The sequence below is a fragment of the Chitinasiproducens palmae genome (genome assembly GCF_900095735.1).
GTDB classification, from domain to species: Bacteria; Pseudomonadota; Gammaproteobacteria; order Burkholderiales; family Burkholderiaceae; genus Chitinasiproducens; species Chitinasiproducens palmae.
Map to the genome: position 1 here is coordinate 114,350 of NZ_FNLO01000014.1, position 52,131 is coordinate 166,480.

The 52,131-nt window shown below is 66.6% G+C and carries 47 protein-coding genes and 6 tRNA genes (1 of these 53 running past the window's edge); 29 read left to right on the forward strand and 24 right to left on the reverse strand.

The window, feature by feature from the left end:
• Positions 1 to 296, reverse strand: the 5' end (the start) of a protein-coding gene (gene otsB / locus BLU54_RS20145; RefSeq protein ID WP_091912387.1) for a trehalose-phosphatase. The gene continues 448 nt to the left of window position 1, outside the view; only the first 296 of its 744 coding nucleotides appear in the window; its start codon is at positions 294 to 296; its stop codon lies beyond the left edge, outside the window.
• Positions 297 to 832: 536 nt separating this feature from the next.
• Here otsB and BLU54_RS20150 point away from each other — a divergent pair.
• The gene (locus tag BLU54_RS20150; protein ID WP_091912389.1) at positions 833 to 1,501 is read left to right on the forward strand and encodes an SCO family protein; all 669 of its coding nucleotides are present in this window, start codon (positions 833 to 835) and stop codon (positions 1,499 to 1,501) included.
• 99 nt (positions 1,502 to 1,600) lie between these two features.
• Here BLU54_RS20150 and BLU54_RS20155 read toward each other — a convergent pair whose 3' ends face one another.
• The gene (locus BLU54_RS20155) at positions 1,601 to 2,068 is read right to left on the reverse strand and encodes a GNAT family N-acetyltransferase (RefSeq protein ID WP_235838048.1); all 468 of its coding nucleotides are present in this window, start codon (positions 2,066 to 2,068) and stop codon (positions 1,601 to 1,603) included.
• A 242-nt stretch (positions 2,069 to 2,310) separates the two neighbouring features.
• Between BLU54_RS20155 and BLU54_RS20160 the strand changes: the two genes are divergently transcribed.
• Entirely contained in the window at positions 2,311 to 2,742 is a 432-nt protein-coding gene (locus BLU54_RS20160) for an acyl-CoA thioesterase (protein ID WP_091912479.1), read from the forward strand.
• A gap of 234 nt (positions 2,743 to 2,976) precedes the next feature.
• Here the strand turns inward: BLU54_RS20160 and BLU54_RS24405 are convergent, their stop codons facing one another.
• Positions 2,977 to 3,570: a DUF3175 domain-containing protein gene (locus BLU54_RS24405; protein ID WP_091912392.1), complete on the reverse strand. Its 594-nt coding sequence runs from the start codon at positions 3,568 to 3,570 to the stop codon at positions 2,977 to 2,979.
• Between BLU54_RS24405 and BLU54_RS24410 the strand changes: the two genes are divergently transcribed.
• Positions 3,554 to 3,688, forward strand: a complete 135-nt coding sequence (locus tag BLU54_RS24410) for a hypothetical protein (protein ID WP_268874551.1) — start codon at positions 3,554 to 3,556, stop codon at positions 3,686 to 3,688. The genes BLU54_RS24405 and BLU54_RS24410 overlap by 17 nt on opposite strands.
• Positions 3,689 to 3,892: 204 nt before the next feature.
• Here BLU54_RS24410 and BLU54_RS20170 read toward each other — a convergent pair.
• The 7 genes from BLU54_RS20170 to BLU54_RS20200 form a co-directional block, all read right to left on the reverse strand.
• Positions 3,893 to 3,966: transfer RNA gene (locus BLU54_RS20170), tRNA-Cys, on the reverse strand.
• A 63-nt stretch (positions 3,967 to 4,029) separates the two neighbouring features.
• A tRNA-Gly gene (locus BLU54_RS20175) sits at positions 4,030 to 4,105 on the reverse strand.
• Positions 4,106 to 4,159: 54 nt separating this feature from the next.
• Positions 4,160 to 4,235 (reverse strand) — tRNA-Gly (locus BLU54_RS20180).
• A gap of 182 nt (positions 4,236 to 4,417) precedes the next feature.
• Positions 4,418 to 5,020 (reverse strand): CDP-diacylglycerol--glycerol-3-phosphate 3-phosphatidyltransferase, encoded by a 603-nt coding sequence (gene pgsA, locus BLU54_RS20185; protein WP_091912394.1) that lies wholly within the window; start codon positions 5,018 to 5,020, stop codon positions 4,418 to 4,420.
• Between the two features lie 106 nt (positions 5,021 to 5,126).
• A complete protein-coding gene (gene dnaQ / locus BLU54_RS20190) occupies positions 5,127 to 5,867 on the reverse strand; it encodes a DNA polymerase III subunit epsilon (RefSeq protein WP_091912396.1) in 741 nt (246 codons plus the stop codon).
• A gap of 161 nt (positions 5,868 to 6,028) precedes the next feature.
• Positions 6,029 to 6,493, reverse strand: coding sequence for a ribonuclease HI (rnhA, locus tag BLU54_RS20195; RefSeq protein ID WP_091912398.1), 465 nt, complete (start codon positions 6,491 to 6,493; stop codon positions 6,029 to 6,031).
• The gene (locus tag BLU54_RS20200; protein WP_091912401.1) at positions 6,490 to 7,368 is read right to left on the reverse strand and encodes a class I SAM-dependent methyltransferase; all 879 of its coding nucleotides are present in this window, start codon (positions 7,366 to 7,368) and stop codon (positions 6,490 to 6,492) included. The genes rnhA and BLU54_RS20200 overlap by 4 nt, the downstream gene beginning before the upstream one ends.
• A 227-nt stretch (positions 7,369 to 7,595) precedes the next feature.
• Here BLU54_RS20200 and gloB point away from each other — a divergent pair, with 227 nt between their 5' ends.
• The 5 genes from gloB to greA all read left to right on the forward strand — a co-directional run bounded on the left by gloB (position 7,596) and on the right by greA (position 15,806).
• Entirely contained in the window at positions 7,596 to 8,369 is a 774-nt protein-coding gene (gene gloB, locus BLU54_RS20205; RefSeq protein ID WP_235838055.1) for a hydroxyacylglutathione hydrolase, read from the forward strand.
• Positions 8,370 to 8,495: 126 nt separating this feature from the next.
• Positions 8,496 to 10,193: a transglycosylase SLT domain-containing protein gene (locus BLU54_RS20210; protein ID WP_091912403.1), complete on the forward strand. Its 1,698-nt coding sequence runs from the start codon at positions 8,496 to 8,498 to the stop codon at positions 10,191 to 10,193.
• A gap of 297 nt (positions 10,194 to 10,490) precedes the next feature.
• A complete protein-coding gene (gene carA, locus BLU54_RS20215; RefSeq protein ID WP_091912483.1) occupies positions 10,491 to 11,630 on the forward strand; it encodes a glutamine-hydrolyzing carbamoyl-phosphate synthase small subunit in 1,140 nt (379 codons plus the stop codon).
• A 123-nt stretch (positions 11,631 to 11,753) separates the two neighbouring features.
• Entirely contained in the window at positions 11,754 to 14,993 is a 3,240-nt protein-coding gene (carB, locus tag BLU54_RS20220; protein WP_091912405.1) for a carbamoyl-phosphate synthase large subunit, read from the forward strand.
• Positions 14,994 to 15,329: 336 nt separating this feature from the next.
• The gene (greA, locus tag BLU54_RS20225) at positions 15,330 to 15,806 is read left to right on the forward strand and encodes a transcription elongation factor GreA (protein WP_091912407.1); all 477 of its coding nucleotides are present in this window, start codon (positions 15,330 to 15,332) and stop codon (positions 15,804 to 15,806) included.
• Positions 15,807 to 16,306: 500 nt separating this feature from the next.
• Here greA and BLU54_RS20230 read toward each other — a convergent pair whose 3' ends face one another.
• Complete coding sequence (locus tag BLU54_RS20230; protein WP_091912485.1) at positions 16,307 to 16,945, reverse strand: YhbY family RNA-binding protein; 639 nt, start codon at positions 16,943 to 16,945, stop codon at positions 16,307 to 16,309.
• Between the two features lie 148 nt (positions 16,946 to 17,093).
• Here BLU54_RS20230 and BLU54_RS20235 point away from each other — a divergent pair, with 148 nt between their 5' ends.
• The 11 genes from BLU54_RS20235 to phoR all read left to right on the forward strand — a co-directional run bounded on the left by BLU54_RS20235 (position 17,094) and on the right by phoR (position 29,394).
• Complete coding sequence (locus BLU54_RS20235) at positions 17,094 to 17,738, forward strand: RlmE family RNA methyltransferase (RefSeq protein ID WP_091912409.1); 645 nt, start codon at positions 17,094 to 17,096, stop codon at positions 17,736 to 17,738.
• Between the two features lie 101 nt (positions 17,739 to 17,839).
• Positions 17,840 to 19,726, forward strand: a complete 1,887-nt coding sequence (ftsH, locus tag BLU54_RS20240) for an ATP-dependent zinc metalloprotease FtsH (protein WP_091912411.1) — start codon at positions 17,840 to 17,842, stop codon at positions 19,724 to 19,726.
• A 73-nt stretch (positions 19,727 to 19,799) separates the two neighbouring features.
• Positions 19,800 to 20,663, forward strand: a complete 864-nt coding sequence (gene folP / locus BLU54_RS20245) for a dihydropteroate synthase (RefSeq protein ID WP_091912413.1) — start codon at positions 19,800 to 19,802, stop codon at positions 20,661 to 20,663.
• A 160-nt stretch (positions 20,664 to 20,823) separates the two neighbouring features.
• Positions 20,824 to 22,182: a phosphoglucosamine mutase gene (glmM, locus tag BLU54_RS20250; RefSeq protein WP_091912415.1), complete on the forward strand. Its 1,359-nt coding sequence runs from the start codon at positions 20,824 to 20,826 to the stop codon at positions 22,180 to 22,182.
• A 554-nt stretch (positions 22,183 to 22,736) separates the two neighbouring features.
• On the forward strand, positions 22,737 to 23,765 hold the full coding sequence (pstS, locus tag BLU54_RS20255) for a phosphate ABC transporter substrate-binding protein PstS (RefSeq protein WP_091912416.1): 1,029 nt from the start codon (positions 22,737 to 22,739) through the stop codon (positions 23,763 to 23,765).
• A 73-nt stretch (positions 23,766 to 23,838) separates the two neighbouring features.
• Complete coding sequence (gene pstC / locus BLU54_RS20260; RefSeq protein ID WP_091912417.1) at positions 23,839 to 24,816, forward strand: phosphate ABC transporter permease PstC; 978 nt, start codon at positions 23,839 to 23,841, stop codon at positions 24,814 to 24,816.
• A complete protein-coding gene (gene pstA / locus BLU54_RS20265) occupies positions 24,813 to 25,706 on the forward strand; it encodes a phosphate ABC transporter permease PstA (RefSeq protein WP_091912418.1) in 894 nt (297 codons plus the stop codon). The genes pstC and pstA overlap by 4 nt, the downstream gene beginning before the upstream one ends.
• Before the next feature lie 46 nt (positions 25,707 to 25,752).
• Positions 25,753 to 26,517, forward strand: a complete 765-nt coding sequence (pstB, locus tag BLU54_RS20270; protein ID WP_235838057.1) for a phosphate ABC transporter ATP-binding protein PstB — start codon at positions 25,753 to 25,755, stop codon at positions 26,515 to 26,517.
• Between the two features lie 14 nt (positions 26,518 to 26,531).
• On the forward strand, positions 26,532 to 27,236 hold the full coding sequence (gene phoU, locus BLU54_RS20275) for a phosphate signaling complex protein PhoU (protein WP_091912420.1): 705 nt from the start codon (positions 26,532 to 26,534) through the stop codon (positions 27,234 to 27,236).
• Between the two features lie 96 nt (positions 27,237 to 27,332).
• Positions 27,333 to 28,040 carry a phosphate regulon transcriptional regulator PhoB gene (gene phoB, locus BLU54_RS20280; RefSeq protein ID WP_091912421.1) on the forward strand — a complete coding sequence of 236 codons (708 nt, stop codon included), beginning with the start codon at positions 27,333 to 27,335 and terminating at the stop codon, positions 28,038 to 28,040.
• Positions 28,041 to 28,047: 7 nt separating this feature from the next.
• Entirely contained in the window at positions 28,048 to 29,394 is a 1,347-nt protein-coding gene (gene phoR, locus BLU54_RS20285; protein WP_091912422.1) for a phosphate regulon sensor histidine kinase PhoR, read from the forward strand.
• Between the two features lie 211 nt (positions 29,395 to 29,605).
• On the opposite strand, the gene BLU54_RS20290 is transcribed toward phoR, so the two are convergent.
• A tRNA-Pro gene (locus BLU54_RS20290) sits at positions 29,606 to 29,682 on the reverse strand.
• Here BLU54_RS20290 and BLU54_RS20295 point away from each other — a divergent pair.
• From BLU54_RS20295 to BLU54_RS20305, 3 genes are all read left to right on the forward strand, one after another.
• Positions 29,655 to 29,858, forward strand: a complete 204-nt coding sequence (locus BLU54_RS20295; protein ID WP_091912423.1) for a hypothetical protein — start codon at positions 29,655 to 29,657, stop codon at positions 29,856 to 29,858. The two genes, BLU54_RS20290 and BLU54_RS20295, sit on opposite strands and share 28 nt — an antisense overlap.
• A gap of 74 nt (positions 29,859 to 29,932) precedes the next feature.
• Positions 29,933 to 30,009 (forward strand) — tRNA-Met (locus BLU54_RS20300).
• Between the two features lie 333 nt (positions 30,010 to 30,342).
• Positions 30,343 to 30,714, forward strand: a complete 372-nt coding sequence (locus tag BLU54_RS20305; RefSeq protein WP_091912424.1) for a hypothetical protein — start codon at positions 30,343 to 30,345, stop codon at positions 30,712 to 30,714.
• A 27-nt stretch (positions 30,715 to 30,741) separates the two neighbouring features.
• Here BLU54_RS20305 and BLU54_RS20310 read toward each other — a convergent pair whose 3' ends face one another.
• The 3 genes from BLU54_RS20310 to BLU54_RS20320 form a co-directional block, all read right to left on the reverse strand.
• Complete coding sequence (locus BLU54_RS20310; protein ID WP_139169775.1) at positions 30,742 to 31,020, reverse strand: hypothetical protein; 279 nt, start codon at positions 31,018 to 31,020, stop codon at positions 30,742 to 30,744.
• 171 nt (positions 31,021 to 31,191) lie between these two features.
• The gene (locus BLU54_RS20315) at positions 31,192 to 31,416 is read right to left on the reverse strand and encodes a hypothetical protein (protein WP_139169776.1); all 225 of its coding nucleotides are present in this window, start codon (positions 31,414 to 31,416) and stop codon (positions 31,192 to 31,194) included.
• A gap of 59 nt (positions 31,417 to 31,475) precedes the next feature.
• Positions 31,476 to 32,645, reverse strand: coding sequence for a GGDEF domain-containing protein (locus BLU54_RS20320; protein WP_170845241.1), 1,170 nt, complete (start codon positions 32,643 to 32,645; stop codon positions 31,476 to 31,478).
• A 324-nt stretch (positions 32,646 to 32,969) separates the two neighbouring features.
• Between BLU54_RS20320 and BLU54_RS20325 the strand changes: the two genes are divergently transcribed.
• Positions 32,970 to 33,893, forward strand: coding sequence for a bestrophin family protein (locus BLU54_RS20325; protein ID WP_091912430.1), 924 nt, complete (start codon positions 32,970 to 32,972; stop codon positions 33,891 to 33,893).
• Between the two features lie 339 nt (positions 33,894 to 34,232).
• On the opposite strand, the gene rpsU is transcribed toward BLU54_RS20325, so the two are convergent.
• The 6 genes from rpsU to BLU54_RS20355 all read right to left on the reverse strand — a co-directional run bounded on the left by rpsU (position 34,233) and on the right by BLU54_RS20355 (position 41,131).
• The gene (rpsU, locus tag BLU54_RS20330; RefSeq protein WP_091912432.1) at positions 34,233 to 34,445 is read right to left on the reverse strand and encodes a 30S ribosomal protein S21; all 213 of its coding nucleotides are present in this window, start codon (positions 34,443 to 34,445) and stop codon (positions 34,233 to 34,235) included.
• Positions 34,446 to 34,713: 268 nt separating this feature from the next.
• Positions 34,714 to 37,308, reverse strand: coding sequence for a sensor domain-containing protein (locus tag BLU54_RS20335; protein ID WP_091912434.1), 2,595 nt, complete (start codon positions 37,306 to 37,308; stop codon positions 34,714 to 34,716).
• A gap of 586 nt (positions 37,309 to 37,894) precedes the next feature.
• Complete coding sequence (locus BLU54_RS20340) at positions 37,895 to 38,200, reverse strand: hypothetical protein (protein ID WP_091912436.1); 306 nt, start codon at positions 38,198 to 38,200, stop codon at positions 37,895 to 37,897.
• Between the two features lie 7 nt (positions 38,201 to 38,207).
• Positions 38,208 to 38,957, reverse strand: a complete 750-nt coding sequence (locus BLU54_RS20345) for a peptidoglycan DD-metalloendopeptidase family protein (RefSeq protein WP_235838050.1) — start codon at positions 38,955 to 38,957, stop codon at positions 38,208 to 38,210.
• Between the two features lie 107 nt (positions 38,958 to 39,064).
• On the reverse strand, positions 39,065 to 40,120 hold the full coding sequence (locus tag BLU54_RS20350) for an aldose epimerase family protein (RefSeq protein WP_235838051.1): 1,056 nt from the start codon (positions 40,118 to 40,120) through the stop codon (positions 39,065 to 39,067).
• 321 nt (positions 40,121 to 40,441) lie between these two features.
• Positions 40,442 to 41,131 (reverse strand): hypothetical protein, encoded by a 690-nt coding sequence (locus BLU54_RS20355; protein ID WP_139169777.1) that lies wholly within the window; start codon positions 41,129 to 41,131, stop codon positions 40,442 to 40,444.
• 664 nt (positions 41,132 to 41,795) lie between these two features.
• Here BLU54_RS20355 and BLU54_RS20360 point away from each other — a divergent pair.
• Positions 41,796 to 41,870 (forward strand) — tRNA-Arg (locus BLU54_RS20360).
• A 457-nt stretch (positions 41,871 to 42,327) separates the two neighbouring features.
• On the forward strand, positions 42,328 to 43,926 hold the full coding sequence (locus tag BLU54_RS20365) for an FAD-dependent oxidoreductase (RefSeq protein WP_170845243.1): 1,599 nt from the start codon (positions 42,328 to 42,330) through the stop codon (positions 43,924 to 43,926).
• A 55-nt stretch (positions 43,927 to 43,981) separates the two neighbouring features.
• Here BLU54_RS20365 and BLU54_RS20370 read toward each other — a convergent pair whose 3' ends face one another.
• The gene (locus tag BLU54_RS20370) at positions 43,982 to 45,460 is read right to left on the reverse strand and encodes an FAD-binding oxidoreductase (protein WP_091912488.1); all 1,479 of its coding nucleotides are present in this window, start codon (positions 45,458 to 45,460) and stop codon (positions 43,982 to 43,984) included.
• 71 nt (positions 45,461 to 45,531) lie between these two features.
• Positions 45,532 to 46,131: an NAD(P)H:quinone oxidoreductase gene (gene wrbA, locus BLU54_RS20375; protein WP_091912490.1), complete on the reverse strand. Its 600-nt coding sequence runs from the start codon at positions 46,129 to 46,131 to the stop codon at positions 45,532 to 45,534.
• A gap of 74 nt (positions 46,132 to 46,205) precedes the next feature.
• Here wrbA and BLU54_RS20380 point away from each other — a divergent pair, with 74 nt between their 5' ends.
• The 4 genes from BLU54_RS20380 to aroC all read left to right on the forward strand — a co-directional run bounded on the left by BLU54_RS20380 (position 46,206) and on the right by aroC (position 51,420).
• Entirely contained in the window at positions 46,206 to 47,522 is a 1,317-nt protein-coding gene (locus BLU54_RS20380) for a YihY family inner membrane protein (protein WP_407919445.1), read from the forward strand.
• Positions 47,523 to 47,672: 150 nt separating this feature from the next.
• A complete protein-coding gene (locus BLU54_RS20385) occupies positions 47,673 to 48,140 on the forward strand; it encodes a CBS domain-containing protein (protein ID WP_091912446.1) in 468 nt (155 codons plus the stop codon).
• Positions 48,141 to 48,273: 133 nt separating this feature from the next.
• A complete protein-coding gene (locus BLU54_RS20390; RefSeq protein WP_139169779.1) occupies positions 48,274 to 49,935 on the forward strand; it encodes an MFS transporter in 1,662 nt (553 codons plus the stop codon).
• A gap of 387 nt (positions 49,936 to 50,322) precedes the next feature.
• A complete protein-coding gene (aroC, locus tag BLU54_RS20395) occupies positions 50,323 to 51,420 on the forward strand; it encodes a chorismate synthase (RefSeq protein ID WP_091912450.1) in 1,098 nt (365 codons plus the stop codon).
• A 328-nt stretch (positions 51,421 to 51,748) separates the two neighbouring features.
• Here the strand turns inward: aroC and BLU54_RS20400 are convergent.
• On the reverse strand, positions 51,749 to 52,131 hold a 383-nt coding region (locus BLU54_RS20400; protein ID WP_170845244.1), incomplete at its 5' end, for a 4Fe-4S dicluster domain-containing protein.

The following is a 52,131-nucleotide window of genomic DNA, read 5'->3' on the forward strand; positions in this document are numbered from 1 at the left end:
GCGTCGCCGTGGCCGATGCGGCTGACCGCGCCATTCGGTTCGCGCCGCTCGGCACCGTGCGAGCCCGCCGCCGCGAACACCAGCGGGTGCAGGAAGGCATCGAGGGCGGCGAGCGGGCGCCCGGACACGACCGCCAGCGCACCGCCGCTCAGCGCCTGAAGCCGGGTGAGCAGCGGCACGACGCTCGGCGACACCGTGACGCCTTCGGGCGTCGCGGCCAGGTCGACGAGCGTGCCGTCGAAGTCGAAGAAGAAGGCGGAGCGGTCGATCGGCGGAAGCGGGGGCGTTGAAGACATGCAGAATCCGGAAAGCGTGACGAAGACGAAGTGCGATAGCGATGTTACACAAGCTCTCCGGCGTTGACGAACATTGCCGGGCATTTCGGGGCTTGACGGGTCGAGGTTTGCACCGCGGCGAATGCGTCATTTTGCCGTGTAGCCGCGCGCGCATCGCGCCGAGGCGGTAAAGTGCAGGGCGCGCTGCCTCATGGACTGCTGCATGTGCTACTTCATGTGCTACTTCATGTGCTACATCACGCGCTGGCGCGCGGCGGCGCGGCTCGCCGTTCCTGCGCAAGCCGACGGCACAAGCACCGCGTAGCAGCCGGCCCTGCAATGGGGGCCTGCGTGCGGCCTGTCTGTGATTCATCGGTGGCCGCTGCGCGGTTTTGCGCGTGGCCCTGTTTGGCCTCCCGTAGTCACGCGTGGCCTTGCACAGCCCCGCATGGCCCGCTGCTTGAGGCGCACGCGGGCCACACCTCGGCCGCACCGGGCTGCACCGGGCTGCCACTGGGATGCATCGCGGCTCATCTTCACTCCTAGCTTTCGTCGCCATGGTTCACCCTTCCGCCGTTGTTCGTTCCAAGCGCCGCGCCTGTCTGCGTGCGGCGCTCGCCGCCGCGGCGCTAGGCGGGCTCGGGCTGGGCATCGCCAGCTTGAGCGCATGCTCGCGTGGCCACGGCGACGGCGACGGCGACGGCGACGGCGGCTGGCATCTGACGGACGTGTCCGGTCACCTTCCCGATCTGGCCTTCACGTTGAGCGGCCGGCAGGGTGGTGAGGTAGACCAGCGTCTGGTGGCCGGCAAGGTGGTCCTGCTGTACTTCGGCTATACGCACTGTCCCGATGTGTGTCCGACCACGCTCGGCAAGCTGGTGTCGGTGCTCGGCCGGCTCGGTGACGCGGCCGATGACGTTCGCATCGTGTTCGTCACGGTCGACCCGGCGCGCGACACGCCGGCGGCAATGACCCGCTACGTCGCCGCCTTCGATCCAGCGCACGCGATCGGACTGAGCGGCACGCCGGCGCAGATCCGCTGGCTAGCCAAGCGTTATCGCGTCGCGTACGAGGCCGCGCATGCGAGCGACGATGGTGCGTACGAGGTCATGCACAGCGCCGGCGTGTATGTGTTCGATCGTGCCGGCCGTGCCCGCCTGGTCGCGATGGAGGGCGACAAGGACGCAGCGATCCTGGCGGACGTACAGCGCCTGCTCAAGCGCTGAGCCGGGGAGCCCGCGGCACGCGGCAGTGTGCCACGGCTGGGACTGGGTGCTATCGATGGAGTGACGCCGGCCTGCGGCGCCATCCCAGCAACGCGAAGATCAGCGCGGTGCCCGGCGCATCTCGATGTGCGGGATGCCATCTTCGAGATAGGGGCCGCCGGTGCGCTTGAAGCCGAACGATTCGTAGAACGCCCGCAGGTACTGCTGCGCATTCAGCCGGATCGGCGTGTGCGGCCAGCGGCGCGCGACTTCGTCGAGCGCGCGCTGCATCAACATGCGGCCGATGCCGTGCTCGCGATACTGTGCCGCGGTCAGCACGCGGCCGATCTGCGCGAGCGGCTCTTCCTCGGTGGGCGCGAACAACCGCGCACACGCGACCAACGGCTGGTCCGGCGCACCGTTGTCGATGGCAAACAGGTGCACCGCTTCCACGTCGAGGCCGTCGATGTCGGCGTAAACACAACGTTGCTCAACTACGAAAACGGCGCAGCGCGCTTCGAGGACGCGGTACAACTCAAGCGTGTCGAGTTCGGCAAACGCTTTGCAACGCCATTCCAAGGTTTCCATTGCATCTTTCATACGGTAAAGCGAAATCATAACCGATGCCGACAGGCGATCGTATGCACGACGGTCGCGGCGGCAGCGGCAGGAGACGCGCACGTATTTATTTGATCACCTTGAAAATACTAGGGTAAACCCTATAATCATAGGGTCGCGTTCCGAATCGCCAGGCGATCGCAGCGGAACGTCCAATCGAATCGGCAGGGCGGCGCCGCAAACGCAGGCACGCCGCGAGCAGGAGCACCATGATGAATTTTCATACCCGCAAATGGGTCAAGCCCGAGGACCTCAATGCGAACGGCACGCTGTTCGGCGGCAGCCTGTTGGCCTGGATCGACGAGGAAGCCGCGATCTACGCCATGTGCCAACTCGACAATCCGCGCGTGGTCACCCGCTTCATGTCCGAGATCAATTTCGTCAGTTCCGCCCGGCAGGGCGACGTGATCGAACTGGGCATGACGGCGACCCGCTTCGGTCATACGTCGGTTACCTTGCGATGCGAGGTACGTAACAAGATGACCCGCAAGAGCATCCTGACGATCGACCGGATCGTGTTCGTCAGTCTCGACGAGAACGGCGAGCCCGCGCCGCATGGCAAGACCCGGATCTTCTATTCGCGTGGCGACGAGCCGCTCGCCCAGGCCGAGGCACGACAGGAAGCCGAGGCACTGCCAGCCTGAGCGCGATGCGCTGCGGTCGTGCCCGTCCCTCCCGAGATGGCGCCGCGCTTCATCCGACCGCGGCAAGGCGGCATCGCTGCGCGCGAGCGGCGATGCGGCACGCCACACATCGCCGCTCACGCGTCCGATACAGTGCGCCACGCATCGCTGCAAAACAATCGGATGCGAGACGCCGCGTAACGCGGCATCAGAATGGATGCAAGGTGTCTCCCATCGCGGCAACCTTGAGACCGCCTATGTGCGCGGTTTCGGTTCCCGGCCATACAGGGCGCGCAAGGCGTCCTTTGCTTTCTGCAGCACGGCCTTCTGGTCGCGTGAAAGGTTGCGTCTAGCGCGATTGCCATAAAAGTTGAGCATCGACATTGCCGACTGGAACGGCGTGCCACGCCGGCGCCGGCTGCGTTCGGCCGATGCCTTCACGGAGCGCGCCAGCCTTTCCGGGTCGTGCTGTTTGAACACACCGTTTTCCAGATCCATCGCATCGCTGTGCTCGGTGACGCGCTGTGACCAGCGGTCCGGCGTCGACGCGGCAGTGCGGCGATGCGTGCCGCTGCCTGCGGCCTTGGCATGACGGACGGAGCGGCCGCGCCGGTGCGAACCTGCTTTCGCTCGGCCGGCCTGATCAGCCGAGCGCGCCGTGCGCGTGCGACGCGTCGTGGCACGCTTGCGGTTCGAGCCGCCACTGCCACGCGTGCGGTCGCGCGTCCTCTTCCCGGCCGCACGCTTGCCGCCTGTGGGAGTGCGCGCGGTGCGTCGCCGTACACGCGATGGACTGCGCTTGCCGGTCCGGCTGCGCTTGCTGCGTTGGGTCGTGGCGCGGCTGCTCATCGTTGCCTCTTTTGAAGCGTCGGTGCATCGTATGCCGATGCTGATCGGCGCGACGCACGATGCCCGGCAGGCGATATTGGATATCGAGTTCGCGCGTCGACGCGGAAAGCTGAGCTGACGCGATGCACGGTCCATTCCTGCAAAGATCGGGAGGCAGGGCATTGCAGGCGAGGCAGGGAATGCCAGCCGGTGAGCCGGCAACGCGTGACTATGTGGCAGTACCGCGCGCTCTGGGACGTATTGATGGCGACGTGCGCATTCGTCGTTTCGACGGTCGCGATGAGCGATCGTCGACAGCGCAAGAAGGAGGGGAGACGAACGATGGAGGCGGGGGTCGGAATCGAACCGGCGTCCACGGCTTTGCAGGCCGCTGCATGACCACTCTGCCACCCCGCCGGGTGGAAGACCGTCATTGGCGACGGTCTTTCAAAGAAAAAGGGAAGCGTGGCTTCCCTGTCCTGGAGCGGGAAACGAGGCTCGAACTCGCGACCTCAACCTTGGCAAGGTTGCGCTCTACCAACTGAGCTATTCCCGCGCTAAGCGCTTTGGCAATCTGTCGACAGGGTGCCGACAAACCGACCGAAATTGTTGGAGCGGGAAACGAGGCTCGAACTCGCGACCTCAACCTTGGCAAGGTTGCGCTCTACCAACTGAGCTATTCCCGCACCGATACTGCTGGTGTGCTACCGCTTTACTGCGCCGCTTTACTACGCTGATCAAGGCACCGACTAGCTGCGCCACTGCGCTTGATCTTTGCTCGTTTCTGTCCGCGTTTGCAGTCAGAAGCGAGACAGAAATTATGGATGCCAGCCCGGTCTATGTCAACAAGAATTTTTCGTGACCGGCCTCACTGGCCGGCGCTGCGCTCGCGAATCTGCGGCCAGGCCAGCTTCATGTAGTAGAACATCGACCAGATGGTCAGCAGGGCGGCCAGATAGATCAGCCACTCGCCCCACAGCGGCGTATCGATGAACGGCAGGATGCGTACGCCGCCGATCACCGGTGTACCCCACAGCAGGAGCATCGGGATCGCAACCATCTGGCAGACCGTCTTGATCTTGCCGAGCGAATTCACTGCGACGCTCTTCGAGGCGCCGATCTTGGCCATCCATTCACGCAGCGCGGAGATGGTGATTTCTCGGCCGACAATGATCAACGCGATCGCCGCGTTCAGCCGACCGAGCTGCACCAGGACCAGCAGCGCGGCGGTCACCATCAGCTTGTCCGCGACCGGGTCCAGGAAGGCGCCGAACGCCGACGTCTGGTCGAGCTTTCGCGCCAGAAAGCCATCGAACCAATCGGTGAGCGCCGCAAGAATGAAGATCAGCGCCGCGCACAGATTCCGGTCGGCTGGCGAAAGGATGCCCGACGGCAGATAGAAGACGCCGACCGTCAGCGGTATCAGCACGATACGCAGCCAGGTCAGCAGAATCGGGACATTGAACGGCATGTCAACAATGAGCGGCAAGATTGGAACAATTGTGCACGCTCGGCCACGCGCTCACAAGGAAAAGGCGGGCGTAACTGCGACGCCCGGCACACCGCGCACCAGGCAGTCAGCCGGCCTCGCCGACACCGGCCTCGCTGGGGAGCGCGCGCCACACGGCGGTCTTGCGCGCCGCGCGCTCGATGTCGTCGAGCGTGGCGACATGTGCCGCCTGCTCCGCCTCGCTGGCCCGCAAGACCGGTAGGTTCAGCTTCGCGAACGACAGCGCCAGACCGGTCACGTCCGTGCGGATTGCCTCGCCGGGCTCGCCGATGCTCTCGATCACCAGGCTTTCCTGTCCGCGCGTCATTGCCAGGTAGACGTCGGCAAGCAGTTCCGCGTCGAGCAACGCGCCATGCAGCTTGCGGTGCGCGTTGCTAATGCCAAACCGGTCGCACAGCGCATCGAGCGAATTGCGCTTGCCCGGGAACATTTGCTTCGCCACCACGAGCGTATCGGTGATCGCGCCGCAGTATTCGTGCAGCGGCGGCATGCTCAGACGCTCAAATTCCGCATGCAGGAAGCCAACGTCGAACGGCGCGTTATGGATGATCAGTTCCGCGCCGCTCAAGTATTCGCGCAGCGTGGCGGCGATCTCGGCGAACTTCGGCTTGTCCGACAGGAATTCCGTGGTCAGGCCGTGCACGGCGAGCGCGCCCGGATCGCTGTCGCGTTCGGGGTTGATGTAGAAGTGCAGGTTGTTGCCGGTCAGGCGCCGGTTCACCAGTTCCACCGCGCCGATTTCGATCACACGATCGCCGGTGCGGGCGTTCAGGCCGGTGGTTTCGGTATCCAGGACGAGTTGACGCATGATGATCAGGAGGCGGTTCGGGACAATGGCGTAAGCAGGCGACTCGCAAGTCGGCGCGAAGGTTGCGTGAAGTCTGCGTGAAGTTTATTAAGCGCGGCGGGCAGGGACGGCGGGGCGTGAGCGCACGGCGTGCCAGCGCGCGAGATCGCGGCAGGCCGTCTTCACGCGAGCGTCGCGGCTGGTCCGGCCGGGCTCAGCACGCCCTTGTTCGCGAGTGCATCGGCGCGTTCGTTCTCGGGATGGCCGGCGTGGCCCTTGACCCAGCGCCACTGGATGTCGTGTGCCTGCGTCAGCGCATCCAGCTCCCGCCACAGGTCGGCGTTCTTCACCGGCGCCTTCGCCGCGGTCATCCAGTTCTTTTTCTTCCAGCCGTGGATCCACTCGCTGATGCCTTTCTGCACGTATTGCGAGTCAGTGTAGATCACCACCTCGCATGGCCGTTTCAGGAGGGTGAGCGCGGCGATCACGGCCGTCAGCTCCATCCGGTTGTTCGTCGTATTCGGCATGCCGCCGAAAATTTCCTTCTCGACCTGGCCGAAGCGCAGGACCGCTCCCCAGCCGCCGGGGCCGGGGTTGCCTTTGCACGCGCCGTCGGCGTAGATCTCGACATGGTTTTGCTGGGTCATTGCTGTGCTGTCTGGCTGTCTGTTCGTTTCATTGCTTCGTGTCTGCTCGCGCGCGTGCCCGATTCGCTCGCGCGGCGCGGCGCGGCGGCCGGCGCCACGGGCGCGAGTGCCGGCACCACCGCCTTGCGTTTCTTCCATGCCGGACCGATCAGGCGCATGCCGCGTTCACGCTTGATTGCCGTGATCAGGAAGGTCGCGCCAAAGATCGGCCACCAGCGATCGCCCGCCTTTTCCATGAACGCATAGCGGTTCAGCCATTTGTCGCTTGCCACCGGCGGACGATAGCAGCCGAAGCGACCGCGACTCAGTTCGAAGCCCAGCAGCTTGATCCAGTCCTTGATTCGCGTAAAGGCGATCAGGTTCTGCGTGGCGGGTACGAACGAGCGTCTGGCCATGCGGGCGACCGACTGGCGCACGCCCCACAGGCTCAGCGAGTTGAAGCCCACGATGACCAGCCGCCCCTCCGGCACCAGCACGCGTTCGGCTTCACGCAGCAGCGCGTGCGGGTCGTCGCTCAGTTCCAGCACGTGCGGCAGCACCAGCAGGTCGACGCTCTGCGTTGCGAACGGCAGGTCCAGGACCTCGCCGGCGACGATCGAGTCGATGCCCGGCGGGCGCTGCGCGTCGCTGGGCCAGCGCGGCCCGCCGTCGGCGCCCCGCGGCGCCTCGCCCAAGGCCGCGTCGAGCAACAGGGTCCGGTGGCTCATGCGGCTTTCGCGCAGCGCGGCGAGATGGGGCAAGCCGATCTGGACCGCATGGTAGCCGAACATGTCGCCAACCAGCCGGTCGAGTTGCGCCTGTTCCCATGCGAGGATGTAGGCGCCGGGTGGCGTCTCGGTCCATGCGGGCCAGTCGGTCGGAAAACGGTCAGCCATGTCGGTCCGGTGACGCAGCGGGAGTTCTGCTAAGGTGTATTGGAAACGGGCATGCCGTACGGCATCCCGAGACCCCATGGTGCCCGAAACGGCGCGACCGGCACTGCCGCCGCGCATTCGGCGCATTCGGCGCGTGCGGCGCTCGACGGCGCGGCGCGTTGTACCAGACTAGTCCGGAGTCGACTATCGCTACCGAACATCGGGCCGACGCGCTCGTCTGCACCGCCTTGCCGGCCCTGCAGGATAACTACATCTGGGTGCTGGACGATGGCGCGCAAGCGGTCGTCGTCGATCCGGGCCAGGCGGCGCCCGTGCAGGCGATGCTGCGAGCGCGTCAGCTGCAACTGGCCGCTATTCTACTCACGCATCATCACGCCGACCATGTCGCCGGTGTGCCTGCCCTGTTGGCCGATGCGCCCGGCGCACCGGTGTTCGGTCCGGCGGTCGAGGCGATCGCGACGGTCGACCGCCCGGTTCGAGGCGGCGAGCGCGTCGCGGTGCCCGGTCTGGCGCTCGATTTCCAGGTGCTGGATACGCCCGGGCACACGCGCGGCCACATCGCGTTTTACTCGGCCGACGCGCGCCTCGGGGCGCCACGCCTGTTCTGCGGCGACACGCTCTTCGCCTGCGGTTGCGGCCGGCTTTTCGAAGGGACGCCGGAGCAGATGCATGCGTCGCTGGGCGGGTTCGCGGCGCTGCCCGATACCACCCGCGTGCATTGCGCACACGAGTACACGCTGGCCAATATCCGCTTCGCACTGGCCTGCGAGCCGGGCAATCGGGTGTTACAGGCGTTCGATCGCGAGGCGAGCGCACTGCGCGAAAAGGGCCAGCCGACCGTACCCACCACGCTCGGCGACGAGCGGGCGCGCAACCCGTTTCTGCGGGTCGATGTGCCCGAGATCGCCGCCACGCTTGAGGCGCGGGCCGGGCGCGCGGTGCCCCCGGGCGCCCCGCGTTTCGCTGCGCTGCGCGCCTGGAAGGACGTTTTCCAGCCTTAGATTTTTTCTTGAAAAGTTATCTAGGTGCTGGATTATTCGCATGAATTTGTAACGCTGGTTGACGAAGCCGAGACGCTTCCCTACCATCGCTCCATCCCGTTCTACCCGCTTCCCTCAGAGACGCTGATGCGATTGCTCTTCTGTGTGCTGTCGGCGCTGATGCTGACCGCCTGCGCCGGTACGGCCACCAGAACATCCGATGACGGCCTCGCCACCGATGCGCTGGCCTCCAATCAGGATCGATCCAAGACCACGCCACTGCACGATGCGCTGCGCCGTAACGGCGCATCCCGCACGATCGACCTCGATCACGCGAGTGTCGATTCGCTTGCCGTCGACAATCGCGACATCTGGACCCGCGTTCGCGACGGCTTCCAGTTGCCGGACCTCGATACCGATCTCGCGCAGTCGAAAACCGACTGGTACGCGTCGCGGCCCGAGTATGTCGAACGCATGATCGGCCGCTCGCGGCTGTATCTCTATCACATCGTCGAACAGCTCGAGCAACGCCACATGCCGACCGAGCTGGCGTTGTTGCCGTTCGTCGAAAGTGCATACAACCCGCAGGCATTGTCGGTGGCAAAGGCGGCGGGCATGTGGCAGTTCATCCCGGGCACCGGCCGCGATTACAACCTGAAGCAGAACATGTTCCAGGACGAGCGCCGCGATGTGCTGGCCTCGACCGACGCTGCGCTGGCCTATCTCAGCCGCCTGCACGACATGTTCGGCGACTGGCAACTCGCGCTGGCCGCGTACAACTGGGGCGAGGGCAATGTGCAGCGTGCGATCAACCGCAATGCCGCGCAGGGCCTGCCGACCGACTATCTGAGCCTGCGCATGCCGGCCGAGACGCGCAACTACGTGCCGAAGCTGCAGGCGGTCAAGAACCTGATCGTCGATCCGAGGCGCTACGGCCTGAACCTGCCGTCGATTCCGAACCACCCGTACTTCGTCACGGTGACGACGTCGCGTGACATCGACGTGAAGGTCGCGGCGAAGCTGGCCGACCTGTCGCTCGACGACTTCAAGGCGTTGAATCCGTCGTTCACCAAGCCGGTGATCCTGGGCGCCACCTCGCCGCAGATCCTGCTGCCGTTCGACAACGCCGCGCGCTTCGAGCGCAACCTCAAGCATTTCAACGGACCGCTGTCGAGCTGGACGACCTACACGGTCGACAGCCGCGAGCGTCCGGCCGCACTGGCGGCGAAGATCGGCGTCGACGCCGACACCCTGGTCGCGGTCAACAAGATTCCCGCCGGCATGCGCCTGAAACCGGGTTCGACCGTGCTGGTGCCGAAGTCGGGCGACGACGACGTCGAAGACATCAGCGCCGACATCGCCGAGCGCGCGGTGCTGGCCGTCGAGCCGGACCGTCCCGACACCCGGCGCATGCTGGTACGCGTGGCGCGGCGCGAGTCGCTGGACAGTTTCGCGCAGCGCTATGGCGTGAGCGAGTCGCAGGTGCGCAGCTGGAACCGTCTGCGCGGCGGCGTGCTGCCCGCCGGTGCACGGGTCGTGGTCCATGTGCCGGCCGGCCAGACCATCGCCGCGGCACCGCGGGCGATGCCGATCGAAAACGTTGCGGTAAGCAGTCCGAGCCGCGGCATCGTGCGAGCCTCGGCCACGGTCGAGCGCCGCGCCGCCGCCGCGCCGCTGCCGGTCAAGCGGGTCTCGGCGCCGGCGCCGGTCAAGAAGGGCCGCAAGGCGCCGGTGCAGGCATCGCGCAAGACCACGACCGGCAACCGTTCGGCATCGCGCAAGGCGGTCCGCAAGGTGGCGGCGAAGGGCAGGACGGGCGGCACGGGCGTTAAGATCCGCCGCTGAGCAGGTCATCGGTTGCGTCCGTCGATGCAGCCGATAGCTGGATTTCCAACGGCGCTCAGGCTATAATCGACAGGTTTAGCCAAATCAGTCTCGCCCTAGCGCCTACCCCTCTTTCACGTTCGTCCCCGTCCCAGTCCAAGCAGACGGCTCGCCGGCGCAGTGCGTGGTCCATCCGACCGCGCCGCGACGCGGAGCCGGGCGCGCCGGACGCAGCGGTGCGGTTGTCGTCGCTGCACGTCTAGGCGATCGATGGTGACGGACGGGTCGGCAACAGGGTTGTCCTTTCAGGAGCTTCCCGTGCTGCCGTCTTTGCCTCCCGCCTTGCTCGCCCTCGCCGATGGAACCGTCTTCCGCGGCTGGTCGTTCGGTGCCGAGGGCCACGCGATCGGTGAAGTGGTGTTCAACACCGCGCTCACCGGCTATCAAGAAATTCTCACCGATCCCAGCTACGCGCGCCAGATCGTCACGCTGACCTATCCGCACATCGGCAACGTCGGCGTCAACGACGAGGATGTCGAGGCGTCGCGCATCTGCGCCGCCGGCCTGGTCATCCGCGATCTGCCGGTACGGGCCTCGAACTTCCGCCAGACCCGCACGCTCGACGACTATCTGAAGTCGCAGGGCGTGGTCGGCATCGCCGGCATCGACACGCGCCGCCTGACGCGCCTGCTGCGCGACAAGGGCGCCCAGAACGCCTGCCTGCTGGCCGGCGAGGACAATCCGGAGCGGGCCGTCGAACTGGCGCGCAGCTTCGCCGGCCTGTCGGGCATGGACCTCGCGAAGGACGTTTCGTCGACGAAGTCCTATGACTGGCGCCAGACCGAATGGCATCTGGGCCGTGGCTACGGCGAGTTGGCTTCGCCCCGTTACAAGGTCATCGCGTTCGATTACGGCGTCAAGTACAACATCCTGCGGATGCTGGCCGAGCGGGGCTGCGACGTTGTCGTGCTGCCCGCGCAGTCGACGATCGAGGAAGCGCTGGCGCACAAGCCGGACGGCATCTTCCTGTCGAACGGCCCGGGGGATCCCGAGCCGTGCGACTACGCGATCACCGCCACGCGCGAGGCCATCGCCCGCGGCATCCCGACCTTCGGCATCTGTCTCGGCCATCAGTTGATGGCGCTCGCCGTCGGCGCCAAGACGGTCAAGATGAAGACCGGCCACCACGGCGCGAACCACCCGGTCAAGGATCTCGACGACGGGCGCGTGGTCATCACCTCGCAGAACCACGGCTTCGCGGTCGATGCGCAGACGTTGCCGGCCAACGCGCGCGTCACCCACGTGTCGTTGTTCGACCAGACGCTGCAAGGCTTCGCGCTGACCGACAAGCCGGCGTTCTGCTTCCAGGGCCACCCCGAGGCATCGCCTGGTCCGGCCGACGTGGCCTACCTGTTCGACCGCTTCGTCGCGTCGATGGCCGAACGGCGCGCCGCGTGAGCGCGGGCCGACGCTGAGCGGCACACCGGCGGCGCGGCCGCCACCCGAATACCGAAAGGGCACGCGGTCACGCACCGCGGCTCGCCCGTGCATCGAAAAACCGAATCATCCTTCGAGAGCTTTATGCCGAAGCGTAACGACATCAAGAGCATCCTGATCATCGGCGCTGGTCCGATCGTCATCGGTCAGGCCTGCGAGTTCGACTATTCCGGCGCCCAGGCCTGCAAGGCGCTGCGCGAGGAAGGCTTTCGCGTCATCCTGGTCAACAGCAATCCCGCGACCATCATGACCGACCCGGACACGGCCGACGTCACCTACATCGAGCCGATCACCTGGGAAGTGGTCGAGCGCATCATCGCCAAGGAGCGTCCCGACGCGATCCTGCCGACCATGGGCGGCCAGACGGCGCTGAACTGCGCGCTCGCGCTGCACCAGCACGGCGTGCTCGCGCAATATGGCGTCGAGCTGATCGGCGCTTCGCCGGAGGCGATCGACAAGGCCGAGGACCGGCAGAAGTTCAAGGAGGCGATGACCTCGATCGGACTGGGTTCGGCCAAGTCCGGGATTGCCCATTCGATGGAAGAGGCGCTCAAGGTCCAGGCGCAGATCGCGGCCGAGACCGGCTCCGGCGGCTATCCGATGGTGATCCGGCCGTCCTTCACGCTTGGCGGTTCGGGCGGCGGCATTGCCTACAACCGCGAGGAATTCGAGGAAATCTGCAAGCGCGGCCTCGACCTGTCGCCGACCCGCGAACTGCTCATCGAGGAGTCGCTGCTCGGCTGGAAAGAATTCGAGATGGAGGTCGTGCGCGACCGCGCCGACAACTGCATCATCGTCTGCTCGATCGAAAACCTCGACCCGATGGGCATTCACACCGGTGACTCGATCACGGTGGCGCCCGCCCAGACGCTCACGGACAAGGAATACCAGTTGATGCGCAATGCGTCGCTGGCCGTGCTGCGGGAAATCGGCGTCGACACGGGCGGCTCCAACGTGCAGTTCGCGATCAATCCGGCCGACGGGCGGATGATCGTGATCGAGATGAACCCGCGGGTCTCGCGCTCGTCGGCACTGGCCTCGAAGGCCACCGGCTTCCCGATCGCGAAGATCGCCGCCAAGCTGGCGGTCGGCTACACCCTCGACGAACTGCGCAACGAGATCACCGGTGGCCAGACGCCGGCTTCGTTCGAACCGTCGATCGACTACGTGGTGACGAAGATCCCGCGTTTCGCGTTCGAGAAATTCCGCGAAGCGGACTCGCATCTGACCACGCAGATGAAGTCGGTGGGCGAGGTGATGGCAATCGGCCGCACCTTCCAGGAATCGTTCCAGAAGGCGCTGCGCGGCCTGGAAGTCGGGGTCGACGGCCTCGACGAGAAGTCGAGCGATCGCGACGAGATCGTCGAGGAAATCGGCGAAGCCGGACCGGACCGCATCTGGTATGTCGCGGACGCGTTCCGCCTGGGCATGACGATCGAGGAGATCCACGAGGAAACCGCGATCGACCCGTGGTTCCTCGCGCAGATCGAGCAGATCGTGCTGAAGGAGAAGGCGCTGGCCGAGCGTGCGCTCGACAGTCTGAGCGAAGCGGAATTGCGCTACCTGAAGCGCAGCGGCTTTGCGGACCGCCGCATCGCACGCCTGGTTGGCGCGACCCCGACAGCCGTGCGGGAACGTCGTCTGGCGCTCGGCGTGCGGCCGGTGTACAAGCGGGTCGACACCTGCGCCGCGGAATTCGCGACGAACACCGCCTATATGTACTCGACCTACGAGGAAGAGTGCGAGGCCGAGCCGACCCAGGCGAAGAAGATCATGGTGCTGGGCGGCGGTCCGAACCGGATCGGCCAGGGCATCGAGTTCGACTATTGCTGCGTGCACGCGGCGCTGGCGATGCGCGAGGATGGCTACGAGACCATCATGGTTAACTGCAATCCCGAGACCGTCTCGACCGACTACGACACCTCCGACCGCCTGTACTTCGAGCCGTTGACGCTGGAGGACGTGCTGGAGATCGTCGACAAGGAAAAGCCGCTGGGCGTGATCGTCCAGTACGGCGGTCAGACGCCGCTCAAGCTGGCACTGGACCTGGAAGCCAACGGCGTGCCGATCGTCGGCACCTCGCCGGACATGATCGATGCCGCCGAGGACCGCGAGCGCTTCCAGAAGCTGCTGCAGGAACTCAGCCTGCGCCAGCCGCCGAATCGTACTGCCCGGGCCGAGACCGAGGCGCTGGCGCTGGCCGAAGAGATCGGCTACCCGCTGGTCGTGCGCCCGTCGTACGTGCTCGGTGGCCGCGCGATGGAGATCGTCCACGAGCCGCGCGACCTCGAACGCTATATGCGCGAGGCGGTGAAGGTTTCAAACGATTCGCCGGTGCTGCTGGATCGCTTCCTGAACGATGCGATCGAATGCGACGTCGACTGCATTTGCGACGGCGAACAGGTGTTCATCGGCGGCGTGATGCAGCATATCGAGCAGGCTGGCGTGCACTCGGGCGACTCCGCCTGTTCGCTGCCGCCGTACTCCTTGGCGCCGGCGACCGTCGACGAACTGCGTCGGCAGACCGCCGCGATGGCGCGTGCGCTGCACGTGGTCGGCCTGATGAACGTGCAGTTCGCGATCCAGCAGGTCGACGGCCAGGACGTGGTCTATGTGCTCGAGGTGAACCCGCGTGCTTCGCGGACCGTGCCGTACGTGTCGAAAGCCACCGGCATCCAGCTCGCGAAGGTTGCCGCACGCTGCATGGTCGGGCAGACGCTGGCGTCGCAGGGGGTCGAGAAGGAAGTCGTGCCGCCGTATTTCAGCGTCAAGGAAGCGGTGTTCCCGTTCGCGAAGTTCCCGACCGTCGATCCGGTGCTCGGCCCCGAAATGCGCTCGACCGGCGAAGTGATGGGCGTGGGCGAGACGTTCGGCGAGGCGCTGTTCAAGTCGCAGTTGGCGGCCGGTTCGCGTCTGCCGGAGTCGGGCACGGTGCTGCTGACCGTGACCGACGGCGACAAGCCGGCGGCCGTCGAGGTCGCCCGACGCCTGCACGCGCTGGGCTATCCGATCGTCGCAACGAAGGGGACGGCCGCCGCGATCCAGGCTGCCGGCGTGCCGGTGCGCGTCGTGAACAAGGTGAAGGACGGCCGGCCGCACATCGTCGACATGATCAAGAACGGCGAGATCGCGCTGGTCTTCACCACGGTCGACGAAACGCGCACCGCGGTGGCGGATTCGCGCTCGATCCGGATGAGCGCGCAGGCCAACCACGTGACGTACTACACGACGATGTCCGGGGCCAGCGCCGCGGTCGAAGGCCTGCGTTATCTGCGCGAGCTCAAGGTCTACGATTTACAAGGACTGCATGCTCGCCTAAACTAAGCTTTCTGCGATGCCCCGTTTCGGGGCGTCGAAGCGTCGGGCCGGCAGCGGAACGAGACGCCGCCGGGAAGTTCATCCTAGGCTGGAACAGGATGCACTTCCCGGCGGCGCCGCTTTCGCGATCGGCCCGATGCGCTTTTTGTCGATGAATTCTCGTGCGTGGCCGCGGGGCAGGGCGGGCGGCCACGGTGTCGCGGTTGCTGCAGCGGGCCGCGCGCGGGAAATTACAGGGACCGGAACCGGCGTCACGTACGCGAAGGCCGGAACGTCACAGTCCGTGGTCGGCGGCGCTCACGGAAGGGCGCGCTGGCGACGGCGATATTTTTGTTGGTGTCCATGAGTACGATCCCTTTGACAAAGCGCGGTGCCGAACTGCTGAAAGAAGAGCTGCACCGCTTGAAGTCGGTCGAGCGGCCGTCCGTGATCAATTCGATCGCCGAGGCGCGTGCCCAGGGTGATTTGTCTGAAAACGCGGAATACGACGCGGCCAAGGAGAAGCAAGCCTTCATCGAAGGCCGCATCATGGAACTTGAGTCCAAGCTGTCGGCCGCGCAGGTGATCGACCCCACGTCGGTGGACGCGGAAGGCCGTGTCGTGTTTGCGGCGACGGTGGACCTCGAGGAACTGGAAAGCGGCGACAAGGTGACCTACCAGATCGTCGGCGACGACGAGGCGGACCTCGACAACGGCCGGATTTCGGTCAGTTCGCCGCTGGCGCGTGCGTTGATCGGCAAGAGCGAAGGGGACGTCGCATCGGTGCAGGCGCCGAGCGGCATCCGCGAATACGAAGTGATCGCCGTTCGCTACGTCTGAGGCAAGCGAGCCACGCGCCGCAAGCGCGTGGCGGTCGGGCCGTCGACCCGTCGAACGATGACAGGCGGTCGTGGCCCGGCCGGAAGTTGGTCCGCCAGTCCTGTCATTACCTGCCATCGCCTGCCGTTGCTTGCCGTTGCTTGCCGTTGCCTGCCGTTGGCGTGGCCAGCGGCGCCGAGCGGGGCGTCCCGCACGATGTTTCCTCTCTTCAAATGGATATCGCTGCGTCGCGGGCTGCGGCAAACCGATGCAGCAGCGCAGTCGTCGTCGCTTCGCGGCTGGCACCGTGCACCGGCGCCGCGCCCTTCGTGCGACGTTCGACCTGTGACGTTTGACGTTCGAAAGTCCCAGCCCTGTGGTTCGGACGGTTGGCTCGGTGGAGACGCCGAGTCGGGATGCCGGGGAAGAACTGAGAGTCAGGACGCCGAGTCAGGACATCGGGTGATACCCCGGTGGCGGGCCGGCGCGGCGCACGCGGTGCGTCGGCAGGCCGATCGCGCTTACTTGTCGGTCTGGCGCTGACGCTTGACGCTGCCGGTCCGCGGCTTGGCCCGTTTGACCAGGCCGCCCGCGGTGACGCGTTCGTTGCCCAGCACCACGGTCGGCGTCGCCTTCGGGCGGCGCATCGGATTGCTGGTCGGCTTGACCACGTGTACCACGCGCGGTCCACCCTTCACGGTCTTCGGTCCGATGCCCGCGCCCGCGCGCGGTGCCGACTTCGACGTGCCGGGACGGGTCGCGCCGGCCAGCTGGCTGCGCGCGCCACGGGGCGCCGCCTCGCTGCGTTCCGGCATGCGGGTCGACGCGCCGCGCGTCTTGGCGGCACGCGGCGCCGCCGCCGGGGCAGTGGCGGCGGGCTTGGCCGGCTTGGCGCGCCAGATCACCAGCAGCTTGCCGATGTGCTGGACCGGCGCGGCGCCGAGCCGATCGCACAGCGTGCGGTACACGTCCAGGCGGTGGTCGCGATCGTCGCCGAACACGCGGATCTTGATCAGGCCATGCGAGTTGAGCGCGCGGTCGGTCTCCGCGATGACGGGTTCGGTCAGGCCGTCGGCGCCGACGATGATGACGGGCTTGAGCAGGTGCGCTTCAGCGCGCAGGTCGGCGCGTTGGGCCGGGGACAGTTGAGGGGCGGACATGGAGTCGGGGGCGCGCAGGGCGCGCATGGAATCTGGGCGCGGCGTTGCCGGCGCATGACTCCGCAGGCTGAGGCCGGCTGGTTGGCGCCGGTGCCGCGGAGGAAAGGCCGTATTATCGCCGAAACACGCAGTCGTAGACACGCTTTTCATGGCTAAAAACCGCTTCAATACCGCGTGGTTGCACGACCACATCAACGATCCCTACGTGAAACTCGCGCAGCGCGAGGGCTACCGCGCGCGCGCCGCGTACAAGCTCAAGGAAATCGACGAGCAGGACCACCTGATCCGACGCGGCCAGATCATCGTCGATCTGGGCGCGGCGCCCGGCAGCTGGAGCCAGTACGCGCGCAACAAGCTGTCCTCGCCGGGCAAGGCCGGACTCGACGGACGGATCGTGGCGCTCGACATGCTGCCGATGGAGCCGATCGCCGACGTCACGTTCATCCAGGGCGATTTTCGCGAGGATGCAGTGCTGCGCCAGCTCGAAGAACTGCTCGGCGGCGAAAAAGTCGACCTTGTAATTTCGGATATGGCCCCAAACCTATCCGGCGTGTCGGTAGCCGACGCCGCCCGCATCGAGCATGTGTGCGATCTGGCGTTGGAGTTCGCACAGGCGCACATGAAGCCCGAGGGCGCATTACTGGTGAAGTGTTTTCACGGCAGCGGCTACAGTCAGATCGTCGAGAAGTTCAAGTCGCAATTCAAGCAGGTCGCGCCCCGCAAGCCCAAGGCTTCCCGTGACAAGTCGTCCGAGACCTTCATTCTCGGGCGTCATCTCAAGCGTAGCGCCTAGACGCCGCCGCTCGCATGGCGGCGCGTCCAAAGGTGGATTAGAATGACCTTACAAGCGTCCAGTCGAGCGGGGCCGGGCGATATCAGTGAAGGAGTGGTGCTTTGAACAACAATATGTTCTCTAAGGCAGCAGTGTGGCTGGTGATCGCACTGGTGCTGTTCACGGTGTTCAAGCAGTTCGACAAGCCCCGCGTTCAGGAAGGCGTGTCCTATTCGCAGTTCATGGACGACGCCAAGAACGGCAAGGTGAAGGCGGTGACGGTGCAGGGCCGCAACCTTACCGTGACGCCGGCGGACGGCAACAAATACCAGATCGTCCAGCCCGGCGACCTGTGGATGATCAGCGACCTGATGAAGTACGGCGTCCAGGTAAGCGGCAAGCCGGAGGACGAGCAGAATCCATTGATCTCCGCGCTGTACTATCTCGGCCCCACCATCCTGATTCTCGTCTTCTGGGTCTACATGATGAGACAGATGCAGGGCGGTGGCAAAGGCGGCGCGTTCTCCTTTGGTAAATCGCGCGCCCGCCTGCTCGACGAGAACAACAACGCGATCAACTTCACGGACGTAGCCGGCTGCGACGAGGCGAAAGAGGAAGTGTCCGAACTGGTCGATTTCCTGCGCGATCCGCAGAAATTCCAGAAGCTTGGCGGCCGCATCCCGCGAGGCGTACTGCTGGTGGGTCCGCCGGGAACCGGTAAGACGCTGCTGGCACGGGCGATCGCGGGTGAAGCCAAGGTGCCGTTCTTCAGCATCTCGGGTTCGGACTTCGTCGAAATGTTCGTTGGCGTGGGCGCGGCGCGGGTCCGCGACATGTTCGAACAGGCCAAGAAGCACGCCCCCTGTATCGTCTTCATCGACGAAATCGACGCGGTCGGCCGTCATCGCGGCGCCGGCATGGGCGGCGGCAACGACGAACGCGAACAGACGCTGAACCAGATGCTGGTCGAGATGGATGGCTTCGAGGCCAACTCGGGCGTCATCGTGATCGCGGCCACGAACCGCTCCGACGTGCTCGACAAGGCGCTGCTGCGTCCGGGCCGTTTCGACCGTCAAGTCTATGTGGGCTTGCCGGACATCCGCGGCCGCGAGCAGATCATGAAGGTGCACCTGCGCAAGGTGCCGATCTCGAACGACGTCGACGCGGCGGTGATCGCGCGCGGCTCGCCTGGCTTCTCGGGCGCCGACCTCGCCAACCTCGTCAACGAGGCGGCCTTGTTCGCCGCGCGGCGCGGCAAGCGCATCGTCGAAATGCAGGATTTCGAGGACGCGAAGGACAAGATCTTCATGGGTCCGGAGCGCAAGTCGGCCGTGATGCGCGAAGAAGAACGCCGCAACACCGCGTACCACGAGTCGGGTCACGCGGTCGTGGCCAAGCTCTTGCCGCACGCCGATCCGGTTCACAAGGTGACGATCATGCCGCGCGGTTGGGCGCTTGGCGTGACCTGGCAGCTGCCGGAACACGACCGGGTCAACCTGTACCGCAACAAGATGCTGGAGGAAATCGCGATCCTGTTCGGTGGGCGCGCGGCCGAGGAAGTGTTCCTGGATTCGATGTCGACCGGCGCGTCGAACGACTTCGAGCGCGCGACCAAGATGGCGCGCGACATGGTGACGCGCTACGGCATGTCCGACGTGCTTGGCACGATGGTCTATGTCGACACCGAACAGGACTCGATGTTCGGCCGGATGGCGTCGAAGACGGTGTCGGAAGCGACGCAGCAGAAGGTCGACGCCGAAATCCGTCGCATCCTCGACGAGCAGTACTCGCATGCGCGCAAGCTGTTGGAAGACAACCGCGAGAAGGTCGAAGTGATGGTGAAGGCGCTACTCGAATGGGAGACCATCGACGCCAACCAGGTCAACGACATCATGGCGGGCGGCCAGCCGCGTCCGCCGAAGAACCTGCCGCCGCCCTCGGGTGGCGCGCCGGGCGGCGACGGGAGCGGTCCCGAAGTGAAACCGGGCAACGCGACGGCGCCTGCCTGAGTGAAGCTGCTGCTTTAGTGAGACGGGCCGGTGCGAACGCACCGGCCCGTCTTTGTCTGTGCCCTACGAACCCATGCCCTTGACTTCCGGCGAACTAGACTGCGGCGCATACCGCCTCCCCCTGACCCGTCCGCTGGTGATGGGCATTCTCAATGTCACGCCCGACTCGTTCTCCGACGGCGGCCGCTTCATCGGTCACGACGAGGCGCTGCGGCGCGCCGAGTCGATGATCAAGGAAGGCGCCGACCTGATCGACGTCGGCGGTGAGTCGACCCGGCCGGGCGCGCCGCCCGTCTCGCTGGACGAGGAACTCGGCCGCGTGATCCCGATCGTCGAGCGCCTGGCCGGCCTCGGCGTACCGATCTCGGTGGATACCTACAAGCCGGAGGTGATGCGTGAAGCGCTCACCGCCGGCGCATCGATGATCAACGACATTCGCGCGTTCACCGAGGACGGTGCGCTCGAAGCGATCGCGGGCAGTCGCTGCGCGGTGTGCGTGATGCACATGCAAGGCGATCCGCAGACGATGCAGAAGGCGCCCGTGTACCAGAACGTCGTCAGCGAGGTGCGCACGTTCCTGAGCCGCCGGGTGACGGCGTTGGAAGCCTCCGGCGTCGCGCGCGAACGCATCGTCGTTGATCCGGGCTTCGGCTTCGGCAAGACGGTCGAGCACAACTTCGAGTTGCTGCGCGAGTTGACGCTCACTTCGCCGGGCGGCCTGCCGGTGCTGGTCGGCCTGTCGCGCAAGTCGATGCTGACCGCGATCGTCGGCGAGCGACCGCTCGATGCGCGCATGCCCGCCAGCGTCGCGGCGGCCGTGATGGCAGCCGCACGTGGCGCGGCCCTGGTGCGGGTGCACGACGTCGGCGCGACGGTCGACGCACTGAAGATCTGGCAGGCTGTCGACGATCATCTCGGACAGTCGCCGAACCAGTGAGCGAGGCGCGCGCCGCCACGACGACGTGGCGGCGCAGCGCGCGGGAACGTGCCGCCTCTGTGCCGTCTCTGTGCTGCCTCCGTGCCGGGCCGCCGTCGAACGATTTCATCTCAGTCAAGGCCGGCAGGCATAGCCGGCCATCGGAAGGAAAGGGAAAAGCATGCAGCAGCGTCGTTATTTCGGTACGGATGGCATCCGCGGTCGCGTTGGCGTGTCTCCGATCACGCCCGACTTCGTTCTCAAGCTGGGTTTCGCGGCCGGTCAGGTGCTGGCCCGTGCGCAGGCCACCAGCCGGAAGAAGCGGCCGACCGTCCTGATCGGCAAGGACACCCGGGTCAGTGGCTACATGCTTGAGGCCGCCCTGGAATCGGGTTTCGCCGCCGCCGGTGTCGACGTGATGCTGGCCGGACCGATGCCGACCCCGGCGATTGCCTATCTGACCCGTGCGCTGCGCCTGTCGGCCGGCGTCGTGATCAGCGCGTCGCACAATCCCTATCCGGACAACGGCATCAAGTTCTTCTCGGCCGACGGCAACAAGCTGCCGGACGAAGTCGAGCAGCGCATCGAGGAAGCGCTCGAAGCGCCGCTTGAGTGCGCCGAACCCCGCGAACTCGGCAAGGCCAAGCGCCTGGACGACGCGGCCGGTCGCTACATCGAATTCTGCAAGAGCACCTTCCCGGCCAGCCACGACCTGCGCGGCATGCGTCTGGTCGTCGACTGCGCGCACGGCGCCGCGTACCAGGTGGCGCCGCACGTGTTCCATGAACTGGGCGCCGAAGTGATTGCGATCGGCGACAAACCGAACGGCTTCAACATCAACGATGGCGTCGGCGCCACCGCGCCGGCGGCCCTGGTGGCGGCGGTCGCGGAGCACCGTGCCGACCTCGGCATCGCGCTCGACGGCGACGCCGACCGTCTGCAGGTGGTTGATGCCGACGGACGGTTGTACGACGGCGACGAACTGCTGTACGTGCTGGTCCTCGACCGGATCGCGACCGACGGCGCGGTGCCGGGCGCGGTCGGTACGCTGATGACCAACCTGGGCGTCGAACTGGCGCTGCGCGACAAGGGTGTCGAACTGGTGCGCGCGTCGGTCGGTGATCGCTACGTGCTCGAAAAGCTCAGGGAACACGGTTGGCAGCTCGGCGCGGAAGGTTCGGGCCACATTCTGTCGCTCGATCGCCATTCGACCGGCGACGGCATCATTTCAGCACTGTTGGTCCTGGCGGCACTGCAACGCAGCGGCAAGTCGCTCGCCGAACTGCTCGAGCCGGTGCGGCTGTATCCGCAGAAGCTGATCAACGTCGCGATCGCACGCGGCGCCGAGTGGTCCGCGCATCCCGGCATCAGCGAAGCCGTGGCGGCATCGCGCCAGGCGCTTGGAGAGCAGGGCCGGGTCTTGATTCGCCCGTCCGGCACCGAGCCGGTGCTGCGCGTGATGGTCGAAGCCCGCGAGGCCGACGCCGCCGACAGCCACGCCGAGTCGATCGCCGCCGCGGTTCGGGAAGCGTTCGCCTGAGTTAGCCTGAACCTGGGCTGACCTGGGCTCAGCCCGCCGAGGGCGGTAGGGCTCCGGCCGGCGGTGCCGCCGGCCCGGCGGCAGCCGGATCGCGTCTCGGACGCGGCCGGCCGGTGGCTCGGCGCACGCCGATCGGTTGCCCGAGGCGACCGCAAGCCGGCAGCCCGCGCGCTGGCATGGGTACCCTGGCCTCGCAGGTCCGGTCTGCAACGGGTCCACCGAGGCGGCCGAACCGGTCGTGGCGGCGCAACCCACTGCAGGTGGCGCTTGGCAGCCGCAAGCTCGCTCGACCCTTGCGACCCTCATTGCGCGAGGCGCTGGGCACTACGATCGTGCCTTGCCCCAGCCGCGCCGCGCGCCGCTGGCAAATCCGCCGTCCGCATCCGCACCCGCACCCGCACCCGCACCCGCACCCGCACCCGCACCCGCACCCGCACCCGCACCCGCACCCGCCTGCACCTGCATCCCTACCGCTGCTAGATTGTCATATGACTGACACATAGCGCCGGTACGCTTCGCCCTGTTTGGTCCAACATCATTTGAACGGGGAATCCATGAAGCCGCTTTCGACGCTCGCCGCTGCACTCGTGACCGCTACTTTTGCGCTGACCGCGCAGGCCGCCGACATCACCGGCGCGGGCAGCACCTTCGCAGCGCCGATCTACAACAAGTGGGCCGACGCCTACCACAAGTCCGGTGGCGGTCAGGTCAACTACCAAGGTATCGGTTCGTCCGGCGGCATCAAGCAGATCGTTGCCAAGACCGTCGACTTCGCCGGTTCGGACGCGCCGCTGAAGGATGACGAACTGGCTAAGCAAGGCCTGGTGCAGTTCCCGACGGTAGTCGGCGGCGTCGTGCTGGTGGTCAACCTGCCGGGCATCGAGCCCGGCGGCCTGACGCTGTCGGGCGAAACGCTGGGCGACATCTACCTCGGCAAGATCAAGCGCTGGAACGATCCGGCCATCGCGAAGCTGAACCCGGGCGTCAAGCTGCCGGATACCGAAATCGCGCCGGTGCGCCGTGCCGACGGTTCGGGCACGACGTTCATCTTCACGAACTACCTGGCGAAGGTGAACAACGACTGGAAGTCGAAGGTCGGCGAAGGTTCGACGGTCAACTGGCCGGTCGGCACGGGCGGCAAGGGTAACGACGGCGTCGCGGCGTTCGTGCAACGCCTGCCGGGCTCGATCGGCTACGTCGAATATGCGTACGCGAAGCAGAACAAGATGACCTTCACGAAGATGGTCAATGCCGAGCACGCGACGGTTGCACCGACCATCGACACGTTCAAGGCGGCGGCCGCCGGCGCCGACTGGTCGAAAAGCTTCTACCAGATCCTGACCAACGAACCGGGCCGCAACGCCTGGCCGATCGTCGGCGCCACGTTCGCGCTGGTGCACGCTCGCCAGGACAAGGCGGAACAGGGCGCCGAGACGCTGCGCTTCTTCGACTGGGCGTTCAAGAACGGCCAGGCTGCCGCGACCGAGCTCGACTACGTGTCGCTGCCGGCCTCGGTGGTTCAGCAAATCCGCGCCGCCTGGAAGAACGTGAAGGACGGCTCGGGCAAGTCGGTCTCGTACTGATAGGAGCGTGCCTCCCGCCGCCGGGCTGATAGCCGGCGGCGGGAGCGGTCAACGAAGTCCAGGCCAGTTCGCCATGCCAGAAGCCGAAATCACCGCCCCCAGCCGCTCTAGCCGCACGCCGCCTTCGCCGTTCGGCGACATCGTCTTTGCGGGGGTGGTACGCACCGCCGCGATCGGCGTCCTGCTGGTCCTTGCCGGCATCCTGCTGTCGCTGCTGATCAACTGCTGGCCGTCGATCAAGGCGTTCGGCTTCAGCTTCCTGATCCAGCACGAGTGGGACCCACCGTCCGACGTCTATGGCGCATTGGTGCCGATCTACGGCACGCTGGTCACCTCGCTGATCGCCCTGGTCGTGGCGGTGCCGGTCAGCTTCGGCATCGCGTTGTTTCTCACCGAGCTTGCCCCGGTCTGGCTGCGCCGGCCGCTCGGTACCGCCATCGAACTGCTGGCCGCGATCCCGTCGATCGTCTACGGCATGTGGGGCCTGCTGGTTTTCGCGCCGGTTTTCGCCAACTGGTTCGAGCGGCCCCTGAAGGCGTTGCTCGAACCGGTCCCCGTGCTTGGCGCGCTGGTCGCCGGCCCGCCGATCGGCATCGGCCTGCTGTGCGCCGGCCTGATCCTCGCGATCATGATCATTCCGTACATCGCCTCGGTGATGCGCGATGTGTTCGAGGTCACCCCCGTCCTGTTGAAGGAATCGGCGTACGGCATCGGCTGTACCACCTGGGAAGTGATCTGGAAGGTCGTGCTTCCTTACACCCGCAACGGCGTGATCGGCGGCGTAATGCTCGGCCTGGGCCGGGCGCTTGGCGAGACGATGGCCGTGACGTTCGTGATCGGCAACTCCAATCTCTTCACCGGTGCGTCGCTGTTCGCGCCGGGCAACAGCATCGCCTCCGCGCTGGCGAATGAATTCGCCGAGGCGCAGGACGGCCTGCATACCTCGGCCCTGATGGAACTCGGCTTGATCCTGTTTGCGATCACGCTAGTCGTGCTGGTCTTCTCGAAGATCATGCTGGGTCGTGTCGAGCGTCGCGGAGGCAAGCAATGAGCGAAAGAGCGATCTCCATGCAGCGTCGTAGCGCGTCGCACGCCGTTGCCGGCCGCGCCGCGATGCAGCGCCGCCGCCAGCGCCGCAACGCGTTCGCGATCGGACTGTCGATGGCGGCGATGGCGTTCGGACTCGTCTGGCTGATCTGGATCCTCTTCACCGTCGTGCGTCTGGGCCTTGGCGGCATGTCGCTGGACCTCTTCACGGCCATGACGCCGCCGCCGAACACGGCCGGCGGCGGGCTCGCCAACGCCATCGCCGGCAGCCTGATGATGGTCGGCCTGGCAACGCTGATCGGCGCGCCGGTCGGCATCCTGGCCGGCATCTATCTGGTCGAGTACGGCCACGGTGGCCGGCTGGCCGCGACGATCCGCTTCATCAACGATCTCCTGCTGTCGGCACCGTCGATCGTGATCGGTCTGTTCGTGTATGCGATCGTGGTGCGGCAAATGAATTCGTTCAGCGGCTTTGCCGGCGCGCTGGCGTTGGCACTGATCGAAGTGCCGATCGTGATCCGCGCAACCGAAAACATGCTGATGCTGGTGCCGAACGCGATGCGCGAAGCGGCGGCTGCCTTGGGCGTGCCGAAGTGGCGAATGATTCTCGCGATCACGCTGCGCGCGTCCTATGCCGGCATCGCCACCGGCCTGCTGCTGGCGGTGGCGCGCATTGCCGGCGAGACCGCGCCGTTGCTGTTCACCTCGCTGTCGAACCAGTTCTTCAGCGCCGACATGAGCAAGCCGATGGCGAACCTGCCGGTGACGATCTTCAAGTTCGCGATGAGTCCCTTCGTCGAATGGCAGCAACTCGCCTGGGCCGGCGTCTTCCTGATTACCGTCGGCGTCCTCCTGCTCAACATCCTCGCCCGCGCGTTCATCGCAAAGAAGTGACATGACGACTACCGCTGCCACTGTCCAGCCCACTGCCGCATCGTCGATGCCGGCGAGCCCGGCCAAGATCAAGGTCGACGGCCTCAATTTCTACTACGGCGATTTCCACGCGCTGAAGAACATCTCGCTGTCGATACCGGAGCATCGTGTCACGGCCTTCATCGGTCCGTCCGGCTGCGGCAAGTCGACCCTGCTGCGCACCTTCAATCAGATGTACTCGCTTTATCCGGAACAGCGCGCCGAAGGCCGGATTGTCGTCGATGGCGAAAACCTGCTCGAAAGCCGTCAGGACGTGGCGTTGCTGCGCGCCCGCATCGGCATGGTGTTCCAGAAGCCGACGCCGTTCCCGATGTCGATCTACGAGAACATCGCGTTCGCCGTGCGGCTGTTCGAGAAGCTGCCGCGCTCGCAGATGGACGACCGCGTCGAGTGGGCGCTGCGCAAGGCCGCGCTGTGGAACGAGGTGAAGGACAAGCTCGGCCAAAGCGGCAATGGTCTGTCCGGCGGGCAGCAGCAGCGGCTGTGCATTGCGCGCGGCATCGCCGTGCGTCCCGAAGTGTTGCTGCTGGACGAACCGTGCTCGGCGCTCGATCCGATCTCGACGGCTCGCATCGAGGAATTGATCGCCGAGCTGAAGACGGAATACACGCTGGTGATCGTCACGCACAATATGCAGCAGGCGGCACGCTGCTCCGACTACACCGCCTATATGTACCTGGGCGAGGTGATCGAGTTCGGCGAGACGCAGCGCATGTTCATCAAACCCAATCGGCGCGAGACCGAGGACTACATCACCGGCCGTTTCGGCTGAGCGAGGAGGGCACCATGCCGGACAAGCACCTTTCCAGTCAGTTCGACAGCGACCTCACGCAGATCTGCGCGCAGGTGATGGCCATGGGTGGCCTGGTCGAGACGCAAATCATGCACGCGATGCAGGCGGTCAACGAGTTCGACCTGGCCGCCGCTGCCGCCGTGATCGACAACGAGGCCCGCGTCAATCTTTACGAGATCGAAATCGACGAGGCATGCAGCAACATCATCGCGCTGCGTCAGCCGGCCGCGCGCGACCTGCGTCTGCTGATGGCGATTTCGAAGATGATCGCCAACCTCGAGCGCGCGGGCGACGAAGTGATGAAGATCGGCCGCCGCATCAAGGCCATCATCGAAGCTGGCAACGGTCGCCTGCTCAACACCGCGGAGATTCGTCACTCGGGCCAGCTCGCAGCCTCCATCCTGCGCAACGCGCTCGATGCGTTCGCCCGACTGGACATCGCCGCCGCGGTGCAGATTCTGCACGACGACCGCGCGATCGACGACGAATTCGATGCTTTCGTGCGCAAGCTCGTGACGTATATGATGGAGAATCCGCGCACGATCGGCGTGGGGCTCGACTATCTGTTCATTGCCAAGGCGATCGAGCGCATCGGCGACCACGCGAAGAACATCGCCGAGTTCGTCATCTACATCGTCAAGGGCACCGACGTCCGTCACCTGCCGAGCGAGTCGCTGGAACGCGCCGCGCTGGGTTGAGACGCCGCCGCCGACGTGGCGGTGACCGCCCGACGGCAGTCTGTCGGGCGGCGGCATGCCGCGTTAACATACCGTTCTGATAATCCGAAAACTGCCATGCCGAGCAGCATTCTTGTCGTCGAGGACGAACCCTCGATTTCCGAACTGATCGCGGTGAATCTCCGGCACGCCGGCCACCATCCCGTCGTCGCGCACGACGCCGAACACGCGCAGCGTCTGATCGCAGCGGTATTGCCGGATCTCGTCCTGCTCGACTGGATGCTGCCGGGCCGCTCCGGGCTCGACCTCGCACGCGCACTGCGTACCGCCGAGCGCACCCGCAACATCCCGTTGATCATGCTGACCGCGCGGGGCGACGAGAACGACAAGGTCGAAGCGCTGGAAATCGGCGCGGACGATTACGTCACGAAGCCGTTCTCGCCGAAGGAACTGGTCGCGCGCATCAAGGCGGTGCTGCGGCGGCGCGCGCCGCAGCTGACCGACGACATCGTCGCGGTCAACGGCATCCGCCTCGACCCCGCGAATCAGCGGGTCACCGCGCAGGAAGGGGGCGAAGCGGTCAGCGTCGCGGTCGGTCCGACCGAATTCCGACTGCTGCATTTCCTGATGACTCATCCGGAACGCATCCATTCGCGCACGCAGTTGCTCGACCGCGTCTGGGGCGACCATGTGTTTGTCGAGGAACGTACGGTCGACGTCCACATCAAGCGGCTGCGCGGCGCACTGCGGCCGGTCGGATGCGATGCGATGATCGAGACGGTGCGGGGCAGCGGCTATCGTTTCGCAAAGACGCCGACGGCCTGACCGCACGATGAACGCAATATGGGCCCGCTCGCTGATCATCCTTGCGGTGATCCTGTTTGGCGGTGCCACGCTGGCGATGATCGCCGGCGCGACGATCGGCCTGGGCTTCATCGCACTGGCCCTGCTCGCGCTGGCGCTGCTCAACGCCGCGCGACTGTCGACGCTGTGGCGCCTGCTCGACGCGCCCAGCTACGGCGAAGTGCCGAGCGCCACCGGCGCCTGGGGCGAGGCCTTCTACCGCCTGCACCGGCTCGCCAAGCGCTGGCATTTGCAAGTCACCGAGAGCGTTGCCCAGCACGAGCGCTTCCTGGCCGCGATCCAGGCCTCGCCGAACGGCGTGATGATGCTCGACGCGAACAATCGCATCGAATGGTGCAATGCAAACGCCGAAGCGCATTTCGGCATCCATGCGAACCGCGATGCCGGCCAGCCGATCAACTATCTGGTGCGCTCGCCAGCTTTCCTCACCTATCTGTCGAGCCAGAACTACGACACCCCGCTGACCTTTGCGGGCAAGGGCAGCGGCGCGGCCGGGGCGCACCGCACATTGTCGGTGCAGGCTTTCCCGTATGGCGACGACCACAAGCTGGTGCTGAGCCATGACATCACCGATCTCGAAAAGACCGATGCGATGCGTCGCGACTTCGTTGCGAACGTGTCGCACGAGTTGAAGACGCCGCTGACGGTATTGTCCGGTTTCCTGGAAACCGTGCGGGAGCTGAAACTGGCGCCGGCCGAACGCGAGCGCTACCTGGACATCATGGCGCAACAGTCGCAGCGGATGCAGCACATCGTCGACGACCTGCTGGTGCTGGCCAAGATCGAGGGCCAATCGAAGCCGCCGGCCGATGTCGCGGTGGACGTGCCGGCGCTGATCGCGACATTGCGGGACGACGCGTTCGCGCTGTCGGCCGGCAAACATCGCATCGAGGTCGACATCGATCCTTCGCTGACCCTGCTGGGCAATGCCCAGGAGCTGTCCAGCGCATTCGGCAACCTGATCAGCAACGCGATCCGTTATACGCCGCAGGGCGGTCTGATCCGTATCGGTTGGCACACCGTCGAGCAGAAAGCGGCATTCGTCGTCACCGACAGCGGCATCGGGATTCCCGCCGAGCATGTGCCGCGCCTGACCGAACGGTTCTATCGGGTAGACAGCAGCCGTTCGCGCGACACCGGTGGCACGGGGCTTGGGCTGGCGATCGTCAAGCATGTGCTGCAGCGGCATAATGCCCGGCTGCAGATCGAGAGCACCGAAGGGCGTGGCAGCACGTTCAGCGCCGTGTTCCCAAGCGCTCGCGTGCGCCAGGCCACGCCGCGCCCGGCGCTCGCCGACGCGACCACGACGCACTGAGGGGCGGCGCATCGGGACGCATGGACGCGCTTCGCTGATGCCGCCCGGGCGGCTCCGGCCAGGGCGGCGCCCGCTTCGGTCCGGGAGTGGCCCCGCAACGCGCTGCCTGAATTGGGCATTGCCCGTCGTGCATCGCTGCAACATGCCGTATAACCCCGGCGCAGAATGCAAAAAGGGTTTCCGCCATAAAGCCGGAAACCCTTGCAAATCATGGTCGGGGCGACATGATTCGAACATGCGACCCTCTGATCCCAAATCAGATGCGCTACCAGGCTGCGCTACGCCCCGAGACCGCGATTCTGCATCAGATTGGGCGGGCAGGCAAGGACGAAGATCGTCTTCAGCCAATTCCCTTCCACGCGTGGTTGCAGCGCTGCATTGCTGAGCGCTGCAAATCAGGCATCGACAGCGGCCAGGGCAGTCGTGACGACAGCGAAGATCTTTCCATCTTGCCGGCTGGATGAACAGGCGGCGAGGGCGTGGCGGCGAATGTGGCGAAAAGGCTTGCGCTATCGGGTGAAATCCGTATAATTCAATTCGCGGGGTGGAGCAGTCTGGCAGCTCGTCGGGCTCATAACCCGAAGGTCATAGGTTCAAATCCTATCCCCGCAACCAAATTCAGGACGCCCTCGACATGCAGATGTCGAGGGCGTTTTTGCATGTGCGCGCGAAATTCAAGCTGAGGGATTGCTGCCGAGTGCGTCAGCGGAAACAGCGCGGGACGCCCGACGCCTGAAGCACGTGTTCGCGATGGCTGCAATGGCATTGGCCCGACCCGTCCATCCTTGGCACACGGGGGTGTAGCGGTTGCGGCCCAACGGACCACACTGCATTGACCAGGCGCCGTCTCGGTCCTGGCCGCCGTGCGGCATCCCAGCACCGCGACTCGGTCCGGCTGATGTCGGCGCACCGGCCGAGGCGTACTGACCGAGGCGCGGGAGACTTGGCATGTATCGTCGTACGCTTTTCGTCCTGGCTGGCATGTTCGTGTTGCCGCCTGCCTTGCTGTACGGGCTGCATTTGCGCGATCCCGCCTGGGTGAACCATTTCACGCTGGGCGTTGCCCTGGCCTGCGGCCTGTGCGCCGTCGCGCGCTCCCGCTGGTCACGACGTGTGCAGATATTGATCGGCGTCACCTACCTCATGCTCGGCGTGCCGGCGGTGTTGTATCTGACCTTCATCGCCGTCTGCATGACAACCGATTGCCTGCCCCAGCCAGTCACCGCATTGGGACAGCGAGCGTCGCGATCCTGCTTACATCGGCCGCGCTGCGTTGCAATGCTGTCGGTCGATCGGCAGCACGATAAGCGCGGACGGTAAGGCGTAACACGGCCCATGAAGGGCGCATCAGGCGGCGTGTCGGGCGGCGAGCGGCGTATCAGGCGGCGTATCGGGCGCCATATGAAGCCGCGCATAGCACGTGCGTGTCGATGCGCCGTTTGGTGTCGCGGCGAATTGGCTGCGCATGGGTTTGCGGTGCGACTGGCGCGCCATCGCGTCGCGGCGTTGCAATTCAGATTTGCACGGGCGCAAACCGCAAACGGCGGGGTCCGCCGGCACGCAGATGATGGCCGGCACTGAGTGACTAGCGAAGCGGTGCGCGAACTGGCCGATCGGCTTGAACAAGGGCAGCGCTTCGAGTCGGTATCGCGGTGGCAGGCGTTCGCGATTCAGCCCGCGCCAGCCCGGAAACGGGCGCCGGGACTGCACGGAATTCGAGTGGTGCGAGGGCGTGGCGCTGGGCGTGGCAGCGGGTGCGGCGCTAAGGCAGCGCCGCACCGAGTGTTGCATCCAGGATCAAGGACGCTGCGCGGCGTTGGTGTTCGCGGCAGACGACGGGATCCGGCGGTGATGATGCTTCTTGGCCTTCTTGCGATGATGCACCACCGGCTTGGCCTGCGGGGCGTCGTTCGGGGTGGCCGAGCCTTCGTTGAAATGCATCGTCTGCGCGTAGGCCGGCAGGGCGGCGGCGCTCAGGGTCGCGATGCTCGCGGCGATCAACATCCTGGACAGTTTCGACATCTTGATTTCCTCGTTGCTGGGACATGCCCGAGCAACCTTGCAAACTTCGGTCCAGGCGCCTAGGCTTCGACCGCGTGGCCCGGCAAAGTGGTCGCCACCCGGCTGCGGCCGCTGGTCTTCGCGAGGTAAAGCGCGGCATCTGCCCGCTTCATCGCTTCGCCAATCGTCTCCCTGCCGCCCACTTCCGCCACGCCCGCGCTGAAACTCAGCAACAGTTGCGTGGCGCCGAACAGGCAGGGCAGTGCGGCCAGGCGCAGCCGCATCCGGTCCACTGCCGCGACTGCCGCCTGCCCGTCGAGGTTGGGCATGATCAGCCCGAATTCCTCGCCACCGAGGCGCCCGAACACCGTGCCTTGTGGCAGGCTGCCGCCCACTGTCCGTGCGAAGTGGACAAGCGCCTGATCACCGGCCGCATGGCCGTGTGTATCGTTGATCCGCTTGAAGTAATCGATGTCGAGGATGGCCATCGACAGGAGGCCGGCGCGGCGCCGCTGCATGCCCAACGCGCGTTCCGCATGCGCCATGAAGGCGCGTCGGTTCAACGTATCGGTCAGGAAGTCGAAGTCGGCGCTGTGCTCCAGCACGGACGACAGACGGTCGTGCACCATGATCACCATGCCGATGGAGATGGCCGGCATCGCGAGCGTGCCGATCGACAGGAACGCGACGTTGGCCGGCATTGCGGTGACCAGTCGTTCATGATGGATCAAGCCGCTGGCATAGGCGAACGCGCGCACCAGCAGTGCGCCGACGATCAGTATCGCGATCGAACCGGTGAAGACGGTGCCGTAGCGCGAGCGACCACTGGGATGGCTGGTCAGGACGAGGTAGCCCAACGCCGCCATCGGGACCGCGACGTAGAGCGAGGCGAGCGTGATCCGTGCGTCGATGTTGGGATCGACGTAGGTCCAATGGGCGAGGGCCAGCAGATAGATCGGCAGGGTCGCGAGCATTCGGCGCAACGGCACCTGTCGTCCGCAGAACTCCAGGCATCCGGCCAGTTCGAGCAGCGCCGACAACGCCACCAGCGCGTTCGAACAGATGATCGAGACCAGTGCGGGCGCGCGTCCCTGCAGCGTGATCAGCGCGGCGCCCATCGCCAGCGATGCACTCGCCAGACACCACGCGTGCACGCCCGCCACGCCGGAGCGCCGGAGCGAACCCAGCACGCACAGCGTCAGCAGCGAAGAAAGGCACGTGATGCCGAGGATGACGGCCGGGTCTATCATCTTGTCTTGGCCCGCGCGATTGGCCGGCCGGCACGGTGTCGCCTGACGGAAAGCTGCAGCATTCGCAGTGACGCGAGTGACATGGGTGCCTGTTGGGAGGGATGCAGCCGCGCTGCCGCTCGATCGCTCGACTCGCCCGGTGGACCGCGCGGCCGCGCACGACCGCATAGCGCCGGTATCCGATCGCCTGACCTGGTGAAAGGATCGGAAAGCCGGGTGCCGCGTCGCGATGGACGGATCATATCCGAACCTCAGGCGCGGCGGAATCGGCCATTTGATTCCGATCCCCGCGGATTCCCTTTTGTCCTACGGAAGCAAGCTTCGATGATCGTTCGTCCCAGACTCAACTGGTTTCGCATGCTGTTCGTCTGGCACGGCTCAGTAGTCGGCAATATCCTGCCGCCGCTCGGCTTCATCCTGCTGATCTCGCTGGCAGCCACCTTGGGACGGCAGCGGTACGAGGCGCTGCATTTGCATCTAAATCCGGTGCCGTTTTCGTTGATCGGCGTTGCGCTGGCGATCTTCGTCAGTTTCCGCAACACGGCAAGCTACGAACGCTTCTGGGAAGCCCGCAAGCAATGGGGTCAATTGCTGAATCATTCGCGCGATTTGGTCCGCCTGGCCAGCGTGCTGCCTGGCCTCGCCTACGGCGATCCTGCGTTGCAACGCTTTGTCGCCAATCTGATCGCCTTCACCCACGCCCTCAAGCATCAGCTGCGCCGCACCGATCCGGCCGACGAAATGCGGCGCCTGCTCGGCCAGCCGGCAAGCGACGCGCTGTTGGCGCGCCACTACCGCCCGGCCCACTTGCTGCGCGTGCTCAATGCGGACCTGATGGCCTGGCACAGAGAGGGCCGTTTGAGCGACATGTTCGCAGTCAGCGTGCAACGTCATCTCGATGGTCTTTCGGAGATTCTGGGCAGCTGCGAGCGCATCTCCAGCACGCCGATCCCCTATGCGTATCACGTGCTGCTGCACCGGACCGTGTATTTCTATTGCGCGCTTTTGCCGTTCGGGCTGGTGGACAGCATCGGCTGGGCGACGCCAGTGATCAGCGTCTTCATCGCCTACACGTTCATGGCGCTCGACGCGATCGCCAGTCAGTTGGAAGACCCGTTCGGCAACGAACCGAACGATCTCGCGCTTGCGGCACTCGCGACGAACATCGAGCGAACCGTCCTGGAGACGGTCGACGCGCCCGACCTGCCGCCGCTTCCGGAGGTTGGCCACGGCTACCACCTGAACTGATACCGGTCAGTGGCGCAGCGAAGCGCTACCGCGGACAGCGGGGCGCCGGCTCGAATCGCGTCGCGCGCCCGCGTCAGCCGGGTGAGCCGGGTGAGCCGGCCAAGCCGACAGCCCATCGGGTGAAGCGGCGCCGCGGCTCGGCCGGCTCGGCAGCGGGCAATGCGCGAACCGACGCGGTGGACCAGATCGAGCGCTGGATCCGGTACTGGGCACGGCGCGACGGGCATGCCCGACGGAAACCGGAGAAACGGTCGCCCAAAATGAAAATGGCCAGCATCAGCTGGCCATTTCCTTGCGCGGAACCACCGACCTCGGGTCGATGTCGCGGCGCTCCCGGGCTCAGTAGAGCTTCGGCGGCAGCGTTTCGCGCATCAGGCGCTTACGCGTACGGCTACGGGCAGCGGCTTTCTTACGCTTGCGTTCTGCCGTCGGCTTTTCGTACGCTTGGCGCGCGCGCAGGTCGGCGATGAGGCCAGCGCTTTGAATGCTACGGCGGAAACGGCGCAAGCAGACTTCGATCGGCTCGCCTTCTTTTACGACAACTTTGGTCACAGGCCTTCCTTAATGCGTTGAGGTGGAGACTGCAGCGATGACTACGACAGCGGAATTGCCGGTACTTCCCATGCCGGTTCAGCACACCGGATACCGGTTTCACGCCGGTCGGTCCTGTCCGTCTGTCTTCCCGATTCGTGCCGATCGCCTCATACGGGGCGATGCTGGTTTCACGAATCCTCCTTTATATCATCGTGATAGCCAAAGGTCAAGATCGACGGCCAACCGCGCACGCAACCCGTGGCGCCCGCACATCGGCGGCGCGCTGTCAGGACGTCGTATGTCCGTTCGGCGCCAGCAAGGGCACGAGTGCCGGTAGCGCGAGCAACTCGGCGTACCGATCGGGATCGACCGGGCGGCTGAACTGGTAGCCCTGGCCCTGTTCGCAACCGATGCCACGCAGGAAGTGCGCTTGCGCCATCGTCTCGACGCCCTCCGCGATCACCGTCACGCCCATGCTGCGTCCGAGTGCCACGATCGCCTGGGCGATTGCCGCGTCATCCGCATCGTCCGGCAGGTCGCGAACGAAGCTGCGGTCGATCTTGAACGCGTCGACCGGGAAACGCTTCATATAGCTCAGGTTCGAATAGCCGGTGCCGAAGTCGTCGATCGACAGCGCCACGCCCAGCTCGCGCAGCTGCGTCATGATCTTGGCCACGTGCGCGTGGTCGACCAGGATCGTGGCCTCGGTCAATTCCAGCTCGAGAGTTTGCGGCGCCAGGCCGTTTGATTCGAGAACGGTGCGTACCGTCTCGAAGAAATGCGGGTGGTGGAACTGCAGCGGCGATACGTTGACGGCGACCGGCACCACCGGCAGTCCGGCCTGCTGCCACGCCACCTGCTGTCGGCAGGCTTCGCGCAGCACCCATTCACCGATCGCGACGATCAGGCCGCTTTCCTCCGCGACCGGGATGAAGCTGTCAGGCGGATGCCAGGTGCCGGCCTCGTCCTGCCAGCGGATCAGCGCTTCGGTGCCGACGATGCGGCCGGAACGAAGATCCACCTTCGGCTGGTAGTGCAGGCGGAACTGCTCGTGCGCGAGTGCGCGGCGCAGCGCCCGCTCCAGCGCGAAGCGGTCGCCGGCCCGTTCCGCCAGGGTTTGCGAGAAGCGGCAGTAGGCATTGCCTTTCTGCCGCTTCGCGTGGTCCGCGGCGGCCACCGCGTTGCGCAGCAAGCCGTCCGCGCTGGTGCCGTCGGCCGGAAACAGGGCGAGTCCGATCGACAGGCTGATCGGCACCTCCTGTTCGCCCACCACGCAGCTGCGCGTGCTGTCGGCCAGCAGCCGCTCGGCGAAGCGGACCGCGCCTTCCTCGTCGCCGAGCGTCGGCAACAGCACGACGAAGTCGTCTCCGCCGATCCGCCCGACCATGCCCAGCTCGGCGGTTTCCTGCTGGATGCGCCGGGCCAGCTGACGCAGGATGTCGTCGCCGGCTTCGTGCCCCAGCGATTCGTTGATCTGACGGAAGCGGTCGATGTCGATCACCATCAGCGCGAAGCGGTCCGCGTCGCTCTGGCTGGCCGCCAGCGCGCACTCCAGTGCGGCGATGATACGGCCGCGGTTCGGCAGGTCGGTCACCGGGTCGTGCTGGGAATAGTGTGTCATCTTCTGCGCGAACGCACGGCTCTCGCTGACGTCGTGGATCACCAGCACGCCGCCGGTCACCTCGCCGCCGCGCCCGTGAATCGGCGCCACCGACGTCTTGATCAGCGCCTGCCTGCCGTCCTCGCAGAACAGCAGCCATTCCTGGCCCGCCTTGCTCGCGCGGTTCTCCCGAATCGCGTCGAACAAGGGATGACCGATGCGCTCGCCGCTGCGCTCGTCGATCAGCCGCATCAGCGCATCGACCGAGCGGCCGCGTGCACTGGCGCGCGCCGCGCCGAGCAGCTTCTCGGCGGCGGCGTTCAGATAGCGCACGTTGCCGTCCGCGTCCGTCGTCAGCACCGCGTCGGCGATCGACTCCAACGTCACCTGTGCCAGCTCGTGCTCGCGGAACAGCGCTTCCTCAGCCGCCTTGCGCTCCGTCATGTCCTCGAACTGAACGATCAGGTGCAGCGGCGCGCCGAGCGGGTCGGTCACGACCGAGATGCTCTGCCGCACGTCGAGCAGGCGGCCGTCGGCCCGCACGTAGCGTTGTTCTGTCGTTCGCGAATGAGAGGGCGCGTGCAGCGCGGCGTCGATCTCCGCGATTGCGGCGCCGCGGTCGGCGCCGCTCAGCGAATCGACCAGCAGCTTGCCGAGCAGCGCTTCCTCCGCGCATTGCAGCATCCGGCACAGCGCTTCGTTCATCCGTTCCCACCGACCGTCCGGCCCGACCAGCGCCATGCCGATCGGCGCCTGCTGGAACGCGCTGTGGAACTGCGCTTCGCTGCGCGCAAGGCGCGATTCGATCTCGTAGCGGTCGGTGATGTCGACGACCATGATCGACACGCTGAGCACGCGGCCGCCGGTGTCGATATGCGGAATGTAGGTGGCGCGTGCCTGCCGGCGCTTGCCGTTCACGATCAACTGGCGTTCCGAGTCGATCCGTTCGCCGGATCGCGCCCGCGTCAGCAGGGGCGCAACCGCGTGGTACAGGTCCGGGGGCAGGGTATCCGCGACGCGCCGGCCGCGCAGCCGGGCCGCATCCAGGCCGTACCAGATGCGGTAGGCATCGTTCGCATACAGGTAGCGTTCCTGAGGATCGATCAAGCCGACCAGCGTTGGAAGATTGTCAACGTCGCCCGGACTCGTGCCAAGCGGAACGTCGAACGAGCCCGTGCCAGGCTGCTCCGGCAGCGCCTCGATCAGGCGGCCGAGCGGCGCTGGCCGATCGGGCTGCGGCTCATCGGTGGACTCGAGGGGCATTGCTGTCGAGCGCTTCATGCGGCGTGATCCTGCGGAGTGTCAGCCGAAGCTGCCCCCGTTCGTTTTTGAACCCGGGCGGACGAGCGCGACAGTCAGCGTCAGAGTCTCTCCCCGCTTGCAGCCGCCGCCTCGACAAGCGCTCCGCAATTTTCCGGCCCGACGCACGGCTGACTGGCGCACGCGCGTCGCCCGTAGCTGATACAGCCCTTAGTGTAAAAGATTAATAAGGCTGGGAAAGGGCCTGCATCAAACGAACGTGGAAAAAGATGCATTAGGCGGGCAAAGTTCGGCGGGCAAAGTTTGGCGGCGCCTGCGCCTCGGTGACGAGGCGCGGCCGTGTCGCGCGAGCGCGCCGCGGCGTGAGCGGAGGGCGGTGCCACGAGCGGCGGCATCGTCGACTGCATGGCGGCACTAGCGGTCGGCCAGCCGTTTGGGCGCTGCCGCCAGTCGTCGGCAGCTTTCGCAAACCCGCGGCGCGGCGCCAGCAGGCCGGGCGGCGGTTGAGCGGCCAAAGAGTAGCGAACGAGCGGCGCATGAGCGGCGTATGAGCGGCGGCACGGCGCCGCGCCGATCGCGGACGGCGCCTGGCGTTCCGTTCAGCGTCTCAATGGCGACATTTGACGACCAGCGAACGGCTGCGCACGTTGGCGCCGAAGATGCCGAGCACGCTGCCGCCGGCGGTCGCGCCCTTGTCGTCGTCCTTCGAGATCACGTCGTAGCCGTAATTGCCGCACGCTTCGCCGGCCTGCTTGTAGCAATCGCCCCAGCCCGAACTCGCGTCGCTGCCGCTGCAGTTGATCGCGAAGCCGGCGTCGCCGCTCGGCAGATAGACCAGTTTGGAATTGTCCGCACATGCGCCGAGGCAGAGCAGCGCGATCAGGCAGGCATGGCGGCGGTTGACGAATTTCATGGTGAGGTCAGCGGGACGGAAGGTAGCGCGTCGGGTCGACCGGGCGGCCGCCATAGCGCAGTTCGAAATGCAGTTGTGGGCTCGGCGCCTCGCTGCTGCCGACGGTCGCGATCGTCTGGCCGGCCGAGACGCGCTGCTTTTCCTTGACCGCGACGCTTTGCAGATGGGCGTAGGAGGTCAGGAAGTTGGCGTCGTGCTTGATGATCAGCAGCGTGCCATAGCCGCGCAACTGGCCGGCATAGACCACCTCGCCGTCGGCCGCGGCGGCGACCGGCTGCCCCGCGTCGCCGGCGATGTCGATGCCCTTGCTGGCGCCGCCGTCAAAGCCGCGGATCACCGCGCCGGCGATCGGCCAGCGCAGGTCGATCGTCTGCCCGGCCGGCACGCTGGCGGTGGTGCGCGGCACCCGCGGTGTTGCTGGCGTGGCCGCGCGCCGGCGCGTCGGCGCCGAGCTAGCCGCCCCGGTCGTGCCGATCGCAGTGGCGCTGGACGCGGCGCTGCCGTCGGGCGGCACGACGCGCAGGAGATCGCCCACTTCGATGCGATCGGGATTGGCCAGGCGATTCCACCTGACCAGCTCGGCGACGCTGCGACGATTCGCCTGCGCGATCTTGTTCAAGGTGTCGCCGCGTTCGACGCGGTAGAAACCCTCGGGCGCGGCACCGCCGGCGCATGCACACAGCGCGATGACGCTCGCGAGGACCAGCGCATGCAGGCGGGGCGCGCACGCGCGGCGGATGCGTCGGATGTCAGACAAAGGCATTCTCAGGCAAGCGGCAGCATCGGCGGCGTTGAGCACAAGACAACGATTCTAGCAACGCGGCGTGCTTCGGTGTCTGTGCATCGCGTGCCGCGCTTGTCCGACTAGCGCGCGAATCGCGCTTCGATCACGCAAATCGCGGCTTCTCTGCTGTGCGGCTGAAGCCAGCGCAAGCCTTGGCCGTGATGAATCGCATCGGGCAGACCGAGCCACGGCTCGATGCAGTAGAAGTCGGCGTCGGGCGCTTCGCTCCAAGTGGTGACCGCATACCACGCTGCGTTCGAAGGCGGCTGCACGATGCGGATCGTGCGACCGAGCGAGGGCGTGTCCAGCGAGGCGAGCAGGCGATCGCCAGCGCGGTCCGGCGTGGGGCTGGCCAGCACGTGAAAGGTGTCCTGCAGCAGCGGGTCGTCGAGCGCGAACGCAGTGCGGTGGCTCAGCGCGGCGCCCGGACCGCCGTCGGCCTGCTGTCGATGCTGGCTCGCGTCGGCCAGCGCCAGGCGGCTCTCGGAACGCAGCGCATGCGGCAAATCGAAGTAGAAGTGCGTCCCGGCGTAGTACGGCATCGGCGTGTCGCCACGGTTTTCGACCGTCAGCGTCGTGCGCAGGCGTCCCGCGCCGAGCAGTTCATATTCGACCTCGAACACGAAGTCGAACGGGTAGGCGGCGGCCTGGTCCACGCGGCGGCTATCAAGCGTGAGCACCACCCCCGAGGCGTCGTCCGACTGACCGCCGAGCTGCCGCGCCTCGAACGGCAGGTCGCGGGCAAAGCCATGCTGCGGCATCGGTCGCACGGTACCCGTGGCGTCGCGCCAACGGTTTGCTTCGCCATCGACGAAGTGCCGGCCGATGAACGGGAACAGCAACGGGTTCCCGCCGCGGATCTTGGCGGGCATGCGCCAGTCGACCTCCGTGGGCCAACGCAGCACCGCATGGCCGTCGCTGCGCCAGTCCAGCAGGCGGCCGCCGATCGCCGGAGCGACGCGAATCACATCGTGTGCGTTGCGCAGCGTGAGGATGGCCGGTGCGTCCGGATCGATGCCCGCCGGCTTCGTATCGGGGTGCGGAGGTGGCGTCGAACCGGCTGTCGACGCTGCGGTGGAGTCGTGGGGGGCGGGCGAAGTGGCCGAGCTGGCCGAGGTGGTGGATGGCATCGTCATGTTTCCAGTCGGTCCTAGGGTTCACGCGGATGGTGATGGGGCGGGGCATCAGGCCCAATGGCGACGCGTCGGCTGTGCGCAAGCGCACACCGGCGGAATGCCGCCGACGCGGCCATGCCAACTGGGAGCCAAGCAATGGATCTGGCAATGATGATGGCGATCGCAATCATGGGTTCGTTTTGCGGCGGCACCCTGTGGTTCTTGCGCTCGTTGCGGTAACCCTGCGCGCAAATAGCGAAAACAGCCGGAGCGGCGGCGCGTCGATGCGCGAGCCGTTGCCATCGCATCGCTACGACTGCGCGTGTTCACGAGCGCGGATCCTCACAACTTCGTGACGTCCTCCTTGCGAATCTGGTAACGGGCGAAGAGTCCGATCGCCGCCAGCAGCGCGATGCCGGCCACCATGGCCAGCGCAATGGTGCCCATGTTCCAACGGCTGATCGATGCCTGCTGCGACGCCTCCGCATTCTGCGCGGTGGCCAGCAGCGGTCCCCATGACTGGCCCGGTTGACTCGTCGCCAGCGGCAGGTCGACGAGACGCAATGCGCTGTCCTCGACTACCTCCGACCATTTTTCCACATAGGCACTGCCGCCGCCGTCGGTGCTCGCCAGCGTGAAGGGCGGCGCGCCCTCGGGACGAAACACCAGCCAGAGCGGGTGGGTTGCCTTGCCCTCATCTTCCGGCGCGATCACGAACGTGAACGGCACCGCGTGGCCGCTCGCGTCGGTCAGCGTGACGGTGCGTCCGGCGACACGCGGTGTCAGTGTCGTATCCGGCCAGCGCAGGCGTACGTAGGGCGCCGCTGGGGCGATCAGTTGCAGGCTGGCGCTTTGCGCCAGTGCCGGGCTGGCGCCGAGCAACATGCCGTTCAGCAGAAGAAGTGCCAACGCGGCGCGCAGCGCGGCCACGGCTTGACGGGCGCCATCGCGCGCGAACGCGCGCGGCCGCAACCAAAGACCGGACCGGGCGCCTGGCGGCGATGGACAATCCGGCGAGCGAGCGATCGACATGGGCTTTCCCGAGAAGCATGGCGGCGCGACGCCGCGCGACAAGTCTGAACCATAGCGCAGCCGCGGCGTCTGGGGAATGCCGGGGGACGCGAAAGGCGTCCGGTGGCGGAAGGGCGCGTCGGTCGACGCGTTCGCCGGACGAAAAAAAGCCCGCTTTGCAAGCGGGCTTCAAACCCCGTAGCTTTTCCTCGTTGCCGCGTTCGTCTTCTGTCCGACGATTCGGCGGTTGGCGCGCGCGGCTCGCACGCGTGGACGCGTGTCGGGCGCGACGATCACCTGCAACGCTGCAAGCGATCCAACACAGCGATTGTCGTTCCGAACGCGCCGGCACGACAGAAAAAACTGCATCTGGACCGCCACAGTGTCGCGCGGTCGCCACGCGCCGCGTCCCGTGTGGGGACTTGCCGTGGCGGCCGGGCCCGCCCGGCACCGCTCACGATCGCTCACGATCGCGGCGGCGTGGCAGCGACGCGCGCTCCCCGTTGCCGTGGCTCCGCCCCTCGGGCATCGACGGCATACGCTGCGCACCGATGGCGTCCGCCCCCGGTTGCGGACGGTGCCGTCGACGACCGCCACCGGGAAGCCTGCCGACCGGCGGTCAGTGTTTGCTAGAATGAGGCCCGCGCCAACGGCTGCCGGCATTTCCGACATCGTTGCGCATTGCCTCCCCATAGTTCAACGGATAGAACACGGGTCTTCTAAACCTGAAATCGAGGTTCGATTCCTCGTGGGGGGGCCATCCATCTCTGTGTGCGTGATGCACTCGGTTGCGCCATTCATGCCGCGCGCCGATGTCGACGCGCATTTGCCGCCAGTGCAGAATCGTCGGAGTCGTCCGGCGCTTTTTTCTTCCGAGCGAATCGCGCTGCGCCAGACCGCAAGGCGGCCGTCGGCGAGCCGAACAGCATGCGCCCTGGAACGCGCGGCCGACGGACCAGGCCAATGCATGAGGCCGATGCAAAGGCGCCACCACTGCGGCGTCGATGCGGCGTCCGTGATCGCCGATCCCGCTGACCTGCCCGGTGTGAACGCCTGTGCCGGATCACGCAGGAGTCAGCACAAGGTAGCCAGGTCACTGGCGGCCCGCCCGGCACATCGCGTTGCCTGTCCGCTGGCGTCAGGCATCCGATTTGCAGACCGACTCTCCCAAAGGCGCCGCGGACCTCGCGATGCGCGAAGGTCGTTCGGGAGAAGCCATGTTGCCAATGACGAAAGTCGCGGCTGTCGTCGACGTGCCGATCGGGGGCGCTCGAAGGGTCGAGGTCGCCGGGCGTGCGGTGATGCTGATCCGGGACGATACGACGGATCGGCCTGCGGCGACAGACGGCGCGGACGCGACGATCCGCGCCTATTCGGCCGAGTGTCCACATGCCGGCGCGCCGCTCGACGAAGGGGCGTTCTGTGCTGGGCGCGTGATCTGCCCCTGGCACAAGAGCGTCTTTCGGCTGGACACCGGCGCGTTGATCGAGCCACCGGCGCTCGATCCGCTGCCGCGCTTCGCGGTCGCCGTGCGAGATGGCGATGTCTACCTGTCGCCGGAGCCGCTGCCTGCCAGTGCTGGCGATGCTGGCGACGCCGAGTCCGGCGCGGACACGCGCCGCTTCGTCATCGTCGGCGGCGGCGCCGCCGGCATCTGTGCCGCCACCTCCCTGCGCGAGTTCGGCTTTGCCGGCGACATCACGCTGATCACGGGCGAGCCACAGCCTGCATACGACAGGACGGCGCTGAGCAAATTCGTGGTGGCGGGCGAGATGGCGGCGGACGAGGTACCGCCGCTGCGGGACGCCCAATTTCTTGCCGAACATCGCATCGACGTCGAGCCGGCGCACGCACTGCGCCTGGATGCACGGCGCAAGCAGGTCGGTCTTGCCGACGGGCGCAGCCTTTCCTTCGACCGGGCACTGATTGCCACGGGGGCGACGCCGGTGCGTCCCGCTCTGCCGGGCGCTTATTTACGTGGCGCCCATGTGCTGCGCACGCGCGAGGACGCAGATGCGATCAGTCATGCCGTGTCGCCGGGCACCCGCGTCGTGCTGCTTGGCAACAGCTTCATTGCCATGGAGGCCGCGTCGGCCATGCGCGGCAACGGTGCCGACGTGATGGTGGTGGCGCCTTCCCGCCTGCCGTTCGTCAAGCAGTTCGGCGCGGACGTGGGCAAGATGTTCGCGGCGCTGCACGCGCGCCACGGCGTCCGCCTGTGTGCCGCGGAGGCACGCGCGTTGGAGGGCGACTCGGCGGTGAGCGCCGTACGCCTCGACTCAGGCGAACGGCTGCCGGCCGACTGTGTCGTGCTGGGTGTCGGCGTGCGCCCGGCGAGCGAAGTCGTCGAAGGCGTCGCGCTGGAGGGGGACGCAATCGCCGTCGATGCCGGCATGCGCACCTCGGCCGACGATGTGTTCGCCGCGGGCGACGTCGCGGCCTTCCCACTGCCCGGCACCGCGCAGCGCCAGCGCGTCGAGCACTGGCGCGTCGCGCAGGAGCAGGCCCGGCTGGCCGCCCGCAATATGCTGGGTGCGCGCGCCACCTACGAAGGCGTGCCGTACTTCTGGACCTATCACTACGGGCAGCGTTACGACTATCTCGGCCATGCGGACGGTCAACACGAGGTTCACATCCTCGGCGACCTCAGCGGCCAACGAGACGATGCCCGCTTCGCCGCGATCTACCTGCGCGCCGGCCAGGTGCGCGCGGTGCTCGCCGGGCAGTACGAGACGCAGACCGCCTATCTGCTCGAACGCATGCGTGCGCCGCTGACATTGGAGGAAGTGCTGGCCGTCCTGCAACGCGAGCACTGAGGCGCGTGCGGTCGGTGCGCTTGCCCCTGCCGGCGTTCGCGGGCACTCAGGGCACTCAGGGCACTGGCGGTGCCGCGATCACCTTGCCCGGGTTGAAGCGGTTGTGCGGATCGAGCGCACGCTTGACGGCCGTCATCAGCGCCAGTTCGACCGGCGACTTGTAGCGTGCCAGGTCGTCGACCTTCAATTGTCCGATGCCATGTTCGGCACTGATGCTGCCGCCGCGTGCGTGAACCTGGTCGTAGACCAGTCGGTTCATCGGCGCCTGCGCGGCGCGCAGGAAGTCGGCCGGGTCCTGACCGACAGGCGCCTGCACGTTGTAGTGCAGGTTGCCGTCGCCCAGATGGCCGAACGTCACCATTCGTGCGCCCGGCCAGCGCGCCGCGATAGCGCGATCCGTGCTCGAGATGAACTCGCCGATCGCCGAGATCGGCAGCGCGATGTCGTGCTTCACATTCAGCCCGTCGCGCGCCTGCGCGAGCGGAATATGTTCGCGCATTGCCCAGAATGTCTGCGACTGGGCCAGCGACTGCGCGACGACGGCGTCGCGCACGACACCCTCGTTCGACGCGTCGGCGAGCAGGCGTTCAAGCAAGGCACGGCCATGGGCCTCGCTTTCGTGATCGGATAATTCGAGCAGCACTGCAAAGCCGTTCGCCGTTGCACCGCCGGGCCGGGCCAACGGCATGCGCAGCGTGGGAAAGTGGCTGTCGATCAGTTCGACGCAGTACCAGGACATCAGCTCGAAGCCCGTCAGCAACGCGTCGGCGCGCGCGCGGGCGAGCGCCAGCAGGCGCAACGCGTCGTCGCACGTGTCGACCGTCGCCACTGCCGTCACCGACGCCGCCGGCATCGGTTGCAGCTTCAGCACTGCCGCCGTGATCACGCCCAGCGTGCCCTCGGCGCCGATGAACAGATCACGCAAGTCGTAGCCGGTGTTGTCCTTGCGCAGCGCACGCAGGCCGTCCCAGACCTGCGCGTCGGCGGTGACCACTTCGAGACCGAGGCATAGTGCGCGCGCATTGCCATGGCGCAGCACCGCGGTGCCGCCGGCGTTCGTCGCAAGGTTGCCGCCAATCGTGCAACTGCCTTCCGAAGCCAGGCTCAATGGAAACAGGCGGCCAGCCGCGCGCGCGGCCGCCTGCACGTCGGCCAGCGCGCAACCGGCCTCGACGGTGATGGTGTCGTTGGCCGCGTCGAGCGCACGGATGCGGCGCAACCGGTTGGTGCTGAGGACCGCCTGTGCACCGCTCGCATCCGGCGTGGCACCGCCGGCGTGCCCGGTATTGCCCCCTTGCGTGACGAGCGCGATGTCATGTTTGTTGGCCGCGGCGACGACGGCGGCAACTTCGGCAGTCGAGGCCGGCCGCAGTACCGCGCATGCCCGTCCGGTGTAGCGTTTGCGCCAGTCGGTCAGAAAGGGCGCCTGCGCGGATGCCGCGGTGAGCACGTGCGTGTCGCCCAGCGCGGCGCGGCAGTCGGCGAGGAAGGCGCCGAGCGCCGCGCCGCGCTCGGCTTGCGCCGGCGTCTCGATAGTCGCCCTCGTGCCGGTGCGCGCGCCATCGGGCAAGCGCTCGGCCGCGCCGGCGTGCGTCGGGCCGGTGCTCACGTGTTGCCGTTGGCGGCCAGCGCGAGCGCGGCGCGCGCCAGCCGTGCCCCAAGCGCTACCGCAAGCGTCTTTTCCTCGGCCGTGACGTCGCGCCGCTCGACCGCATGATGGCTGGCGCCGTAAGGCGTGCCACCGCTCTGCGTCGTGTTCAGCGCGGTCTCGGTGAACGGCAGACCGACGATCAACATGCCGTGATGCAACAGCGGCAACATCATCGAGAGGAGGGTGCTCTCCTGACCGCCATGCAGGCTGGTGCTCGACGTGAACACGCAAGCCGGTTTGCCGCTCAAGGTGCCGGCCAGCCACTGTGGCGACGTGCCATCGAGGAAATACTTCAGCGGCGCCGCCATGTTGCCGAAGCGGGTCGGCGAGCCTAGCGCCAGACCGACGCACTCGTCGAGATCGGCCGGCTCGACGTAGGGCGCGCCGTCGGCCGGCACGTCCGGCGCGGTCGCCTCGCAGACTGTCGAAACGGCGGGCACGGTCCGCACCCGCGCGCTCGCGCCGGGAACGCTGTCGACACCTTGCGCGATCAAGCGCGCGAGCGTGCGGGTGGCGCCGTAGCGGCTGTAATACAAAACCAGGATTTCCTGCATCGTCTCGGGCGGGCGAAGCTTGCCCGGCTGCTCGAACAAGCCTTGTATTATAGGCAGCTCAGGAGGCCGTGAACGTGCTCAACTTTCCGATCGACTTACTGGCGATTCGCCGGCTGACGCGATTCGCGACGAAGCGGATCGCGGAGGATCGCGTCGCGCAGGTGGCGGGCAGCCTTACCTTCACGACCGTGCTGTCCGTCGTGCCGTTGATCACGGTGGCGTTTGCGATCTTCACCGCGTTTCCGATCTTCTCGACGTTCCAGGAAGCGCTGCGGTCGTTTCTGACCGATCGGTTGATGCCGCCGTCGGTCAACCAGCAGATTTTCGAATACCTGAACGAGTTCGCGGACAAGGCCAAGGGGTTGACGACCGCCGGCATGATCGTGCTGGTGCTGACGTCGCTGTTGACGATGACCACCGTCGAGTCGGCGTTCAACGTGATCTGGCGAGTGCGCAAGGCACGACCGTTCTCGCAACGCCTGCTGGTGTATTGGGCGGCGTTGACGCTGGGGCCGCTGCTGTTCGGCCTGAGCGTCTCGGTGTCGTCATACGTGTGGACCGAGTCGATCGCCTCCGTGTCCGGCGCGCTCGAAGCGCGGCCCTGGGCAGGCCGATGGCTGATCTCGCTCAGCGTATTGCCGCTCACTGCGCTCGGCTACAGTCTGCTGTATCTGCTGGTGCCCAACTGCCGGGTCGAATGGCGCGATGCGCTGGCCGGCGGCGTTGCCGCGGCGCTCGCCTTCGAGGTAGCGAAGCGCGGCTTCGGCACCTACATCCGCAGTTTCCCGACCTACACCGCGGTGTACGGCACCTTTGCCGCGTTTCCGATCTTCCTGCTGTGGGTGTACCTGAGCTGGTTCATCACGCTCGCCGGCGCAATGATCGCGTCGGCGCTGCCGGACATCCGGGCCGGCCACTTCTTCCGGCCGCGCTTTCCGGGCAGCGATCTGCTCGACGCGCTGGGCGTGCTGGCGCGCCTGGGCGTCGCCCGCGACAAGGGCAGGGTCGGCTACGCGGCGGCCGAGCTGTCACGCATGCTGCGCCGTGATCTGGACACCACCGTGCGCCTGCTGCACGCGCTGGAGAGCCGCGGGCTGATCGCTCGGCTGGACTACGGGCGCGGTCCGCAGCGCTGGCTGTTGCTGGTGAATCCGGAGCAAGTGGAGCTGGCCTGCTTGTTCGATCTCTTCGTCGTCGATCGGCGTGAGCTGGCCTACCAGCTCGAATTGGGTACGGCTCGCGTGGATCGCGCGACCTTGCTCGATGCGCTGGACGCACCCGGCCTGAAGGTGACGCTCGCCACGCTGCTGGCCGCCCGCGCCGCGCACCCGAGCGCGCGCAGTCCGCGCACGGAAGCCATCGACGCCGCGCTGCGCAGGCAGTTGCGCTGAGCGTTGTTGCACTGCGGCACGGCATCGGCTGCGGGTCGACAGCGTATCGGCAGCGTGTCGGCAGTGCGGCGGCACGGCCGCGTTGCCTTCCTTTTTACCTTCCTTTCAGCTAGCATGAACCGATAGGGGAGACGCGACCGGAGGTCGAGCATGCGAGTCAAGGACATACTGGAAGTGAAGGGCAACGTGCTCTATACGGTCAAGCCGGAATGCCCGCTCACCGAGGCCGCGAAGCTGATGGACGAGCATGACATCGGTTCGCTCGTGGTGATGGAGTCGGGCGAGGTGGTCGGCATGTTGACCTTCCGTGAAGTGATGCAGGTACTGTCACGAAACGGTGGTGTACTCGGCGACGGTACCGTTCGCGCGGCCATGAACGCGGCGCCGGTAACCTGCACGTGCGAAACCAACATCGACGAGGTGCGCAGGTTGATGCTCGAAGGCCAGCACGCGCGCTACCTGCCGGTTCTGGACAACAAGCGGCTGATGGGCGTCGTGTCGTTGTACGACGTCGCGAAAGCGGTGATGGAGGCGACCGGCTTCGAGAACCGGATGCTGAAGGCCTATATTCGCGACTGGCCGGAGAGCGAGGACGGCCGCACGCACGCGCACAGCTGAGCGTTGTCGCGTGGAACCGCCGTGCGACGCGGCGGCGAGCATCGACGGGCGACCGGCGTAAGCCGGTCGCCCGTTCTCATTGTTGGACAGGCTATCCGGCCGCGCGCGAGCGGGCGGAGAGGGGGCGAGCTGGATGAGCGAGTGCGGTGAGGGCGGTGAGCGCCGATTGGCCGACGCGGCGACGGGCAGTCGCAAGCCTGGTGCGGCCGGCGAAGCGGCGCGCGATGCCGCCCTTGGGCGCACCGGCGGCACGCTTGCGGGCCGCGCGGGTAGTACCAACCGGGCCGCCGCAGGCGCTGCAGGCGGCGGTACGGCCGACATTACAACCGACGCTACGGCCGCCGCTACGGCCGGCGGGGTGAGCGGCGGCACGACTGGCGGCGCTGCTGGACGCGGCCCTGGCGGCACGAGCGCCGACAGGGCCGGCCGCGCCCCGCAGGGCGACCACGACACGTCGCCGGCGGCCCGCAGCCTGCTGCGTCAGCGTCGCTTTGCCCCCTTTTTCTGGACGCAGTGTGCCGGCGCGATGAACGACAACGTCTACAAGGTTGGCTTGGCCACCTTGGTGACATTCGACGCGACGCGTTACGGGGGCCTGGACCCGCGTCTGGCCGGACTGCTGATATCGGCGTGCTTCGTCCTGCCGTTCGTGCTGCTGTCGGCGACTGCCGGACAACTGGCCGACCGGATGCAGAAAGCGCGGCTGGTGCGCATCATCAAGTCCGCCGAGATCGGCATCATGCTGCTTGCCGCGGCCGGACTGCTCCTGCATCTGCCAGCCGTGCTGTACCTATGCGTGCTGCTGATGGGGGTGCATTCGACCTTCTTTGGGCCGGTCAAGTACGCCTATCTGCCCGAACAGCTTGCGCCGGCCGAATTGTTGAGCGGCAACGCACTGGTCGAGACCAGCACCTTCATCGCGATCCTGCTTGGCAACGTGGCGGGCAGCGTCGGTGCAGCGTGGGGCAGCGCCTGGTTGGCGGTGTGCTGCGTCGTGCTGGCGCTGCTCGGCCGCCTGGCTGCCGCCGGCGTGCCGGTCACGCCACCCGCCGCCCCGGGTCTGCGCATCGATCCGAATCCATTGCGCGAGACGTGGGCAAACCTGCGTCTCGCCGGACGTGATCACGTGCTGCTGGCCTGCCTGCTTGGCATCTCGTGGCTCTGGTTTCTGGGCGCCACCTTCCTGTCGTCGGTTTTCGCCTACGCCAGCCAGGTCCTGCACGCCGATGCCTCGGTCGTGACGCTGATGCTCGCCCTGTTCTCGATCGGCGTCGGCCTCGGCGCTACCCTTTGCCCGTGTCTGGCGCCGGGCCGGCAGGCGCTTGCGATGGTCGCCGTCGGGGCGCTTGGCATGACCCTCTTCACGGCCGATTTCGCACTGGCCGGCATGGCCGAGCCGGCAACCAGCATGGCACCGGACGTCGACCTTGCGACGTTTCTGCGCGAGCCACGGCATTGGCGCGTGCTGGTGGATCTGCTGCTGCTGTCGGTTGCCAGCGGGCTGTACAGCGTGCCGCTCTACACCTTCATGCAGGCGCGCAGCCCGCTGACACATCGCGCGCGGATCGTGGCCGCCAACAACATCGTCAATTCGCTGTTCATGATCGCGTCGGCAGTGCTGGGCGGCATCTTCGCCGCGGTGGGCTGGTCGCTGCCAGCGTTGTTCCTGACGCTGGCCGTGGGCAATGTACTGATGGCGGCATTGCTGCTGCGCATGGTGCCGCGCTTCCGCCGGGCGTTGCGGCTCTGGGGCGGGCGCGTCGCGACGCGAGGACGGCGCGCCGCCGTCCGCTGACGCGCGTCCCGACCTTGCGTCGGTCTGCCGGTCGAGCCCCTTGCCGCGCCCGCCAGGCTGGGCACGCTCAGCACGATCAGCATGATCGCTACCGCGATGACCGGCGTGGCAAATACGATAGGCCCGGCGACTGCGCTCGCGAATGCAACCAGCACGGCGAATGCAACCACCACGGCGAATGCGAACAGCGCATCAGGCGCGCCGGCATTTCCAACGTCCAGCACCGTTGGCATCTGCCGGGCTGCCGTCACGCCGCCATCGCGCCGGCCGTGCGCCGGTGCGGCTGCTTGCTGCGCATCTCGATCGTTCGCATGGGCGAGGCGGCCAAGTGCCCGGCGCGCGGCTTTGCAGCGGTAGAATGCCGGTTTTCCTTGTAGGGCTCCGCTCATGTCCGGCAATACACTCGGCACCGTGTTCGCTGTCACGACCTTCGGCGAATCGCACGGTCCCGCGATCGGCTGCGTGATCGATGGCTGTCCGCCCGGCTTGCCGTTGGAGACCGCCGACATCCAGCGGGAGCTCGATCGCCGTCGGCCGGGGACGTCCCGGCACGTCACGCAACGGCAGGAAGCCGACCAGGTCGAGATCCTGTCCGGCTGGTTCGAAGGACGAACGACCGGCACGCCGATCGCGCTGCTAATCCGCAACACCGACCAGCGCTCGAAGGACTACGGCAACATCGCCCAGTCGTTCCGGCCGGCGCACGCGGACTATACCTATTGGCACAAGTACGGCGTTCGCGATTACCGTGGCGGCGGCCGCTCGTCGGCGCGTCTGACCGCGCCGCTCGTCGCGGCCGGGGCGGTCGCCAAGCTGTGGTTGCGTCAGCAGCACGGCATCGAGGTGCGCGGTTACATGGCAGCGCTCGGCGACATCGACATTCCGTTCGACGACTGGGCGCACGTCGCCGACAACCCATTCTTCGCGCCGAACGCCGCGCTCGTGCCGCAGCTGGAAGCCGCGATGGATGCGCTGCGCCGTGACGGCGATTCGATCGGCGCGCGAATTAACGTGGTCGCGAGCGGCGTCCCGGTCGGATGGGGCGAGCCAGTCTTCGACCGGCTCGATGCCGATCTGGCGCATGCCCTGATGGGCATCAACGCGGTCAAGGGCGTGGAGATCGGCGCGGGTTTCGACAGCATCCGGCAGCGCGGTTCGGAGCACGGCGATGAACTGACGCCTGACGGTTTCGCGTCGAATCGCGCAGGCGGCGTTCTGGGCGGCATTTCGAGTGGACAGGACATCGTCGCCTCGCTCGCGATCAAGCCAACCTCGAGCATCCGCACACCGCGGCGTTCGATCGATGTGGACGGCAAGCCGAGCACGGTGGAGACGTTCGGGCGTCACGACCCCTGCGTTGGCATCCGCGCAACGCCGATCGCCGAAGCAATGGTCGCGCTGGTGCTGATCGATCATGCACTGCGCCATCGCGCGCAATGCGGCGACGTCGAAGTGGCGACGCCGCGCATTCCGTCGCAGGCCTGACGGAACCGTGGGCGCTGTCCGCCGTCTGCCGCCCACGTCAGCGCGAAGGGACGGGCTGGCTACAGCCTGATTGCGCGTGGCGTCGCCCAGTCGTGGCGACGGGCGCACGGTCACGGCTGGCACGATGCCGAACCGACGGGGCATCTCAGTCCGACGCGGGCGAACCACGGCTGCCGAGGCAACGAAGCAACGAAGCAACGAAGCAACGAAGCAACGAAGCAACGAAGCAACGAAGCAACGAAGCAACGAAGCAACGAAGCAACGAAGCGCCCCGCCTGACGGCCTGACGGCCTGTCGCCGCAGCCGCGGCAGCGCGGCTACCGGGCCCCTACATATTCGGATAGTTCGGTCCGCCGCCGCCCTCCGGCGCCACCCAGACGATATTCTGCGTCGGATCCTTGATGTCGCAGGTCTTGCAGTGCACGCAGTTCTGCGCGTTGATCTGCAGCCGCTCGCCGCCCTCGGCCGCCGCATCGGCCACGAACTCGTACACCGCGGCCGGACAGTAACGCGACTCCGGCCCCGCATACTCCTTCAGGTTGATGCGCACCGGCACGCTCGGATCCTTCAGCGTCAGGTGCGGCGGCTGGCTCTCCTCGTGGTGCGTGTTCGAGAGAAACACCGACGAGAGCCGGTCGAAGGTCAGGGTGTTGTCCGGCTTCGGATAGACGATCGGCGTGAACTGCGCGGCCGGCTTCAGGCATTCGTGGT

Bases quoted from the DNA above. Each gene is read 5' to 3' on its own strand.
- BLU54_RS20385 (WP_091912446.1), top strand. From the start codon at position 47,673: ATGCGAGTCAAGGACATACTGGAAGTGAAGGGCAACGTGCTCTATACG.
- folP (WP_091912413.1), top strand. From the start codon at position 19,800: ATGCCCTTGACTTCCGGCGAACTAGACTGCGGCGCATACCGCCTCCCC.
- BLU54_RS20355 (WP_139169777.1), bottom strand. From the start codon at position 41,131: ATGTCGATCGCTCGCTCGCCGGATTGTCCATCGCCGCCAGGCGCCCGG.
- rnhA (WP_091912398.1), bottom strand. From the start codon at position 6,493: ATGACCCAGCAAAACCATGTCGAGATCTACGCCGACGGCGCGTGCAAA.
- wrbA (WP_091912490.1), bottom strand. From the start codon at position 46,131: ATGCAGGAAATCCTGGTTTTGTATTACAGCCGCTACGGCGCCACCCGC.
- BLU54_RS24405 (WP_091912392.1), bottom strand. From the start codon at position 3,570: ATGAGCAGCCGCGCCACGACCCAACGCAGCAAGCGCAGCCGGACCGGC.
- pstS (WP_091912416.1), top strand. From the start codon at position 22,737: ATGAAGCCGCTTTCGACGCTCGCCGCTGCACTCGTGACCGCTACTTTT.
- BLU54_RS20200 (WP_091912401.1), bottom strand. From the start codon at position 7,368: ATGGCTGACCGTTTTCCGACCGACTGGCCCGCATGGACCGAGACGCCA.
- phoR (WP_091912422.1), top strand. From the start codon at position 28,048: ATGAACGCAATATGGGCCCGCTCGCTGATCATCCTTGCGGTGATCCTG.
- pstB (WP_235838057.1), top strand. From the start codon at position 25,753: ATGCCGGCGAGCCCGGCCAAGATCAAGGTCGACGGCCTCAATTTCTAC.
- carB (WP_091912405.1), top strand. From the start codon at position 11,754: ATGCCGAAGCGTAACGACATCAAGAGCATCCTGATCATCGGCGCTGGT.
- BLU54_RS20315 (WP_139169776.1), bottom strand. From the start codon at position 31,416: ATGTCGAAACTGTCCAGGATGTTGATCGCCGCGAGCATCGCGACCCTG.
- glmM (WP_091912415.1), top strand. From the start codon at position 20,824: ATGCAGCAGCGTCGTTATTTCGGTACGGATGGCATCCGCGGTCGCGTT.
- BLU54_RS20230 (WP_091912485.1), bottom strand. From the start codon at position 16,945: ATGTCCGCCCCTCAACTGTCCCCGGCCCAACGCGCCGACCTGCGCGCT.
- dnaQ (WP_091912396.1), bottom strand. From the start codon at position 5,867: ATGCGTCAACTCGTCCTGGATACCGAAACCACCGGCCTGAACGCCCGC.
- pgsA (WP_091912394.1), bottom strand. From the start codon at position 5,020: ATGCCGTTCAATGTCCCGATTCTGCTGACCTGGCTGCGTATCGTGCTG.
- BLU54_RS20295 (WP_091912423.1), top strand. From the start codon at position 29,655: ATGCGCTACCAGGCTGCGCTACGCCCCGAGACCGCGATTCTGCATCAG.
- BLU54_RS20160 (WP_091912479.1), top strand. From the start codon at position 2,311: ATGAATTTTCATACCCGCAAATGGGTCAAGCCCGAGGACCTCAATGCG.
- phoU (WP_091912420.1), top strand. From the start codon at position 26,532: ATGCCGGACAAGCACCTTTCCAGTCAGTTCGACAGCGACCTCACGCAG.
- aroC (WP_091912450.1), top strand. From the start codon at position 50,323: ATGTCCGGCAATACACTCGGCACCGTGTTCGCTGTCACGACCTTCGGC.
- BLU54_RS20335 (WP_091912434.1), bottom strand. From the start codon at position 37,308: ATGAAGCGCTCGACAGCAATGCCCCTCGAGTCCACCGATGAGCCGCAG.
- phoB (WP_091912421.1), top strand. From the start codon at position 27,333: ATGCCGAGCAGCATTCTTGTCGTCGAGGACGAACCCTCGATTTCCGAA.
- BLU54_RS20150 (WP_091912389.1), top strand. From the start codon at position 833: ATGGTTCACCCTTCCGCCGTTGTTCGTTCCAAGCGCCGCGCCTGTCTG.
- BLU54_RS20305 (WP_091912424.1), top strand. From the start codon at position 30,343: ATGTATCGTCGTACGCTTTTCGTCCTGGCTGGCATGTTCGTGTTGCCG.
- BLU54_RS20350 (WP_235838051.1), bottom strand. From the start codon at position 40,120: ATGACGATGCCATCCACCACCTCGGCCAGCTCGGCCACTTCGCCCGCC.
- BLU54_RS20365 (WP_170845243.1), top strand. From the start codon at position 42,328: ATGTTGCCAATGACGAAAGTCGCGGCTGTCGTCGACGTGCCGATCGGG.
- BLU54_RS20390 (WP_139169779.1), top strand. From the start codon at position 48,274: ATGAGCGAGTGCGGTGAGGGCGGTGAGCGCCGATTGGCCGACGCGGCG.
- pstC (WP_091912417.1), top strand. From the start codon at position 23,839: ATGCCAGAAGCCGAAATCACCGCCCCCAGCCGCTCTAGCCGCACGCCG.
- BLU54_RS20210 (WP_091912403.1), top strand. From the start codon at position 8,496: ATGCGATTGCTCTTCTGTGTGCTGTCGGCGCTGATGCTGACCGCCTGC.
- BLU54_RS20155 (WP_235838048.1), bottom strand. From the start codon at position 2,068: ATGGAAACCTTGGAATGGCGTTGCAAAGCGTTTGCCGAACTCGACACG.
- pstA (WP_091912418.1), top strand. From the start codon at position 24,813: ATGAGCGAAAGAGCGATCTCCATGCAGCGTCGTAGCGCGTCGCACGCC.
- BLU54_RS20235 (WP_091912409.1), top strand. From the start codon at position 17,094: ATGGCTAAAAACCGCTTCAATACCGCGTGGTTGCACGACCACATCAAC.
- BLU54_RS20325 (WP_091912430.1), top strand. From the start codon at position 32,970: ATGATCGTTCGTCCCAGACTCAACTGGTTTCGCATGCTGTTCGTCTGG.
- BLU54_RS20340 (WP_091912436.1), bottom strand. From the start codon at position 38,200: ATGAAATTCGTCAACCGCCGCCATGCCTGCCTGATCGCGCTGCTCTGC.
- BLU54_RS20320 (WP_170845241.1), bottom strand. From the start codon at position 32,645: ATGATAGACCCGGCCGTCATCCTCGGCATCACGTGCCTTTCTTCGCTG.
- greA (WP_091912407.1), top strand. From the start codon at position 15,330: ATGAGTACGATCCCTTTGACAAAGCGCGGTGCCGAACTGCTGAAAGAA.